The following is a 44794-nucleotide window of genomic DNA, read 5'->3' as shown; positions in this document are numbered from 1 at the left end:
TTTCTGACGCACCTTATTTCACTAAAAGAGCAACTTATGTTACATAAACACGTCAATAAAACCTATATTAGAGGAGAGAGGTTTTTTAGAAACTTTTTTGATTTCATAAATATTCTCAATTAAATTGAAATATGCCTGATCCAGAACCGTAGTAGGGACATTCTATGTAAAGTCTCTTTTTCGGAGATATCTTCTGTATGATCGGCTAATTTACTGCTTAATGGTAGATGTTTGATAATTAATTACTACTTTTAGGTTACTATAAATTTTTTCGAGAAATAAAAAAATATATTAAACATATCATGAAAAATTGAAGTGGATTGAAAAAAACAGAATTTTCCCCAGACAATTTTAAATTAATAAACTGTATTGTGTTACACTTAAAAGATAATTTTTATTTGAAATTTAAAAAGACTTGAGCAATTTTTAAAGACAAATTATATTAGCCCTGTTCTCTAGTATTTATTTTATACTTCAATCACCGTGACCCCAATTAATCTTCAAGTCCAAGAAAAAAGTACACGTCTTGATCTGTACTTGTCTCAAGAATTATCAGATTTATCCCGTTCCCGGATTCAGCAGTTGATTGAACAAGGTCATCTGCAACTAAATGACCAAGTTTGTACATCAAAAAAAATCAGTTTGAAGGTGGGCGATCGCATCACTCTCCAAATCCCCCAAGTCCAACCCTTGGAACTAGAAGCAGAAACCATCCCCCTGGATATTCTTTACGAAGATGACCAATTATTAATACTCAATAAACCAGCAGGTTTGGTAGTCCATCCCGCACCCGGTCATCCCAACGGGACTTTAGTTAACGCCTTATTAGCCCACTGTCCCAATCTCCCCGGTATTGGTGGTGTTCAGCGTCCGGGAATTGTCCACCGACTAGATAAAGATACAACGGGAGCGATCGCGATCGCTAAAACCGATGTAGCCTATCAACACCTCCAAGCCCAAATGCAAGCAAAAACCGCACGGCGTGAATATTTGGGTGTAGTTTACGGTGCGCCAAAAACTGAAACGGGGATCATCGACTTACCAATTGGTCGTCATCCCCAAGACCGCAAAAAAATGGCAATCATCTCCATAGAACAAGGTGGCCGTGCTGCCATTACCCACTGGCATATTCAAGAACGCCTGGGTAACTACACCTTAGTTCATTTTCAACTAGAAACCGGACGTACCCATCAAATTCGCGTTCACAGCGCCAAAATCGGTCATCCCATTGTTGGCGACCCAATTTATAGTTCTGGCCATTCAATCGGTGTAAATTTGCCCGGTCAAGCCCTACACGCTTGGCGACTCAAGTTACAGCATCCCCTCTCTGGAGAACCGATTCAGGTGACAGCCACCCCCCCTCAAAGTTTTACAACTCTCCTAGAAGTCCTTCGCCGCCGACTCGCTTTTTCCTCTTAAAACTTCTTGCAAAAGTCGTGATTTCCAAATTTTTCTTTGCACCTCTGCGCCTCTGCGCCTCTGCGTGAGCTTTTCAAGAATATTCTTGGCGACACCAAAGTATTTATGCAAGAGGTCTTTAGAGAACTCCACAAAAAAGATAGCTCCCTGCCGTCACAACGACGGGATATTTTTTTAGTGGGAAGTCTCTTAAACCTCGATTTATCCCCCCACCCCCCATTTTTATCTCGGTTTTTTTCTCAGATAGAAAAAAAAAATCAACTTAGAGCAACATTTAGAAATGAGAACTTTACATTTATTTAAAAAACCGTACAAAGCAAATTAGCCAAGTCAAAGGAAAATATCTTTAATTTTCGGCATTTCTCCAACAATCAAGAAAAAATGAAAGTAATCAAAATTAATAATGTCTGGTTCAAGCATTAAGAAATGTTACGAGAAAAGAAGCTTTTACTCAGGTGTAATCCTTGTATGTAAAGGTTTTGAGGTTTTTATTATTCCTGTAACGCATTTTTTCATAATTTGTAACAAATAAAGGATCTATAGCATTGTATAAACATAAGCTGAAGGGGTTAAAGGTCAGATAAAAGTTAAACGAGGCAATCAATTCACAAAGTTTGCCTGTTTCTCATAAAATCAACCTTGGTTCTCATAATTTCCTGTTCACTGACGTGAGCAAGAGAGTAAAGAGCCAAATTGAGAAAACGTTTAATTCAAATATCCTGCCATTCCCGATTAAAACTTTTGACGAAACAAAGACATCTTTCAACTAAGTATTAGGAGATTAGAGTCCATGACATTAGATGTATTCAGCAAAGTAGTATCTCAAGCCGATTCCAGAGGCGAATTTCTCAGCACCGAACAACTAGATGCTTTAACAGCAGTTGTTAGCAGCGGCAACAAGCGTTTAGACGTTGTTAACCGCATCACCAGCAACGCTTCTGCGATCGTTACCAACGCTGCTCGTGCTTTGTTTGAAGAACAGCCCCAATTGATCGCTCCTGGTGGTAACGCTTACACCAACCGTCGTATGGCTGCTTGTCTACGCGACATGGAAATCATCTTACGCTACGTTACCTACGCAGCATTGGCTGGCGACGCTAGTGTTTTAGATGACCGTTGCTTGAATGGCTTACGGGAAACCTACCAAGCATTGGGTACTCCTGGTGCTTCAGTAGCAGTTGGTGTTGGCAAAATGAAAGAAGCAGCGATCGCTATTGTTAACGATCCCAACGGTATCAGCAAAGGTGATTGCAGTTCCTTGGTATCTGAAGTAGCCAGCTATTTTGACCGTGCTGCTGCTGCTGTTGCTTAATCAATTCTCTTCCGCCAAAAAAACTCAGAAACAAATTAGGAGATACTGAACAATGAAAACACCAATTACCGAAGCGATCGCATCTGCTGATACCCAAGGACGTTTTTTGAGCAACACCGAACTGCAAGCAGTTAACGGTCGTTTTGTTCGCGCTATTGCCAGCATGGAAGCTGCTCGTGGTTTGACAGCTAACGCTCAAAAATTGATTGACGGTGCTACCAGTGCTGTATACAACAAATTCCCTTACACCACCTCCACCCCTGGTCCTCAATTCGCTTCTGACAGCCGTGGTAAAGCTAAATGCGCTCGTGACGTTGGTCACTACCTACGCATCATCACCTATAGCTTAGTTGCTGGTGGAACAGGTCCTTTGGATGAGTTCTTGATTGCTGGTTTGGCTGAAATCAACGGTGCATTTGACTTGTCTCCCAGTTGGTATGTAGAAGCTCTCAAATACATCAAAGCTAGTCATGGTCTAAGTGGTCAAGCTGCTAACGAAGCTAACACCTACATCGACTACGCAATCAACGCTCTCAGCTAGATAGCGTCATGCCCGGAGAGGGGTGCAATTGTTGGATGGAATCACCCCGACAGGGGTTCGCCAGTAAGATAAATCTGGCTCACCTAGCAGTTGAATCTTCCTCCGGGCATAGTTTTAGGTAGAAATAGTCAGCGCTCGGTAAAATTACCGCAGAGCCAAAAATAGGGGAAAAAAATGGCAATTACAACAGCAGCAGCTAGGCTGGGAACAGAGCCTTTTAGTGAGGCACGTCGAGTTGAAATGCGCCCCAACGCCAGCCGAGAAGAAGTCGAATCGGTAATTCGTGCCGTTTATCGGCAAGTATTAGGTAATGACTATATCTTGGCATCAGATCGGTTGATTAGCGCAGAATCACTATTGCGGGATGGCAATTTGACAGTGCGGGAATTTGTCCGCAGCGTTGCCAAATCTGAACTCTACAAAGAGAAATTCTTCTATAACAGCTTCCAAACCCGGTTGATTGAACTCAACTACAAACATTTGTTAGGTCGCGCCCCCTACGATGAGTCAGAAGTGACATACCACTTAGACTTATACATTAACGAAGGGTACGATGCAGAAATCGACTCATACATTGACTCGATGGAGTATCAAAACAGCTTCGGTGATAATGTCGCGCCTTACTATCGGGGTTTTGACACTCAGCCAGGACAGAATATTGCTGGATTTAACCGGATGTTCCGTTTATACCGGGGTTATGCCAACAGCGACACCTCCCAAGTAGAAGGAACAAAATCTCGTTTAGCCAGAGAATTAGCTGGTAACAAATCTTCTTCCATCGTTGGTCCATCTGGAAGCAACGATAATTGGGGATTCCGTGCCTCTGCGGATAATGCTCCCAAGCAAAACTTAGGTAATGCTGTAGGGCAATCGGATCGCGTTTACCGAGTTGAAGTCACGGGCATTCGCAATCCAGGATACCCCAGCGTGCGGCGGAGCAGCACAGCATTCATCGTACCTTACGAGCGACTATCTGACAAGATCCAGCAAATTCACAGACAAGGCGGTAAAATCGTCAGCATTACAGCAACGTAAGGTAGAGTGCTGTTGATCAGCAAAACTCAAGCATAGGAGATATAGAAGTAATGTTCGGTCAAACCACCCTTGGTGTTGGTAGCGTTTCTTCCTCAGCCAGCCGAGTATTTCGTTATGAAGTTGTAGGCTTGCGGCAAAATCAAGAAACAGACAAGAATAAATTCAACATCCGTCGTAGTGGTAGTGTATTTATCACCGTACCCTATAGCCGGATGAACGAAGAAATGCAACGGATTAGCCGTTTAGGTGGCAGAATCATCAAAATTGAGTCTTTGAGTGCCGCCGAGGAAAACTAAGTTCTGGTAATGATAGAACCCAGTGCAGAAGAACACTCTGCGGAAACCGGGCCACAACTGACACCAGAATTAGCGATCGCTAACCTACAATCACCAGATTTAAGTCTCCGCTATTATGCTGCTTGGTGGCTAGGTAAGTTTAGAGTCAGTCAGCCAGATGCTATAGATGGCCTAATTGCTGCCTTGGATGATGAAGCCGACAGAACCGAACTGGGAGGCTATCCCCTAAGACGGAATGCGGCCAGAGCCTTGGGTAAATTAGGTAATGCCAAAGCCGTACCTGGTTTGATTGATTGTTTGGAATGTACTGATTTTTATGTGCGGGAAGCAGCAGCCCAATCCTTGGCCATGCTTGGCGATAAAAGGGCGGTACTACCACTAATCCAACTCTTAGATGGGGGTGTAGATCAGGCTATACAAGTACCTGGTTGCCCCCACCTAGCCCAGCCTTATGAAGCAGTAATAGAAGCCTTGGGAGCAATGGGAGCAACTGAGGCTATTTCCCTAATTCAGCCTTTTTTAGAGCATCCCATCCCACGAGTCCAAAGTGCCGCAGCTAGAGCCATGTATCAACTAACTCAAGATCCTCAGTATGGGGAACGGTTGGTGAAAATGTTGGCTCAAGGCGATTTAAAACTGCGTCGCGTTGTGTTGGGGGATTTGGGCGCTATTGGCTATTTGGGTTCAGCAGAAGCGATCGCTCAGGCTAAAGCAGAAAACAGCTTTAAACTGATGGCTCTCAAAGGATTGCTAGAATATCAACTCCCCCATGAGTTTGATACTATTGGTGTTTCAGATCAGGCAGTTCGAGTGATGAATCTAATGGATTTGCTATTGTAGTCAATTGGTGATTGGTTGTTCTTTCCTATTCCCCATTTACCAATGACTGATGAATTAATTCGTGCCGTTACCCTAGCACAAACACCAGACCAAATGGTGACGGCAGTGCAGAACTTAGCAGCAGCTAAAGATCCAGCCGCAATTCCCACCTTAATTGCCGTGTTTGGTTATAACAACCCACCCGCAGCAGTGGTGGCAGTAGCTGGATTGATTGAGTTGGGAGAAATAGCAGTACCTCAATTGTTAGAGCAGATAGATGATTATAACTATGGCGCACGGGCTTATTCGATTCGCACTTTAGCAGCGATCGCTGATCCCCGTGCTTTAGATGTTTTAATCACCGTTGCTGCTACCGACTTTGCCCCCAGTGTACGCCGTGCGGCCGCCAAAGGACTAGGGAGCTTACACTGGCAGCAGTTGAAACTTCCCGACAGTCAAACAGCCATCAACCGCGCCCTGGATACACTCTTATTTATTTCCCAAGACACAGACTGGTCAATTCGTTATGCTGCCGTTGTTGGTTTACAAGCTTTGGCCAAAATAACCGACGTGCAGCAACCAATTTTAGCTAGACTCCAAACAATGCTGGCTACTGATAGCGAAAAGGCCGTTCGCGCTCGTATTCAATTAGCGCGTACCAATTTGGGATTTTAGATTTTGGATTAACCAAAACTATCAGCAGATTGCTTTTAATAGCATAAAACAAGGTAAAAGTCAAGATGTCAATACCTCTTTTAGAATATTCACCAACGACACAAAACCAGCGTGTAGACGGTTACGAAGTAGCCAACGAAGATACACCAACGGTTTATCGCCTTTCCTTTGCCACCTCAGATGCGGATATTGATGCGATTATCTGGGCAGCATATCGGCAAATTTTCAGCGAACACCTGATTTTAAAAAGCAATCGTCAACTGTTTTTAGAATCTCAACTACGCAATCGGGCAATTAACGTCCGCGATTTTATTCGGGGTTTGGGTAAATCTGAAGTTTTCCGTACCCAAGTAGCAGATACTAACACTAACTATCGCTTAGTTGACATTATTTTAAAGCGGTTTTTAGGAAGGGCAACTTACAACAAAGCAGAAGAAATTGCTTGGTCAATAGTCATTGGTCAGCAAGGTTTAAATGGCTTCATTGATGCTTTGTTAGATTCAGAAGATTATCTGCAAAACTTTGGTGATGACATCGTACCTTTTCAACGTCGTCGCTACCAAGATAGACCATTTAACCTAGTTAATCCTCGTTATGATGGTTACTGGCGCGATCGCCAAACCGCAATTTATCTAGAAGGTCGTTCCTTCTACACCGCCCGCACCACCGGATATTTGACCACAGCAGATGTTCGTCGGGCAATTCCAGCCAATTTCCTCACCATGGCCGCCGGAGTTATTACCAACGAACGTAACTACCAGCGCACCATTGCCTCCGTTACCTCCCAAATCAAAACTCTAGAAATTCCCGACACTTCTCGCACTGTCACAGAACAACCAACCATTAAACCGGTAGCAGTAGCCCTACCCTATCGTTACATCCCCGCTAACCAAACTAATTAGATATGTCCATACCTTTACTCGAATACAAACCCAGTTCCCAAAACCAGCGCGTTCCTGGTTACGAAGTCCCCAACGAAGACACCCCAAAAATTTACCGCATTGAAGATTATGCCTTTGGTGGTGAAGTAGAAGAATTAATTTGGGCTGCTTATCGGCAACTATTCAGCGAACACGTCCTGTTGAAGTATTACCGCCAAAGTAATTTAGAATCCCAAGTTAAAAACAAAGCCATTACTGTCCGCGACTTTATCCGGGGTTTAGCTAAGTCTGAAGCATTCAAGAGTTTAGTGATTAAAACTAACTCTAACTACCGTCTTGTAGAAATTGCTTTAAAGCGGTTGTTAGGTCGTGCGCCTTACAATAAAGACGAAGAAATTGCCTGGTCAATCAAAATCGCTACCTTGGGTTGGGATGGTTTTGTTGATGTTTTACTAGACTCGGAAGAATATCAAAGCAACTTTGGTGAAAATATAGTCCCCTACCAACGCCGACGCTATAAAGATCGACCCTTTAATTTAGTCACACCCCGTTACAGTGACTACTGGCGCGACAAACTAGAAGATGAACGCTACAAGTGGGGCGATATCAAGAACTTCCTGGAAATGGCCAGTTCTATCCAAATTAAAACCGTCACCTATACCCCTGTAAGTACAGCTAACATCCAGATTCCTAACACCACAAGGGACACAACATCAAAAGGTATTCCCGTTTCTGTGAGTCCCAGTGCTAATTTCCCTGTGCGGTAAATTTACCTAAAATCAAAATGATCTAACTTGTAGGCGTAAAAGCTTACAATTTTCACAAGTTAGTTCTTTGTCTAATTTATTTATAAGAGGAACAACGCAGCATGACACTGCCATTACTTCAATACAAACCAAGCAGTCAAAATCATCGGGTTAGCAGCTTTGGTGTTGCTGACCAAAATGAAGATACCCCATATATCTACAGAGTTGAAGATATTAGTTCTTATACTGATATCCAAAGCATCATTTGGGCTAGTTATCGCCAAGTTTTCAGCGAACACGAGATCCTCAAGTTTAACCGTCAAAAAACTCTAGAATCTCAACTGAAAAACGGTTCTTTGTCTGTACGCGACTTCATTCGTGGTCTAGCTAAATCTGAGGCTTTTTATCGTCTGGTTGTTTCTGTTAACAACAATTATCGTTTAGTTGATATCACTCTCAAACGGTTGTTAGGTCGTTCTTCTTACAATAAAGATGAACAAATCGCCTGGTCAATTATCATCGGTACTAAGGGTTTTAGCGGCTTTGTAGATGCTCTCATAGATTCTGAAGAGTACACCCAGTGCTTTGGTGAAAATATCGTACCCTACCAGCGCAAACGGATGGAAGGTCGTCCCTATAATTTGGTGACACCACGCTACGGTGAAGATTTCCAAGAAACAGCAGGTACAGTCAATACCGACTGGCGCTTTACTTTGGAAAAATACTACACCCGCAAGTTCCAAGAAAGACGTTTGGCAGAAGGCGATCCTCGCAAGTTTGCTGATTTGGCTGCATCAGTTTCTGCTAAGGGTAACTACGCTCAAAAGTTATCTGCTTTTGATGTTGATTACATGAATGCTGTTCCTTATCGTGGTAGACGCTAAGGTTAGTTAGGGATGGGTCTAGTTTTTGTGTTGATGTAATGGCAAGTTTGCAGTTTTTCTGTTGGCTGGGTGTTATGTTAATTGAAGACTAGACCCATTAGTTTTTGTGGTGTTGCTGATGAATGGGATGATTTTTGTTTCACGCAGAGGCGCAGAGGCGCAGAGAGTCTAGCCTTTTCTGTACAATTGAGCCTGAAATTTGGACAGGAGAAATATCAAGATGGTTCAGTCTATTGCGGCCAAGGATGTGACGCTACGGGAATTAAAGCAAAATTTTGGCATTCAAATCATTGAAGATGGTAGTTTTTTTCCTGAGTGGTTGGATGGGCTTGAGGCTTTGAATGAGGAAGAACAACATTTATTAGATCGGGTGAAGGCTAATTTTTTAGAATTGATGGATGATCCCCCAATGCTAGAAAATACGGTGAAGATGGTGGTACTTGCGCCTTTGTTAGATTTAGCTGGTTTTTATCATAAACCATTCAGGATTGAAACAGAAACGGGCGTGGCTTTAGAAATGGAGGATGAAGGAACGATTATTCGGGGACGGATTGATGTTTTGGTGTTAAAAAATCGGCTTTGGTTGTTGGTAATTGAATCAAAGCGGAGTGATTTTGCAGTGACACGGGCAATTCCTCAAGCTTTGGCTTATATGTTGGGTAATGAGGAAAGTGTGTTACCTACTTTTGGGATGATTACCAATGGTAATGAGTTTTTATTTTTAAAGGTATTGGAACATAAATATGGTAATTCGCGGCTGTTTTCTTTAGTAAATCCTGATAATGAGCTTTATAGTGTTTTACAGGTATTAAAGCGTTTGGGTATGGAGTCGATAGCATTCAGCGCTCCGTAGGAATCACTAAATGGTTATTTGGCCTTGCTGAATTAGGGTATGAAATTGAAAAATTAATGATTTCAAACTCTTACTCTCTGCGCCTCTGCGCCTCTGCGTGAAACAAAATTATACTCTTAATCAGCAACGCCGGTTATTTTTGGAGAAGTTGATCAATTTCTTGCTGAAGATTAAAACGGGCAGATTGTTCAGAGCGATCGCACATTAAAGGTGTATAGTAAATCTGTGGCCGCTGTAAAAATTTTTCTAATACTTGCTTGCGACCTTTGATATAATCAGCTTCTAATACCCAAGCGTACTCCTGACGAATGGCTTTGGCGTATTCTTGATATTCCGTTGGGTTCACGGCCAATATAGCTAAATCTGCATCAAGTAATACATAAGCGTTATAGTTATCCTCACTATTTTCGTGATTTTTAGTTTGTAAGATTAAGTTTTTGGCAATATTAATATTAATCTGTGGAATCTTTAATTTTGTTAGCAATTTCGCAGCATAGTCAGCACTTTTTTCTTCATTATCTAGAAGTTGCGTGTTATAAATTACATCATGAAACCAGGCGGCAAGTTGTACAGATGGTAAATCTTGAGTGTATATCTGTAACGTATCAATTGTTTTGAGGACGTGGTGAATATGTTTTAGTGTATGGTAATAACGGTTAGGGTGAGAATAGGCTGTAATTAAATCTGTAAAAACTTGGTTAGATGCTACTTCATCTACATTAAAGGGTAGAATTGTGCCTTGCCAATGAGAAAATAGGATATCTGTAAGATTAGCGATCGCCATAAATAAATATAATTAGTACAGTAGGGCGTAAATAAACTAAATATCTAAACTAGATAATGTGCGGGAGTGACTACCGTTTTCTCCCATTTCATAAAGGGTAATTTTTTCAAGTATACCTTGATAATTGGATATAAATGGATTGACAAGGTTAAACAAGTTTTCTGTAATGCCAATTTGATTTTTATTTAGATATCTTCCCAAGGTAATATGGGGTTGAAAGGCATCACCAATAAAACGATAACCATATTTTAAATAATTAGCTTTTTCTAAATCAGAATAATTGCTTATATCTTGATATAAATCTTCTTCAGTGAGATACATGGAAGTTTTGAGATTGTCAAATACAAATTTATGGGATTGGGAAAATATGATATTAGAACTTGGATTTAAAAAGTACCAACCAGACCGCTTAAATTCTAATTCCGTTAGTTTAAATTCCAACCTATAGTTTTGGGTTTTGATGTGATCACGTAAGTTAGAAATTATGTTTATCCAATTAACATCAGGTTTAAATCTACCTTGAATTAGGGTAATATGTGGAAGATTTAATTCTGTTCCTAATATGGGCTGAAGTGGAATTAAAGAAATTACCTTTTGTTGTAATTTGACAATGGCTTTAATGTTTTCAATATTGGGAATTAATGCTAAACCTAGTTTCATATTTTTTTAGCATCAAGGATCAAAGGCAAAATCCTCGACTTTTTTAAAATCGAGGATCTGAACAAATCAAATAGAATGGCTTTATTTAGCCGAGAGAAACAGTTAAACTGCCAGGTTTAGCCAAATCTCCAGTGAACACCACACCGCGATGATTAGCGTGGAGATGACGAAGAATTTTGTAAATTGCTTCTACATCATTAGCAGCGCCCGCTTTATCAGCAACTTCTGTAATAGAAAGTGCTTTCTTTTCAGTTTGCAACACTTCCAAAACCCGTTTTTGTAAATCGAGAATTACAGCAGCAGCTTTTTTACCAGCTTCCACACCTGGTTGATGATAAGCATTGACATTTACTAAGCTGGCATATAAACCTACAGCCCGTTCATACAATGCAATTAACGCGCCAACAGTGCGGGCATTAACTTGAGGAATGGTGACTGTAATCGAATCACGATTATTCTCATACAGTGCTTGACGAGTTCCTAACAGAAAACCAGAAAGATAATCACCAGAAGTCACACCAGGATCAACTTCTGTCGATTTACCTCCACGATCTTCTAAAACTTCAATTAGGGTAGCAAAGAAATTAGGCACACCTTCCCGCAACTGCTGTACATAGGCGTGTTGGTCGGTTGAACCTTTGTTACCGTAAACGGCAATACCTTGATATACAGTTTTACCGTCTAAATCTTTTTCCTTACCCAAAGATTCCATTACCAGTTGTTGCAAATAGCGGCTAAATAACAACAAGCTGTCTTTGTAAGGGAGGACAACCATATCTTTTTCACCTTTGCCATTACCGGAGTAATACCAGGCTAGGGCTAATAAAGCGGCTGGGTTGTTTTGCAAATTAGCGACGCGGGTAGCGTCATCCATTTCTTTTGCACCATCCAGCATGGCACGAACATCAATGCCTTGTAATGCGGCTGGTACTAGCCCTACAGAGGACATTTCTGAGGTACGTCCACCCACCCAGTCATACATTGAAAACCGGGCTAACCAATTTTCTGATTTTGCTACTTTATCTAGGTTGCTATCTATGCCAGTAATAGCAACTGCATATTTGGCAAAGTCTAAATTTTGGGCAGCGTAGGCTTTTTTTACTTCAATCATGCCGTTGCGGGGTTCAGGAGTTCCCCCAGATTTGGAAATTACCAATACCAAAGTGCTGGAAAGGTTGTTTCCTAGTTGGTTGAGAACTCGATCAATTCCTGCGGGATCGGAATTGTCGATAAAGTGAATATTCAGAGGTGGAAAATCAGGGGATAGGGCTTCAGCGACAAACTGGGGTCCTAAAGCAGAACCACCAATGCCAATGGAAATAATATCCGTGAAGCGGCTTTCTTTGGGAGGATGAATAGCACCAGTGTGTACCTGGTCTGCAAAAGCTTCTATTTGTTCTAAGGTTTGAACAATTTCTTGGGTTAGTTCTGGTGTGGGTGCTAAGTCGGGATTCCGCAACCAGTAGTGTCCTACCATGCGGTTTTCATCTGGATTAGCGATCGCTCCTTTCTCCAAAGCTGCCATATCCGCAAACGCTTTGTCAAACTTCGGCCGCAACGATTCCACAAAGTTTTGATCAAACCGCATCCGACTAATATCTAGATACAGTCCTAGTCCCTCGTGGAAATATAACCAATCTTGGTATCGTTGCCAAAGTACCCTAGCATCCATAAGAGGGAAATCTCAAGTAAAGTGTTGGTCACACACCAGTTTAATGTAAGGTTCTGGCGATCCCTGCTTTGTCTTATACAGTTTGTAATAGGGAACGGGGAATTGGTCATTGGTCTAAGTTTTACCTTTTGTCCGATTCTTGCCCCATTTTAGACATCTGGCATAGGGATGACACGCAAAAACTTGACGATTTCACCCCTAATTTCTATGCCTATCAGATAATTATCTATGGTAAAGCGATAAAAAATACCTTCATTGTCCAATTTTCTTAAATTTGGGAGGTAATGCGGTTGCCATTTTTCCCCTAATTCCATGAATACAAAACCATACACCCGCTCGTAGGCAGCAGGTTCTAAACTTTTGAGGTCTAATAGAAAAGACCTGGCATACCGCACTTCTAGACTCACTAACTATTACCTTAACTACAAATTTAGCGATTCGCGCACCCGTATCTATAGGAACATTAACAGTTTTATGGCCTCGTCATGGGTTAGTATATCCCACGGTTGTTGCGATCGCTTACCTTCTTCCATAGCTTTAAGCATATAAAAGTCGAAATGTAAAGCCTCGGCTACATCCCAAACGCTATACAATTCTTCATCGCTTAATTGCTCAATCAGATGGTGCATTCTAATCCGCAGCAGGTTCATACTCATAATGTATTAGGGGAGGGAAAAGGGAACAGGGAACAGGAAATTAATTATTTTTCAGGTGTTGCTGAATTAAACAGGTATGGAATCCTGTAAATCCTTTAATCCTGGATATCCTGTATCCCTTACGGGAGGCGTTAGCCATTTCAGACATTTTACCTAATTAGCTACTTACACAATTAATAATTTCTATTTATGATTGATTATCTAGTTTTTCTCGCCATTTCTACCGCAATATTTAGCCTTTTCGCACTGGGACTCAACTTACAGTGGGGTTTCACTGGTTTAATTAACTTTGGTAACATTGCTTTTATGACTTTAGGCGGTTACACAACAGTTTTGTTAAGTTTAAAAGGTGTACCCCTGATTTTATCAGCAATTATTGGCGCAGTTGTCGCTGCTGGTTTGGGTTTAATCATCGGTCTTGCTACCCTCCGCTTACGAGAAGATTACCTGGGAATTGTGACAATTGGTGTCGGTGAACTAATTCGCCTGGTAGTAAATAACCAGGATTTACCAGTGGGTGATACTTGGGTATCTGGGGCTTTTGGTATTCAAAGTTATACTCTGCCCCTAACCACAACCCCTAATTTATTTTTGCGGTTAGTGATGATAGGACTGTTGACAATCCTAGCAATTATCACTTTGTTTTCCCTAAATCGCTGGGTAATGGCTTCCAAGAAATCACTGAATAATAATGCCATTAAAAGAACAAGCAACCAACAAGAATTTATTTCCCGTTTAATAGTCGGTATTTTATTGGGACTATTGACAACAGCGATTTATATTTCTGGGGTGATTTCGTTGTATAATTATAATCCTAAAGCGGGTTTGATGTTGTTGGTACTGATGGTATTGGCATTTGTGTTTTGGCGGTTAGAAATTTTAGTGCGATCGCCCTGGGGTAGAATACTCAAAAGTATCCGCGAAGATGAAGAAATCCCCAAAGCTTTAGGGAAAAATGTCTTTTGGTATAAGCTACAATCATTAATGTTAGGAGGAGCGATCGCTGGCATTGCTGGAGCCTTCTTTGCTTGGCAACTCAGCGCCATTTACCCTGATAACTTCCAACCCCAACTCACCTTTGATGCTTGGATCATGGTGATTTTAGGCGGTTCTGGCAACAACATCGGCACAATTTTAGGCGCAGTCATCTATTTCGCCTATGATGCCATTACAAGAGAATTTTTACCGAAAATCGTCCCCTTGGATGTAGAACGTCTAGGTGCATTTCGGATCATGGTCATTGGTTTAATTTTAATGGTACTAATGATTTGGCGACCTCAAGGTATTCTCGGTAAAAAAGAAGAACTCACCCTGGGAAAATAAGAATACAGGAATAGGGGGTGTCTGGGAGGACAATATTCATGGCTTATAGTGATTTCAAATTATCTGAAATGGTTAAAAAATTTAGCTTAACCATCAACGAAAAAGCCGATTTATTTGCTCATACACCAGAAAGAGAATCTAGTGATCTTCTATCGGCAATTTTAAAAAATAATGTGCCTTTAGCCTTAGCAATCAATACAGAAAAAGCCCGTTCCGAAATGATCATTGCCCCTGTATTGATTGAAATCAGAAACATTTTTATCGAAAAAATCAGTTTATTTTCAGGCGTTGATTTTAACGTAGAACCAGAACAGGGATTGAATGGAGTTTGTGATTTTATTATTAGTCAATCCCCAGAACAGCTATTTATTACTGCTCCTGTTGTCACGATTGTTGAGGCTAAAAATGAAAATATTAAACTCGGATTAGCTCAGTGTATCGCTGAAATGATTGCAGCGCAAATATTTAATCAAAAAGAAGGTAATTCTATAGATACGATTTACGGTATTGTAACTACAGGCAATATATGGAAATTCCTCAAACTCCAAAACCAATTAATTTACATTGACTTTAGTGAATACTATATTAAGGATATCAACAAAATCTTAGGGATTTTATATAGTTTTATGTAAGAATATAGGCTAATTTTTACAAGTTGCTATAGGGTTACTATTTGAGTTCTGAGTATAACATAATATGCGGGTTTTGTAAGGCATTGCCCACCCTACTAAATTAATATTATTCCTCCCCTGACTCCTGAATCCTGTTGAATTATGCTAAATAATCAATCACCCCAACCCCCCTTACTGGTAGCTACTGGACTTTGTAAAAGTTTTGGTGGCATCCAAGCAGTAAAAGACGCTAAAATAGAAGTCCTTAAAGGCAGCATCACCGGACTAATTGGACCCAACGGTGCTGGTAAAACCACACTATTTAACTTGCTTTCCAACTTTATCCGCCCAGATAAAGGTAGAGTAATTTTTGATGGTGAACCCATTCACCAATTACAACCCCATCAAATCGCCCAACAAGGGTTAATCCGTACCTTTCAAGTAGCGCGAACTCTCTCAAGGTTGTCAGTGTTAGAAAATATGCTGTTAGCTGCCCAAAAACAGACAGGTGAGAATTTTTGGCAAGTGCAACTACAGCCCCAGGTTGTCGCCAAAGAAGAAAAACAACTCCAAGAACGGGCAATGTTTTTGTTAGAATCGGTAGGGTTGGCGAAAAAAGCCCATGATTATGCCGGTGGTTTATCTGGTGGACAACGCAAACTACTAGAAATGGGTAGGGCGTTAATGACTGATCCCAAGCTGATTTTGTTAGATGAACCAGCAGCCGGAGTGAATCCCAAATTAATTGATGATATTTGCGATCGCATTATCACCTGGAATCGGCAAGACGGGCTAACCTTCCTGATTATAGAACACAATATGGATGTGATTATGTCCTTGTGCGATCGCGTCTGGGTACTAGCCGAAGGACAAAACCTCGCTACCGGCACCCCCGCAGAAATTCAAACCAATCCCCAAGTTTTAACAGCCTATTTAGGGCAATAAGTGATAGAAGGCAGGAGATAGGAGGCAGGAGGCAGGAGGAAGTCACGTTTAAAAACATGGGATTGAAGCAAGGGTGCTTTGTATTTCGTGCTACGCATCTTGATACAATTCTTGTTTTAAACTGGGCAATAACCCAGAACTAAAGTTTTTATTCATATTTCTTTCCTCCTGCCCTCTACCTCCTGCCCCCTTTCCTCGTTCTCAATAGACATCTGGTAAAAAAGTAGAGACGTTCCATGGAACGTCTCTACAAGGGTTCTAGGAAAAGTATATTTAATTTCTGGAGATGTTTAATGCCTCAAGATGTGAAAAATAGTGCAAAGTCGCGTTAAAATTAGTTCATGCTGCAAATTCGGCTGTCCATCGCTGATAACAGAGAAATAAATAAGTTTTGTCTGCTTGACTAGCTGCAAATTTGAGTTAGGCTGAAGGCTGATTGTTTTTCAGAAGGCGCTGCTATGACAGAAAAGATTAAAAGGCAATACTAATCTTACCCATTCTGCCTGATATTACTAGCGCCCAAACTGAATAGTCTGATACGACATCAAGAACAGTTATCTACTACCCTAGAAAAGGTAACTAATTAACCACCCAACAAATTGCTGGTAAATGTAGTTAATAGTTTACAATACCAGTTGGTGGTAAAATCTAAAGAAAATATAAAAGAGACTCAACTTATTGTGGTGTCTGGAGGAAAAAAGTGTTTTTGAGACTGGCACATCAACATCGACAATTTGTACAAGACTTGGTTATGAACCTGCAAGCCTTGGCAACTGTCCTGGAACGTCGGGGTTATCCTGCTTCTTGCTACACCTGTGGCGACCAAATGAACAGTGCTTCATTTATGGTTAGCTTAGGAGACAACCATCTAATTCGCTTCCTCGTATCCGACTATGGGATCACTTGGACGGAAATGCGAGATGATCGGGAATTGATGAAATTAGAAGGTGCTGAAGCAATTCATCAGTTACAGGAACTAGCTAATCTAATCAAACAATCTATGCAAACCACTACAGGTAATAAAACTCTTGCCAAAAAGTGATTAGCAATTCAAAAGAACCAAGGCTAGGAGTCAGGAGTCAGGAGTCAGGAGGAAGAATTAGAAGATAAGAACAGTATTAAATCTGGTCACACGCTGCACCACACTTGGCTACGTTCCTGGGGGAATTTTTGAATTTTGAAACAGCCCCTAAAGTCCATTGCCAATGAGAATAAAAGGAGACCAATAGTAGGGATGACTCAAATTATTACCGACAACTGTGGGTAGATTATTATTTTCTCTCTGCCATTTTCCTTTAATTAAGGCAATTTGCGCTTGTTGTAAAGCTGCGGTTTTTGTTGTCTGGTTTGATAAGAGATTTCGATAAAAAGCACTCATTAATATCTGTGTACCACCATCATCCACAGACCAAAGGGAAGCAATAACAGCCTTGGCACCAGTTTTTTGGATTTGATAGCCAAAGCCTAAAATTTCTTCACCGTTGCCTAATATACCTCCTACGGCAGTCTCACAGGCACTCAACACCACCAAATCTACACGGGGGAGTGACCATTTTCTGACATCTCGGAGGTTTACGCGATCGCCATTGCCAAATAAAATAAAAGAATCCTCTGGTTTACCCTTAGCAAAAGCTGCATGAGTCGCTAAATGGATAATTGTATAATTTTCCATCTGGGGTACGGTCGCTTTTAAACTAAAAGCATCATTTAAAAGTTTCTTAGTTTGAGGAATTTTAGCGGATAAGTTTTCCACTTCCTTCTCTGCAAAGGGCAACCCAGCAAAAGCCACACGACGATTACCAAGGGGAACTACAAAACTACCTTCACTAAAAGCACCCGCTAAAACCTGTAAACTTGATTCTCGTGGGGTATTCAAGTTAATTAAACTAGCCGCAGTGATATTATTTACACTAAACCGTTCTATTAGCCATTGTTTACCATCAAACAAAGCTGCAAGGGGAATATACCGCAATTGATCATCGGGTGCATACATTAGGGTTTGGGTACCCAAAACTTTGAGATCATTTTCTATCGGTTTGATTAGCCAGTTATATAACTGATTTGCGGGTATTTTGGCGTTTTTAATAGGAGATCCTAATGATTGACGAAAAAGAGCGATCGTTTGGTTCAGTTTTTCTTGTGTGACAGCAACACGACGATGAATTGGTGGGGAATTGGGAGATACTACAACAAGTTCCAACCTATCCGGCAAAACCAGGGGATAGATAATTACAGATTTTTGTGGTAATTTCGCCAAACTAGCCTGAATTTCCTGCAAACTATTCAATTTTAAATTTTCTCCCTTGCTGGTGCGGCTAATTTGCTCCAATTGCGCCGTCACTGCGGGACTGGTGATAAACTGATTAAACTGGTCTAATAATTTTTGCTGTTCTGCTACCAGTTGGTCAAGACGTTGTTTTTGTGATGATGATAGTTGTGCAGCAGGAATTTCACGTAGTTTTGTCAATTCTTGACTTATAACTACACCACCATCTATAGTTTGATCTAACTTTTGTTTAATTATTTTTTCTTCTGCTACTATCGCAATACCCTTGGCAGTTCCTTCATTTCCAGAGACATTTTGCAGGTATCCCTCTAATTCTTCAATTTTGAGTAAATCCATAGTCCGTTGCGCTTCTGCAACACGTCCTTGTTGGAGTAATTTATCACCCAAAAACCGATATGTCTCAGCAACAGTGATTGTATAGGCATCTGGTTGAGGCAAGGAAAGGACGGACGGATTTAAGCGAGCCTTTTCGCGGTTAAGTAGACAATGCTTGTAAAAAAAGACTGCTAACTCAGGTTTGTTTTGAATATCAAATAAATAGCCAATATTACTATAAGTTTTACCTAATTGAACTATATCTCCTGATGCTTTGTTAAGGATGACAGCTTGCTGATAAAATTGGAGTGCTGGCAAATACTGACCTTGATTTTGGTATACTCTACCGATATTATTAAGAGTCATAGCTTCCTCGGTCTTTAATTCCGATTCTTGACTCAAGGTTAAAGCTATTTGTAACTGCTGTAATGCTTTCTTAAACTGACGTTGTTGAGATGCAATAATCGCTGTCTGATTTATTTTTGCGATTTGAAGGGCTAGGTTTAGCTGAGGTACAACCTCAACTTTTTCTCCATAATCAGATTGTTTTCTACCATCTGGGACTACTTGATGATTTTCAGAAAATGCTATTCCTACATCTAGAAAACTAAATACAGTAGCAGTTAAGATAGTAAAGAACCAAAAACGAGGTTGCATAATCACATATTTCCCTTAAATAAAGTATTCAAAATGTCTGAAGAAAAAGCAAGTCAACCACAATTACCACCAATGGGTGCTATTGACAGTTCCTTGAATAGTACCTTTGAAAATTGGTTTGAATATCCGGTAAGAGTGCAACCCCATCATACTGATTATGGGGGTATTGCGTGGCATGGTACATACTTGACTTGGATGGAGGAAGCACGGATAGAATGTTTACGGTCTATTGGGGTAGAATTTGCTGATTTAGTAGCGTTAGGTTGTGATTTACCAGTGGTAGAGTTATCTGTGCGCTATCACCGTTCGGTTCAACTGGGAATGATGGTGATAGTAAAGACCCGCATGGCTGAAATAACTGGTGTTCGCATTGATTGGGAATATAGTATTGTTTCGAGCGATCGCCAACAATTATATGTTACTGCTAAAGTGTCATTAGTTGCAGTTGATCGAGAAAGAGGCAAGATTATGCGTCAGTTACCTCCTGATTTTAAAGATGCCTTGGCTAAGATTTCTTCTTCACTCAAGTAAAAACTGTTTTTTTTACTTGTTAAAATTTGTTTGGGATAGTGTTTGAGCAAATTGGGTAATTTGCTGCCAAATATCTTGGGGGGTAATCCCAAAACCAATGTTTAATAAGATTAAAATTGCGGCAACAGTTAAAGCATTGGTGACGGTGGTTTTTAGTACCTTCCACAGAATTGTGAAGACGATCCAAGCGACAATTAAAGTGATAATCATAAGCAATTCAGATTTCAAAAATTAACATCAGGAAGAACTTGAGGGGTTTTGTTTGTAGACAATGGATTGATGTAAAACCAAGATTTGAGCTATACTTTTTCAGTATCTAGTTATTAAATAGTCATGGGAAGAAGTGAAAAGGACTATTTCCTAGTTTGGAGATGGGGAAAGTTGAAAAGCATTTTTTTACTTTGGCTGGCTTCTAGATACTGAGGACGTTCTTCGTAGAAATAGCCAACAACATTATACTATATTTTTGCAAAAGTAAGGTGATTAATAGATTATTTTGACAAAAATTTACAGCGAATTGTCATCAAACCTGGAACAAAAACCCCACCCCCAACCCCCTCCTCGCTTGCGAGGAGGGGGCTAAGATGTACCTTTAGGAATTGGAAATTGCTGTAATTTACTGCTTTCCCACTAAAAGAATTATAAAAGTCAAAAATTCCATCTCCCAAACTCTTACTCTCTGCGTCTCTGCGCCTCTGCGTGAAATAAAATCATACTTTCACTCAGCAAAACCTAATTTACTGTTCCCTCTACTTACCAAATCATAAAAAATTGCGGGTAGGTAAAATACCCACCCCATAAAAATTGCAGGTTTAACGCAGAGACATGATTTGGGAAGTTGCTAATTTTTCTGCTGCTGTTATAACTTCTTGTCTTGCCCAGCGATCGCTCTCTAGAATATCCTCTAAAGTGGGGTTTTGTTTGTTATCATCTTGATGGCGATCGCACACCGACTCGATACACCGAGGAATATCTAAAAAGTGGATTTTTTCGGCTAAAAACAACGCCACGGCTTGCTCATTGGCTGCATTCAAAACAGCAGGCATTGAACCCCCGTCCCTACCCGCAGCGTAAGCTAACCGCATACAAGGATACTTTTGATGGTCTGGTTCACGGAAGGTTAAATCACCAGCTTTGACTAAATTCAAGCGTTCCCAATTAGTATAAATGCGTTCCGGCCAAGATAAAGCATAAAGTAAAGGTAAACGCATATCCGGCCAACCCAATTGGGCTAAAACTGAGCTATCTTGTAACTCAATCAAAGAGTGAATAATGCTTTGAGGATGGATGACAATCTCAATATCATCATAATCTAAACCAAACAGATAATGAGCTTCAATTACTTCCAATCCCTTATTCATCAAAGTTGCTGAGTCAACGGTAATTTTTCGCCCCATTGACCAATTAGGATGTTTGGTAGCATCTGCAACTGTCACCTCCGCTAACTTTTCCACAGCCCAATCTCGGAAAGCCCCACCGGAAGCAGTGAGTAATATTCGCCGTAATCCGCCTTTAGGAACGCCTTGGAGACACTGGAAAATGGCAGAATGCTCGGAATCGGCTGGTAAGATTTTTACGCCGTGTTTTGCCACTAGAGGTAAGACTACTGGACCCCCAGCAATCAGGGTTTCTTTATTGGCTAAGGCAATATCTTTACCGGCTTCAATGGCGGCAATGGTTGGTAGTAAACCAGCGCAACCCACAATCCCCGTGACAACGCTTTCTGCATCACCATAACGGGCAACTTCAATCACTCCGGCTTGTCCAGCGAGTAAAATTGGTTGGGGATCAATATCTTGAATGGCGGCTTTGAGTTCTGGCAACTTGTCAACGGCGGAAATTGCGGCGATTTGGGGGCGAAACTGGCGAATTTGGGCGGCGAATAATGCCACATTACTCCCAGCAGCCAAGCCGACAATGCGGAACTTATCAGGGTGTTCTGAGACGATATCTAAGGTTTGAGTCCCAATTGAACCAGTAGAACCAAGAAGAGTAATAGCTTTCACAATTTTTTAACAATTTCAAGATAATGTCTAATATAAATTGCTAAGGACTCATTGATTTTAGATTAAATTAGATTTAAGTAATCCTACTTACAAGTTCAGACAGTGATCACGAAATTTTTATGCAAGGATGATTTTTACTTTCCGGCTGGTACATGGTTGGTGAGTCGGATATTTATTTGGACTGGGATGTTGGTGATTGCCCCACATTTGCCAGTGCCAAGGGATGGAATTGTACCGGATTTTGGCTGGGGTGTGTTTGATGCTTGGGATAGTGTACATTATAGAGCGATCGCTACTTCTGGTTACGAATTTATTAATGATGGCAAACAGCATAATATCGCCTTTTTTCCCCTATTTCCCTTAACTATCCGGTTGTTGATGAATTTAGGTTTGCCTTTTGAAATAGCAGGTACATTAATTAATAACTTGGCTTTTTTGGTGACACTTTACTATTTTTACTCTTGGCTAAAAAAACATTGTGGAATTAATACAGCACAATGGGCGAGTATAGTAATATCTTGGTGTCCCATGTCGATGTTTACCGGAATAATTTACACGGAAGGATTGTATTTATTTTTGAGTACCGCAACTTTGCGTGCCTTTGACGAAAAAAAATATAGTTGGACGGCTTTTTGGGGTGCAATGGCTACAGCCACACGTCCCACTGGTATGGCGCTTATTCCGGCATTAATTCTCGCTTCTGCAAAAGAACGTAAACCACCTATTGCCTATATTGCTAGTTTAGCAACGGCGACTGGAGTATTATTATTTAGTTTATATTGTCAAATTCAATTTAATGATCCTTTGGCTTTTATTGCTGCACAAAAAGGATGGCGGCCTTCTTTCGGTTTTGAATGGCAAGGCTGGTTAAATATGTTAATGCAGATTCCTTTTGGAGATAATTGGTATTTTGGTTGGGTGACTAATGCAGATGGCGGAATCAAAGATATTTGGCATCCATTATTGTTTATGATTGTTGTGGTTTATGGCGTGATTTTATGGTACAGACGTAAAATTATCAATAGTGCGATATTCTATACGGCTTATATTTCCTTGATCTTGTTATTAATTTTAGCAGAAGAACAGTTAATTAATAATTTACTGAACGTTTTTATGGTCTTGGGTGCTGGTTATTTGTTATGGTATTTACGCCAGAAACTAACCCCAGTTATGGTTACTTATGGCTTTTGTGGTGTTGGGTTATTATTATTTTCTGGGGGAATAATTTCTTTGAGTCGTTTAGCTTATGGTATTGTACCATTAAATATCGCTATTGGTGTGTGGTTTTCTCATCATCCCCGACAAGGATATTCTCTAATTATCTTATTTTTGATCTTATTAACCAAATTTGCCATAGGATTTGCCCAAAATCGTTGGATAGGATAAACTGTGGGCAATGCCCACCCTACGTGTATGCTCAAAACTCAAATAGGAGTCCTATAGATGGATTTTTAGGGATAAACAATTAGATTCAATTAAAGAATCTGGGAAGAATAAAATATTGATATTTATCTAGATTTTAATAATCTGATTTTTGTTAGATAGATTCTAAGACTTTCATTAAATATTTGTTTATCTAGGGGTTGCTAAATAAACCTAAAACTTAGATATATTAAGAGTTTGAAGGTTAAAAAAGTGAATCAGGTGAAAAACCTATCACTTGACCAAATTCAACTATATTCTTCTCTTCTTCTCATTCTTCCTCCGGTCACTGAGCGTCTTGTACTGAGCGAAGTCGTAAAGCCTAACGGCATAGCTGACGCTTACCGCGGAGCGTGGCGTTAGCCATAGTAAGCCGAAGTGCTGACTCCTGACTCCTGACTCCTGACTCCTAGCCCTAACCAAAAGACTTTTTCCGCAAACCCTATCTAAATGATTTACAGAGTTAACACACTACCCCTGGCCTCATCAATACGGGATATTTTTATTTGGAAGTTACCTCTTCCTTTACACGCCCCTGGGTGAGAAAGAAAAATATTGCCCTAATTACCATTATGTGATATGTAGACAAAAAATTCAAAAAAAATAAAGTTTATAGGAAATTTTCTTGATTAGTGACACAAGTTAATGGTATTACTTGATGCTATTGAAGTTATTGCTAAAACTTCCTGTTAAAACAAATTGGAGACTAAAACCTTGAAAAATTCAGGATTAATCAAAGCTGCGGCGGTCGGTTTAGCTGTTATATTGAATTGGGGCATGGGGCTGAGTGCCAATGCACAAGGAAAAACACTGGTAATTTATTCAGGTAGAGAACAGAAACTGATTGGACCATTAATTGAGAAAGCCAAGCAAGACTTGAAAATGGACATTCAAGTGCGTTATGGTGATACAGCCGAGTTAGCGATCGCACTATTGGAAGAAGGTAAGAACAGCAAAGCGGATTTATTCTTTGCTCAAGACGCAGGTGCATTGGGTGCGTTAGAAAAAAAACAGCAAACACTACCGATTTCTTCAAGACTACTAATCAAAGTCAATTCTCGCTTTCGTTCACCTAAAGGACATTGGTTAGGCATATCAGGCCGCGCCCGTGTAATTGACTACAATACCAATTTAGTTAAGAAGAACGAATTGCCCAGATCAGTTTCCCAGTTAACATTACCAAAATGGCGTGGTAAAGTAGGCTGGGCTCCAACTAACGGCTCATTTCAATCCTTTGTCACAGCCATGCGTTTACTACAAGGAGACGCGAAAACCCTCCAATGGCTCAAAGACATGAAAGCTAATGGAGTCAAAGATTACGGTAAAAACTCAGCCATAGTTGAAGCCTTGGGCAGGGGAGAAATACATCTCGGTTTGGTGAATAACTACTATTTGTATCGGTTTACAAAAGACAATCCTAACTTCCCTGTTGCTCACCACTACACAAACAGAGACGCAGGAGCGATGATTAACGTTGCCGGTGTGGCCATTAGCAAATCTACAGATCAAAAAACCGACGCAGAAACCTTTATTAACTACCTACTCAATCAAAGTTCACAAACCTACTTTGCCAAAGAAACCAACGAATATCCTTTAGTACAAGGCATTCCTGCACCATCTAAACAAATACCGCTCAATCAATTAAATGTTCCCAGAGTCAACCTGACGAACCTAGATGATTTACCAGGAACTCTGAATTTATTACAACAGGCAGGAGTTTTGTAGAAATTGAAATCGGTTCGTCCTCCATTATTTTTGATTTTAGCAGCCGGGGTAGTAGCGATCGCCATTGCTCTACCTTTGGTATACTTGGTCGTACGGACAACAGGCATCGGTGGTAAAGAACTATGGGAACTCATCACCCGTCCCCGGAATATCACCGTTTTCTTCAACAGTGCAGCAATGGCAGCAACAGTCACATTATTTGCCACCATCATCGCCGTACCGTTAGCATTTTTAACAGTCCGCACAGACCTACCAGGGCGTAAATTTTGGTTAATAGCCACCACATTACCCCTGGCTATTCCTAGCTATGTAGGCAGTTTTGCCCTAATTGCCGCCTTAGCACCAAGGGGCAGCTTCTTACAACTCTTACTGCAACCATTGGGAGTAGAAGAATTACCTTCAATTTACGGATTTCCAGGGACGGTCTTAGCCATTACCTTATTTACCTATCCATATATGCTGTTAAGTGTGCGTTCGGGGTTACAGGGGATAGATCCATCCCTAGAAGAAGCCTCACGCAGCTTAGGCTATAGCAGCCGAGAAACCTTCTTCCGCGTAGTTTTACCCCAATTGAAACCATCAATGATTGCGGGGGGATTACTCGTAGCCCTGTATGCCTTACGAGACTTTGGCACACCCTCCTTAATGCGGTTCGATGCCTTTACGCGAGCCATATTTATCCAATACAAAGCCAGCTTTAACCGTAACTCAGCCGCAGCCTTAGCATTAATGTTAGTGACATTGGTATTAATGATCTTATGGTTAGAATATCGAGTGCGATCGCGTGCAGTGTATTATAGTCGTGGTTCAGCCTCCCTTCGTCCCCCCAAAATTGCCAAACTGGGAATTTGGAAATGGCCAGCCTTTGCCTTTTGTCTATTAATTACCAGCTTAGGCGTAGTTTTGCCAGTCGGTATCACCTTATTTTGGCTAATCCGTGGACTCAACGGCGGTTACAACTTTCCCAACCTACTTCCCAGCATCATCAATTCCATCTCAGCCGCAGCCCTAGCAGCCCTAGCCACCACCATCTTTGCCCTACCCGTAGCCATCCTTTCAGTCCGCTTTCCCAGCAAAATCACCGCCATCATCGAACGCTGTTCATACTTAGGATTTGGACTACCAGGCATTGTTATTGCCCTATCTCTAGTATTTTTTGGTGCTAACTACGTGCCATTTCTCCATCAAACTCTACCAATGCTAGTATTTGCCTATTTAGTTTTATTCTTACCTCAATCAGTAGGAACAGTCCGCACATCGCTATTACAAGTCAGTCCCCAACTAGAAGAATCAGCCCGTAGCTTAGGTAGAAACCCCTGGCAAACCTTAAAAGAAATCACCCTACCCCTAGTACAACCAGGAGTATTAAGCGGAGCAGTCTTAGTATTTTTAACAGCCATAAAAGAACTACCCGCAACCATGTTACTAGCACCTATAGGATTCAGCACGCTAGCAGTGCAAATTTGGCAAGCCACAGAAAACGTTGATTTTGCCGACGCAGCAGCAGCATCCTTGTCCATGCTTCTAGTTTCTATCGGTTCAACCCTATTAGTCCTCTCTCAAGAAAACATCAAAGGAGAATTAAAAACTAAAAATTAGTAGTAACTCAAGTTGCTATACTAGACACAGATGGGAGATCAACTTTTACAAGATCGCAAAAGTCCATTTTCCCACCATGTTTAGTATATCTAAAATGAGGCTGAGTAGTCACGCTCATCAATGCCGTTGAGGATAAAGCCGTTGCTGCCATGATTTTGTTTTTTTGTGTTGTTTTTAAGCATTGAATTAAGTTTTATCTAACGTCATGACAATAGTTTCAACTACCAATGGTAATTACTCTCCTAATTTCATCAGTCCGAAACCCGATCGCCATTGGTCGGCGAATTTTTGGTAATATTGCTATGTCATATAATTCGGTGACTACTCCTTCAATGTTGAGAGAATGAACTATATCCCCTGTTTTTAGGTCGATAACTAATAACCCACATCTAGCTGTGGTGTCTTTGGCTGCTAGTTTGTCGTCTAAGGGTAAACGACTGAGGGTTTTAGTATGTCGTGACTCAGAAATGCCCACTATGGCAAAATTATGATGAAATGCTAGTCCTCTTTGATAGCCAGGACAAAAAGCTATGGCTTCAAATGTTCCTGTTTCTAGGTTTGCATAGCCAAATTCCCCTGTACCGGAGTTGAGTAACCACAATTTCCCCTGATACCACCGTGGTGAATGGGGCATAGATAGCCCTGCTAAAACTATTTCGTTACTCTCAATATCAATGAGACAACCGCCTTTTACGCGCTTTTGTCGCCATCCTTCCGCTACGTCTGATTGACTAATGACGCTGACGTATTTGGGTTTACCATCTTTTAATGCCAAGCCGTTGAGGTGACATCTATCTTCGGCTGCTAGTTTGGTAATGAAGGGAGGTTGCCAAATTGGGATAAAACTATGGGTCTGGCTGACGGTGGCTAGGCAGCTAAATAGGGTATTGGCAAAAACTATTTGTTGGTTGTTGTCTATTACGATGTCGTGAATATCTAAGTCGCCGGTAATGTAACCTATTTGGGGTAAATAGATGGCATCGTGGTCGTTGTGGGTTTCTCCAGGTGCGAGGGTGTTTTCAAATCGCCACAGTTGGTATAGGGTGCTGATATAGAGGCTGTTACCGTTGCTATATAAGCCCATACACCTGTCTAGGGTGCGCTCAAATACTGCTAGTTTCCCGGTTGTTTCTAAACCAATAAAAAACACTTTACCTGCTTGGTAGGTGGTAAATACGAGGCCGAGGTGCTGTTCGTATAACCAGGGAACGAATTGCCGAGAAGCTGTGATTTCTAGCTTAGGGGCTGTTGTTTGCATTTTATATTTGTGTATTTAAGTATTTGTTTTATCTTTAAATCGCATTACTACTACAGCTAAGATTATAGGACTTACGCACTGTACAAAATGCAAATGAAATGATATGTATAAACGAAATTGTCTAGTTTATGGCTTTTGGAATCACCTATTAGTGCGGTGCGTCAGATAGAGGAAATCTGTTAGATGCTCAATTATCGGGTCTGACGTGGTTGGTGAGCTTGCCGAACCACACCCTACAAGAGATAAAATCCATAACCCTTATGTCATAGATTCTGTGAATGCGTAACTCCTAGATTATTACACTAAACTGTCTAGCCAATTTTCATCAAACCATAACAGTGCCATTATAGCAACGCTAAAATGTACATTAACGGTACATTATTAATTATATCAACTGAAATCATCGTTTCTACCTATTCATCGGCCACAGACACAACATCATGAGTGCAACTGCTACAATTTATCAAAATCCCCTTCTTCAAGGCAGAGGTTTACCACCATTTGCAGACATTAAACCTGACAAAGTAGAATCAGCCTTTAGCCAACTATTGGCAGAATTAGAAACACAGCTAATCACCTTGGAAGCTAATGTACAGCCTACATGGAAGGATTTAGTAGAACCTCTCGACAAAATTACAGAACGACTATCCTGGAGTTGGGGTATCCTCAACCACCTAATGGGTGTAAAGAATAGTCCAGAACTACGCACAGCCTACGAAAAGGTTCAGCCTCAAGTCGTGCAGTTCATAAACACCCTGGGACAAAGCAAACCTCTCTACAATGCTTTTAAATCCCTCCATACCAGTGATACCTGGAAAACCTTAGAATCAGCCCAGCAGAGAATTGTCGAAGCAGCAATTCGAGATGCACAATTGTCTGGTGTGGGTTTAGAAGGGGAAGCAAGGGAGCGCTTCAATAGTATTAAGATGGAGTTGGCTGAACTAGCTACCAAGTTTTCTAATCATGTTCTCGACGCGACCAAAGCCTTTAGCCTTACCCTCACCAGTAAAACAGAAATTGAAGGCTTACCGATTAGTTTACTCAGTTTAGCCGCCCAAGCTGCCCGTGCTGAGGGAGAAGAACACGCTACCCCAGAAAATGGACCTTGGCGCATTACTTTAGATTTTCCTAGTTACGGGCCTTTCATGCAGCACAGCGCTCGCAGGGATTTACGGGAAAAACTTTACAAAGCCTATGTTACCCGTGCTTCTGAGGGAGAATTTGATAATAAACCTTTAATTGAACGGATTTTAGAGTTGCGTCAAGAACTTGCTAAATTAATTGGTTTTGAGAATTTTGCTCAACTGAGTTTAGCTAGTAAAATGGCCGAGAGCGTACAAGCAGTAGAAAAGCTGTTAGAAGAATTACGCCAAGCTAGTTATGATGCTGCTGTGAAAGATCTAGCCGCACTTAAAGCCTTTGCTAAAGCTAAGGGTGCAGGAGAAGCTGATAACTTACAACATTGGGATATCAGCTTTTGGGCAGAACGTCAACGAGAAGAAAAATTTGCCTTTACTGAGGAAGAATTACGTCCTTACTTTCCCCTTCCTCAAGTTTTAGATGGGTTATTTTGTTTGGTGAAGCGGCTGTTTGGTGTGACAGTTACTCCTGCTGATGGTCAAGCCCCAATTTGGCATGAGGATGTACGCTATTTCCAAATTGCTGATGAAAATGGTAGCGCGATCGCTTATTTTTATCTAGACCCCTACAGCCGTCCTGCGGAAAAACGCGGTGGTGCTTGGATGGATGCTTGCATTCATCGGGGTAAAGTCACAGAAAATGGTATAACTATTGTTCGTTTACCTGTTGCTTACTTGATGTGTAATCAAACTCCACCAGTAGATGGTCAACCCAGTTTGATGACTTTTGATGAAGTGGAAACATTATTTCACGAGTTTGGCCACGGTTTACATCATATGTTAACCAAGGTCGATTACACTGGTGCAGCAGGTATTAATAATGTAGAATGGGATGCGGTGGAATTGCCAAGTCAGTTTATGGAAAACTGGTGCTATGATCGCACAACGTTGTTTGGTATGGCTAAACACTACGAAACAGGTGAATCACTCCCAGAACATTATTACCAAAAGCTATTAGCAGCCCGTAATTACATGAGTGGTTCTGCTATGTTACGGCAAATTCACATGAGTTGTGTGGATTTAGAATTACACTACCGCTACAATCCTCGTGGTGAAGAAAGTCCTACGGATGTGCGTCGTCGTCTAGCTAAAACTACAAGTGTTTTACCACCATTACCAGAAGATGCCTTTTTATGTGCCTTTGGACACGTTTTTGAAGGTGGTTATGCTGCTGGTTATTACAGTTATAAATGGGCGGAAGTCCTTAGTGCTGACGCTTTTGCAGCTTTTGAGGAAGCAGGTTTAGAAAATGTAACAGCCATCCAAGCTATAGGTAAGCGCTACAGAGATACGGTTTTGGCTTTAGGTGGAAGTAACCATCCAATGGAAGTGTTTAAATCCTTCCGCGGTCGAGAACCGAGTACAACTGCTTTACTCAAGCATAATGGTTTGTTTTAGGGGGGAATAGGGGGCAGGGGGCAGGGGGCAGGGGCATCACAAAAATAATCTGTGATTCATCCATTCATCCGCGTTAATTTGCGTTAATCTGCGTTTAATTCCTCTTCCATCTGTAATATTATTTCTCCCCTTTCCCCCCTTTCCTCCTGACTCAAGGTTGATAACGCAAACTAAAGGAAAAACCTTGATCTTGAATATTATTCGTTCTATCTTGAAGATCAACAAATGGAATACCATAATCTAACCGTAAGATCAGATGATCGATTCCTAAAGCTTGATTCCATAATAGACCTAAACCGGCACTACCCAGAAATGTTTGCTCTCGTGGTTGATTGGGATTATCTGACTTACTCCAAACATTCCCCACATTGACGAAGGGTATTAGCTGAATTAAGGATAATCCAGAAGCATCACGCTGAACTGTGATCCGATCTTCTATCGCTATGCGAAAACCATTGTCTCCAGAACGAGCATTTTGTCGATAACCGCGAATAGATTGACCTCCCCCGATTAGGAATTGTTGAGATGGTAACAGACTATCTGGGGTAAGTTGCAAGTCTGCTTGAATCAAGAGAAACTGATTATCACTAAGTTTTTGTAACCTTTCTATTTGCATTAACCAAGTAAAAAAACGACCATCGGGAATTGGTTCATTATTTGTGGTAGAATTAAATAGGTCAACGCCAAAATTGAAGCGCGATCGCCCTGACCAAGCTCCTTGAACATCACGTTTAATATACTCTTGACCAAAGGTAATTACACTGGTACGACTCACCCCATCTTGATCAGGTCCTATACCAAATGGGGTTGGTAGTTGATCAAATATAAAAGTTTGGCCATCTTGATAGGTAAATCCTAAAGATAAAGCCAACTCTTCTTTAGTGGATCTTACCAATGGTTGACGATAATTAATAGCATACAAGCTCTGACTAGCTCGAATCCCCAAATCTTTAAATTCTGACTCAGTAATTTTGCTATTATTGGGTGCGACTCTAAACTGTAGCGTCCCATTCATCGGGTTAAGGGGAACTTGATATCGCAGATCGAAGGATTCAGAACCACCTGTCGTTGAGCGATAATAGGAGGCTTCTAGTTGATCTGCAAATTGACTCAAGTTAAGATGCCGTAATTCTACCCCTAATCTTTCACCACCAATACTAGGAGGAGAATAGTTATCTACATTCAAGTTTACACTAAAAGGATCGGTTTCTTGAACTCTGACCACTAGGAGACTTTGACCAACTACCCCCGTTGGACGTAAACTAGCTTCCACATTATTAAATAGTGGATCAAGTCTCAGCAATCTCAGTTGTTCTTCTAACTTTTTACTGTTGAGGGGAACACCAGTACCAGATTGAATCCGATCAATAATATAGGATGGGTTTATGCGCGGTTTTCCTTCTACTTTAATAGTTGTTAATTTACCTTCAATTACTCGAATAACTGCAATACCATCAGGATTAGGTTCTTGAGCAACGATCGCTCTAGAATTGAGATAATCATTATTCAAATAAAGTTGGGTAACTGCATCAGCAGCCAGTTTGATCTCCTCTAATATTAATTCTCTCCCCGTAAATGATTTTACAGCCTCCTGTAGTTCTTGGGAACTAAAAACTGTACTATCTAAAATCTGAATTTGCCGGACATAAACCCCTTTAGGTGTTACCGTTGATGGAGTATTGATTTGATCTTGATTGTTATCTGGTGTCTGAACGGTAAGTGGTACTGGTAAGTTAGGATTCAAAACCTCACTTTCACCACCTATAACTTTTACTCCTGGCATCAAGATCATAAAGAGTGTATGTAGAAGCAAAAAGGTATATTTCCAATTAAAAAGCTGATTTATCTGTACTGACTGCACAGCAGTTTCCAACCCCGTACTATTTTTTGTGCTTTTTTTCATATCACTTGGTAAAATTATGGTTTTAACGTATACTCAACACGGATTAATCATTTGATTCTGTGGGTAAGATTTTAGCATTGCTAAACCCCTACAAATCTGGGTTTTTCGTCATTTTGTAAAAATCCATGTCCCCACCGTTTTTAGTATAAATGCCAGGGAAAAGAAGTTGATTTTATCCTGATTAACTGACTTAAAATACAGGGATGAAAAAAATAACTTGTAACATTAAGGCAGTAAATACCTGGAGATTGCTGATAGCGTACTGTAAACCATATAAAGATAAAACGGAGATATATCAAGAGTTTGAAGGTAAAAAGGTGCAAGGATAAAGGTTTGAACCACCAAAAACCTATCATTTAACCAGATTCAAGACTATTGTTCTATTCTTCTAATTCTTCCTCCTGACTCCTGACTCCTGACTCCTGACTCCTAGCCCTACCTGTACTTATTGACGACAAGATTAGTTTGACATTTAAATGTTAAAAAAAACATAACTAATTATATAATTAATAACGACTGTTCATCAGTGAAGTTTCTAGCATTATATTCTAAGTAGCAGACTGAAAACTAGGAAGTGTTTCCATGTTACGACTGATTTCCATTGTCACCATTAATTACAACCGGGAGCATTACCTGGGAAAGGCGATCGCTAAAATTCTACATCAACTTATTCCCTATATTTTCCCCCTAGTGGGAGTGATGAGTGCAGGAATAGCCCAAGCACAACAAATTACTCCCGCAGTCGATGGTACAGGCACAGTAGTCAGTCCCAATGGTAATACTATTGATATTCATGGTGGAACAACTAATGGTGCTAACCTCTTCCACAGCTTTCAACAATTCGGCCTCCAACCAGACCAAATTGCCAACTTTCTAGCCAATCCTACTCTACAAAATATCCTTGGTCGAATCACCGGTGGCAATGCCTCTGTGATCAATGGCTTAATTCAAGTAACAGGTGGTAATCCCAACCTATACTTGATGAACCCCGCAGGTTTTGTTTTTGGCAACAATGCTAGTTTAAATGTCCCCGCATCCTTTACAGCCACCACAGCCAACGGGATTAGTTTTGGTGGAAGTTGGTTCAATGCCAGTGGCGTTAACAATTATACTAATTTATTCGGCAATCCCGACGGTTTTGCCTTTACCAGTCAATCAGGAACAATTATCAACGCTGGTAATCTCGATGTTAGGAATGGACAAAGTTTAAATCTATTAGCCGGCTCAGTGGTGAATACTGGGCAACTATCAGCACCAGCAGGGCAGATATTAGTTACATCTGTACCCGGTGGAAATTGGCTGCGTTTGAGTCAACCAGGAAACTTGCTTAGTTTAGAAATTCAACCCTTTACAGATGGTGATAGTCAACCCCATAATTGGACTTTACCAATAGCCTCTTTACCCCAACTCCTCACAGTCGGTAACACAGGCTTAACGGCCAAGACTGATGGCACAGTGGAACTAACAAACTCCAAAATCCAAATTCCCACTGAACCCGGTACAACTATTGTAGCTGGAAAAGTTGATGTATCTGGAGAAACAGGCGGGACAGTCAATATTTTAGGCGAAAAAGTCGGATTAATTGGGGCAAATATTAACGCCTCTGGGGTTAATAATGGCGGAAATGTCCTAATTGGTGGTGATTACCAAGGTAAAGGAACAGTCCCCAATGCTGCTCAAACTTATATTGATGGTAATTCGGTAATTACTGCCGATAGCCAGTTAAATGGTAACGGGGGAAAAGTGATCGTTTGGGCTGATGATACTACCCAATTTTGGGGAAATATAAATGCTCGCGGAGGGGCGAATTTCGGTAATGGTGGCTTTGTAGAGGTATCGGGTAAAGAAAACCTGATTTTTAGGGGGAACACCGATTTAAGCGCGACCCAAGGGACAATAGGAACACTTTTATTAGATCCCACAGACATCAATATTATTGCCGGAACAGGTGCTGCCCAGGATGAATTTTTACCGAATATCCTGCAAAACGATCTACCTGCGACCTTTACAATATCTGAGCAAGCCTTGGAAAATCAGAACGCAGCGATTACACTCCAAGCTAGTAATAACATTACCATTGGCGATGGTATATCTTTAAACTTTATCAATAACGATAGTACAGGAGGAGCGATCGCCTTCATAGCCGATGCAGATGGTAACGGTGTTGGTGCATTTTCCATGGATCAAACCCAATCTATCAATAGTAACGGCCGAGCGATCGCTATTTCTGGAGCTAGTTTATCCCTGGGAACTATTAATACAACTTCCCGTGTTTCCGATAGTGGTAACGTCACCCTAGCCGCCAGGGGTAATATTTCTGCCGGTGATATTATTACCACAGGTGCAGGTGGCGAAAATCAAGGAGGAAACATCACAGTCAATAGCAGTGGTGGGGATATTACCTTAGCAAATCTCTTCACCAACACCGTTGATCCTAATAGTGATGCCACAGCCGGAGATGTAGAAATTACAGCAGATGCAGGCAGTATTACCACAGGAGAAATCAACACATCCATATCTCAAGCTGCAAATAATTTTACAGCCAGTAGCTTTATATTAGAAAGTGGCGCGGTCAACTTAAATGCCAGAAATAATATCACCGTTAATAATGCTATCAATACCTCAGCAACAAACTTGGCCTTTGGTGGTAGTACAACATCTGTGATTGCAGGGGATGTCTCTTTGCAAACTACAAACACAGCAGGTAGCACAATTCGTTTTAGTAGTATCAATACTCAAGTTCGGGCTGATGAGATTAGCAATACTCAAGCTGGTAACGTAGAAGTATTGACCAATGGACAAGTGCAAGGATTAGGAACAGTCCCAGACACAACAAGTGCGATCGCTACTGGTAAAATAATTAATACTGATAACCTAATTTCTACCTTTGGCGGGACAATCACCATTCAACATGACGGAGGACCAAATAACGTCCCCTTTATCGTCGGTGATGCCAGCATCAACGGTACAGCAGCAGCAATTAACGCCGGGGGTAGTTCCATCATCTCTACAGGTAGCTTTCCAGTATTACCAAATGGCGGAAATGCTCCTGGTACACCCCAAGGCATCACCATTACCTCTGTCAACACCCCTCCCACAATTGCTTCCACCAATTTAACCACATCATTAATTAACGCCCTATCTAGTGATGTCAATCTTGATAACACATCAATATTGATAGACCAAATGCTGCAAGGGACCCTCATTCAAAGCAACACAGTTTTAGGCGCTGGAGATATTGTAGACCCTAGTCAACCACTAACATATACACCACCAGTCAATGTCACCGGATCAATTAATGCCTTCACAATTCAAGCTAGTGACGGCGTTTCCCTCTCCACACCACTACAAATAACAGTTAACATTCCCACACCACCAGTCACACCGCCACCAGTCACACCAACCCCAGTCACACCAACCCCAGTCACACCAACCCCAGTCACACCGCCAGGTATTGAACCCTGTAGCCTCTTTTGTAACACATCAGCACCGCCAAATTTTACTCCCCCTCCCCCCATTACTAATAATATTCCTATTCCCAGAGTAGATTTTAGTCCCACACCCGATGACAAATTTACAGCACAGTTTGTTAGCAAATTAGGACTATCAAATCCTCCCACCCAAACACAAGATCAAGCTCGTGATGTTGCCCGTAAAATTGAAGCTGCCACAGGCATTAAACCAGCATTTATTTATATTAGTTTTGCTCCCATAGAAACCATACCTCCAACGGCCTCTATCCAAACAAAATCTAATAAACAGTTACAACCCTTAATAGAAAAAAACACTGACGAACTAGAAATCATAGTCGTCACAGCCACAGGAAACCCCATACGCAAGCGCATTTCAGGAGTCACAAAAGCCCAAGTCATGAAAGTGACTAAAGAATTTCGTGACCAAATCATAATTCCTTACAATCGCCCCCGCAATGGATACTTGGCACCAGCAAAACAACTACATGATTGGATCATTGCACCGATAGAAGCAGATTTACAAACACAGGGAATCAAAAATCTCGTATTCTTAGCCGATATTGGCTTACGTTCAACTCCAATGGCCGCACTTCATGATGGTCAAGGGTTTTTAGTCGAAAAATACAGCATTGGTCTAATGCCAAGTTTAGCCTTAACCAACACCCTGTATACAGATATTAAAAATTCCCAAATTCTGGCCATGGGAATTTCTCAAAGCACTCAAGGTCAAGAACCATTACCAGCAGTACCAATAGAATTGTCAACCTTAGTCTCTAAACTCTGGTCAGGAAAAATATTTTTGAACGACCAAGCTACCTTAAAAAACTTACAAAGTATCCGCCGTCAACAGCCATTTGGGATTATTCACATGGCGACTCATGCCGATTTTAGCCGTGGTTCTTTAGATAATTCCTATATTCAACTCTGGGAAGACAAGTTACGCTTAAACCAAATCCGGCAATTAGGTTTAAATAACCCCCAAGTCGAAATGATCGTATTAAGTGCTTGTAGAAGTGCTTTAGGAGACGAAGAAGCAGAAATCGGATTTGCAGGTTTAGCAGTTCTAGCAGGTGTAAAAACCAGTGTTGCCAGTCTTTGGGCAGTGAATGATGCTGGTACAGCCGCCTTAATGACCAAATTTTATGAGGAATTGAAAACAGCCCCTATTCGTGCAGAAGCCCTCAGACAAGCTCAGGTGGCTATGGCTAAGGGGCAAATTTATTTACAAAATGGTCAAGTACGGGGATTGGAAGAAAGAACTGGGATTGTGCCTTTACCCGTTGATGCCTTAGAACAACCTAATGAATCTCTATCCCATCCCTATTATTGGGCAGCATTCACAATGGTTGGTAATCCTTGGTAAAAATAGGGAACAGGGAACAGGGAATCGGGAACAGTAAATTAATATTAGACATCTGGAGAAAATAAGATGTGCGTTTCTTCTAGTCCTTGTAGAGACGTTCCATGGAACATCTCTACAACCTTGTTAGGAAATGTCTATTATTAACTCCCTTTCCTCCTGACTCCTGACTCCTGACTCCTGACTCCTTAAAATTATTTGGTTTCAGTGAAATCAGCATCAATTACATCATCACCAGAAGGGGGAGCAGAAGCACCATCTTCTGGTTCAGCACCACCACCGGCACCAGCACCAGCTTGTTGATAAATATTGCTACCAACAGCAAACAATGCTTGTTGTAACTCTGGTGTCAACTTCTTGATTTGCTCATCATCTTCTTTAGCGACAGCATCCCGTACTTCTTTGACCAAACCTTCAATTTTGGTTTTGTCAGCTTCAGGAACCTTATCACCTAATTCTTGTAATTGCTTTTCAGCTTGGTATGCTAAAGAATCAGCTTGATTTTTGCGTTCAATCTTCTCACGGCGCTCTTTATCACTATTGGCGTTTTGTTCAGCCTCTCTCACCATCCTGTCAACATCATTTTTATCCAGGGTGGAAGCGCCAGTAATGCTAATAGACTGTTCTTTACCAGTACCTTTGTCTTTAGCAGTGACGTTGAGAATACCGTTAGCGTCAATATCAAAAGTTACTTCGATTTGAGGAACGCCGCGAGGTGCTGGAGGAATACCATCCAAACGGAATGTTCCTAAACTCTTGTTATCGTTAGCAAATTCCCGTTCACCTTGGAGGACGTGAATTTCTACATTGCTTTGACCATCCACAGCAGTCGAGAAGACTTCTGATTTCTTGGTAGGGATGGTGGTGTTGCGGGGGATAATCTTAGTCATCACACCACCCAAGGTTTCTACACCCAAGGATAGCGGTGATACATCTAACAACAAGATGCCTGTGACATCACCAGCTAAAACACCCGCTTGAATAGCAGCACCAACAGCTACCACTTCATCAGGGTTAACGCTTTGGTTGGGGTCTTTACCTAATACCCGTTTCACCACATCTTGCACGGCGGGAATCCGGGTAGAACCACCAACTAGGACGACTTCATCAATATCGCCTTTGTTTAATTTGGCATCTCTAAGAGCATTTTCTACAGGGATGCGGCAACGATCAATCAAGTCCGAGCAAAGTTCTTCAAATTTGCCGCGAGTCAGGGTTGTATCTAGGTGCTTGGGACCATCCTGAGTTGCCGTGATAAATGGCAGGTTGATTTCCGCTTGGGTGACGCTAGAAAGTTCAATTTTGGCTTTTTCTGCGGCTTCAGTTAGACGTTGTAAAGCTTGTTTGTCTTTACGCAGGTCAATACCTTCGTCTTTTTTGAATTTTTCAGCCAGGAAGTCAACTATTTTTTTATCGAAGTCGTCACCACCCAAATGGGTATCGCCAGATGTAGCGAGAACTTCAAATACTCCATCACCAACTTCTAAAACTGATACGTCAAAAGTACCGCCACCAAGGTCAAATACTAGGATGGTTTCGTTGCTCTTTTTATCAAAGCCATAGGCTAGGGAAGCGGCTGTAGGCTCGTTGATAATCCGTAGAACTTCAATACCAGCTATTTTACCAGCGTCTTTTGTGGCTTGCCGTTGGGAGTCGTTGAAATAAGCGGGGACTGTGATTACTGCTTGAGTAACGGTTTCACCCAAATATTTACTTGCGTCTTCTACTAATTTGCGAAGGACTTGAGCGGAAATTTCTTCGGGAGAAAATTGTTTACCAGCGCCGGGGGAGTCGAGTTTGACGTTACCGCCACTGCTGAGTACCTTGTAGGATACTTCGGTTGTTTCTTTGGTTACTTCATCATAACGACGACCAATGAACCGTTTGACCGAATAGAAGGTGTTTTCGGGGTTCATTACCGCTTGGCGTTTAGCGATTTGACCAACCAAGCGATCGCCATTTTTGGCAAATGCTACTACTGATGGTGTGGTGCGAAATCCTTCGGCGTTAGCGATAACTGTGGGTTTACCACCTTCCATCACTGCTACGCAGGAATTTGTCGTACCTAAGTCAATTCCAACTACTTTTGCCATTTTAAATGCTGGCTCCGTATAATTACAAATGTGGGATTATTAAGACAGTAAATTTTGAACTAACTGATCAACAACACCAGCCAGTTCGGGATGGTTTAGCTTTACTGGGGTGTAAACCACAGATTAAGCTGAATATATATACTGAAACTCAGTTATAGTCAGTCCATGAAGGGTGGTTTCCCGTACCTTGGTCAGGACGGTTAATTTTAAAGGTTGTTTTTAGTTGATTCATGGATTCATCTGCTGTCACTCTGACTAATGTATGAGAATTAATACTTTCACGAATTGGGGTGAACCGTAATATTCTAGTCGTGTTTGCCGTCTATATCACTAATTACTACGGATTTAATGATTTTACGGATGTGTTTTTTAATAACTCACGGATTTTTTCACGCACACTCATTAAGATTCTACCGAGATGATTTTCACCGGTTTTATCTGCACCACAACCCCAAAAATAATCTGTGGGTGAATCTTCTATCAAAAATTCATCACCTGTTAATAATAGTATTTCTCTAATTTCAGCATGGGTAAGAAATTTTTTAAGTACAGCTTCTGCCATGATTTGGGTTTTGACTAATTCCCAATCAGTACGGAGTTGGTAACAGCTACAGCGTCCTAATCTAGCTGCTTCTTCTGGAGTAACTGCTGTATGAATTAAAGGTATAATTACTGCGTCTGGACTGCCGACAAATTTTTGAGCTTGATAATAATGTTCAACTGTTGGCCAGTGAGTACCCTCTATTTCGATGGAATGAGGAGAAAAGTTAGAAAAACAGCCATAGGGCTGCCAAGCTTTGTAAAAGTAAATCGTCATTGGAAAATTGCTCTTTTATATATCAAATTTTATACTTGCTGACCGACAAAGTGCATCAAAACTGCCTACTACGTTCTTGCTTTACTCACGATAGAAGATATGGGATATAGAATTTTTGGCCTTGGGTGCGATATTTGTAATCATTAGTTAGATAATGATACAAAGGCATGATGTTGATAATTGATCTTTATCATCCTCGCATTAATCCTCTAATTCTAAAAATCCTAATCTCATGTCTACAGATGCTTTTGAAAAAACAAGTTGGAGTTGGCAGTTTTATTTGTTTCAACAACAAGTGGGACAATGGTTAGAATACCAGTTTTCGCGTTTTGAACGGGTATTGCCAGAATTGCCCTCTGGCTGGTCTATTAGTCCTTGGGTAGCTGATTTATTAAAACTTTTGTTTTGGCTGGTTTTAGGCTTGTTTTTAGTGGTGATAAGTTGGCGATTATGGCAGGAGTTTAGTCCTTATTTATATTCTTGGTTAGCTGGGTTGGAAAATTCCCATGTTTCTCAGAGAAAGGTGGACTCTGGGGAATCGTCTATAAGTTTTTTGTTAACTAGGGGACATGAATTTTATTTGCAAGGTGACTATCGTGAGGCTTGCAGGTATGTATATTTAGCTATGTTACAACAGTTGCACGAAAGAGCGATCGCTCTCCAACAACCCAGTCGCACAGATGGAGAATATCTGCAATTACTCAATTCTATCGTCTCCCCCATCCAGGGTTATGAAACCTTAATTACTATTCATGAGCAGTTGTGTTTTAATAATACTGACATTTTGCCAGAAAATTATCAGCAGTGTCAGCAAGCTTATCGAGAACTTTTTAATTAAATACTACAATCATTCTTAAAACTATGAAACGCAACTACCGCGTTCGTTGGCTGGGAGGAATCGCTTTAGCAGCAATCATTATACTAAGTTTAATTGCAGCGCCACAAAGCAAAATTCTTAGTGGTTCTACTTACAATGTTGCCCCCGATGGGTATGGTGCTTGGTATGCTTTTATGCAAAAACAAGGAACTTCTATTCAACGCTGGCAAAAACCTGTGAGTGATTTTCCACCAGCAGAAACGGGTGTCACTCTACTACAAGTGTACAGTAATTTACAAGAACCAATTATTTACGGAAAACCAGAAGAATGGGTTAAAAAAGGCAATACCTTAGTAATTTTGGGAGTAAAACGGCCAGTTACAGCAGCCAGATTTACGACTTTTCAACCATCAACCGTTGGTGATATTAAAATTGATACCCGCCGAAGACATAGAAAATCTAGTGAAGAAGAAATTGTTTTGAGCGATCGCTATGGTGCTATTGTTTGGGAAAAAGATTACGGTAAAGGTAAAATCATCTTTGCAATTACCCCCCATTTAGCCGCCAACGCCTATCAAGATAACACAGGCAACTTCCCCTATTTAGCCGATTTAGTCACCAAAAACAGCAAAAAAATCTTTGTTGATGAATATATACATGGTTACAAAGATCAAGATGTCAAACAAAAAGAAAGAGAAGGCGATTTATTAAATTATTTTGCCAAAACTCCCGTATTATTAGTATTGTTCCAAGCAGGTGTATTATTATTAGTCTTGATTTGGGCTAAAAATCAACGCTTTGGTAAACCAATCACCTTAGAAACGCCCATAATAGATAACAGTCAAGCCTACATCCAAGCCTTAGCCGCAGTATTACAAAAAGCCGAATCTACCGACTTTGTACTAGAAATACTAGGGAAAGAAGAACAACATCAACTGCAAAAAGTTTTGGGACTAGGCCAAATACCCGTAGAAAAACAAGTTTTACTCCAAGTTTGGGAAGAAAAAACAGGTATTAACCCAACAGAACTAGATACAGCCTTAAAATTACAAAACACAAAACTCCGTATAAGTGAACAACAACTGTTAAGCTGGTTAAGGAAATGGCGCACCATTAGAGAAACTATAGCAGGAGTCAGGAGTCAGGAGTCAGGAGTCAGAATTAAAACCCTGTTGTGAAACGAGTTTTATCAATGGCTTACGTCAAGCTGCGCTAACAATTGATGTCCTAACCACCTTGGCGGTTGCTATAAGAATTAAGGACTTACTGAATTGGGTTATCAAACTCTTACTCTCCGCGCCTCTGCGCCTCTGCGTGAACTAAATCCATACTTTTATTCTCAATCAATATGAACGAAACCCATCCCATATTAATCAACCTTGGTAAAGAACTTAACCAAATCGTTGTCGGACAATCCCATCTAATTAAACAGTTGCTAATCGCCATGTTAGCCGGTGGACACGTCATTTTAGAAGGAGTACCGGGAACAGGTAAAACACTTTTAGTCAAAGTATTAGCGCAGTTAATTCAAGCAGATTATCGACGAGTTCAACTGACCCCAGATGTGCTACCATCAGATATAACTGGGACAAATATTTTTGATTTAAATAGCCGCAATTTCACCCTCAAAAAAGGTCCCGTTTTCACAGAAATGCTACTAGCGGATGAAATTAACCGCACTCCCCCCAAAACCCAAGCGGCTTTATTAGAAGCAATGGAAGAAATGCAAGTTACCTTAGACGGTGAAAGTTTACCTTTACCGGATTTATTTTGGGTAATTGCCACACAAAATCCCTTAGAATTTGAAGGTACTTATCCTTTACCAGAAGCGCAGTTAGATCGGTTTTTATTTAAGTTAGTCGTAGATTATCCAGATCAAGCAGCAGAAAAGCAAATGTTGCTAAATCGTCAAGCGGGTTTTGCAGCCAGACGTTTAGATATTGCCAAGTTAAAACCCATTGCCACTGTAGCAGAAATATTGCAAGCCAGACAAGCAGTTAAACAAGTTAAAGTATCGGAAGCAATAGTTGATTATTTATTAGAAATAGTCATAAAATCCCGTCAATATCCTGATTTAGCGTTAGGTGCATCACCTCGTGCTGCGGGTGCTTGGTTACAAACTTCGCAAGCAGCAGCTTGGATAAATGGTAGAGATTTTGTCACCCCAGACGATGTGAAATCAGTTGCTTCACCATTATTGCGTCATCGTTTACTTTTGAAACCAGAAGCAATGCTAGATGGTTTACAAATTGATGCCATAATTTCATCAGTAATTAATCAAGTTCCCGTTCCCAGATAAAGACTTTCGGTTAACAGTTGATTGGAAAGATGATATAGCGATTCTCATTCAAGTGAGGTACAAGCAGTAATAATTAAACGCAGATAAACGCAGTTAATTTTGTACTTCATTAGACTAGGAAATGCTATGATGGCTGCATCTGAAGGTTATTAACAAGGTGACAATGCCAGCAAAAGATACTTACCATGATGCAGTCAAAAAAGCTTTAATTAAGGATGGGTGGACGATTACTTTTGATCCTTATCCAATTAAATATGAAGAAGTTAAATTACTTGCTGATTTAGCTGGTGAAAAAACAATTTCTGCAACAAGAGAAGGACAAAAAATAGTTATTGAAATTAAAAGTTTTCTGAGTCGTTCTCCCATGCGTGAATTTGAAACAGCGTTAGGACAATATCTCATTTATCAAACCTTTCTTTCTCTTACGCATCCTGAGTATAAAGTTTACTTAGCAATTGGTGAAAAGATTTATGAAAAGTTTTTTGAACAAGTTGCGATTGAATTAATTTTACAAAAATATCAAGTTTCACTGTTGGTTGTTGATATTAATAAAGAGGATATTATCAAATGGACAAGCTAACTCATTATCAAAATCTAATCAAACAAATCCTCACTGAATATGAAAGAATATCAGCACAAGTACCTGATCCTGATATAGATGAGGTGTTAATGTTTGATGATCAAAGAAGTCAATATCTTTGGTTTAATATTGGTTGGAAAAACAATAAACGAGTGAAAGCAATTTCGGTTTATGTTCGCATTAAAAATGAGAAAATTTACATTGAGGAAGATTGGACTGAGGAAGGTATTGCAACTGAGTTATTAAGGGAAGGTGTACCAAAAGAAGATATTGTTTTAGCTTTTCATGACCCTGAAACTCGTAAATTGACGGAGTTTGCTGTAGCTTAGTAAGAACAGGATTTTTTGATATCATATAGCTTAGAGTGAATCTTGATGGCTCACCTAAATGTTATAATAGTTTATTACCAGGGTAAACAACGCCAGCAAAAGATATTTACCATAATGCGGTTAAAAATGCTTTAATTAAAGATGGTTGGAGGATTTTAGCTGATTCTTACTTTTTACAATATGAAGATGCCCAACTTTACGCTGATTTACTTGCTGAAAAAACCCTATTAGCTGAACAAAATAATCGTACTATTGTTGTTGAAATCAAAAGTTTTATTAGTCCTTCTCCGATGAGGGATTTTGAATTGGCATTAGGACAATATATTTTATATCGTGATATTTTAGATTTGTCTGAAAAACATTATGCCATTTATTTAGCTGTCAAAAATACGGTATTTGAGAGCTTTTTTCAAAGAAAATCAATTCAAGCCATTATTAAACGCCATCAAATAGAGTTTATTGTTTTTAATCACGAAAAAGAGGAAATCGTATCATGGATAAGCTTACAAGATATGGAGAAATAATAAAAAAAATCTTGACAGAATATTATCAAATTGTTGAAAAATCTCCTGATTTTCACCCGGAAAATTGTCTAATTTTTGATGACAACAATCATCATTATTTTTGGCGTAGTATTGATTGGGTTAACCAAAAAAGAGTTAATAATACTCATG

The 44794-nt window shown here is 40.6% G+C and carries 40 protein-coding genes; 28 read left to right on the top strand and 12 right to left on the bottom strand.

Annotated elements, in window-relative coordinates:
- Window positions 1-483: 483 nt before the first annotated feature.
- The 11 genes from VB711_RS18065 to VB711_RS18015 all read left to right on the top strand — a co-directional run bounded on the left by VB711_RS18065 (window position 484) and on the right by VB711_RS18015 (window position 9461).
- Complete coding sequence (locus VB711_RS18065) at window positions 484-1419, top strand: RluA family pseudouridine synthase (RefSeq protein ID WP_323287594.1); 936 nt, start codon at window positions 484-486, stop codon at window positions 1417-1419.
- Between the two features lie 790 nt (window positions 1420-2209).
- Window positions 2210-2731: a phycocyanin subunit beta gene (locus VB711_RS18060; RefSeq protein ID WP_323287592.1), complete on the top strand. Its 522-nt coding sequence runs from the start codon at window positions 2210-2212 to the stop codon at window positions 2729-2731.
- A gap of 52 nt (window positions 2732-2783) precedes the next feature.
- Window positions 2784-3272 carry a phycocyanin subunit alpha gene (gene cpcA, locus VB711_RS18055; RefSeq protein WP_323287591.1) on the top strand — a complete coding sequence of 163 codons (489 nt, stop codon included), beginning with the start codon at window positions 2784-2786 and terminating at the stop codon, window positions 3270-3272.
- Window positions 3273-3446: 174 nt separating this feature from the next.
- Window positions 3447-4307 (top strand): phycobilisome linker polypeptide, encoded by an 861-nt coding sequence (locus VB711_RS18050; protein ID WP_323287590.1) that lies wholly within the window; start codon window positions 3447-3449, stop codon window positions 4305-4307.
- Between the two features lie 50 nt (window positions 4308-4357).
- On the top strand, window positions 4358-4603 hold the full coding sequence (locus tag VB711_RS18045; RefSeq protein WP_323287589.1) for a phycobilisome linker polypeptide: 246 nt from the start codon (window positions 4358-4360) through the stop codon (window positions 4601-4603).
- Window positions 4604-4612: 9 nt separating this feature from the next.
- Window positions 4613-5443 carry a HEAT repeat domain-containing protein gene (locus VB711_RS18040; protein WP_323287587.1) on the top strand — a complete coding sequence of 277 codons (831 nt, stop codon included), beginning with the start codon at window positions 4613-4615 and terminating at the stop codon, window positions 5441-5443.
- Window positions 5444-5485: 42 nt separating this feature from the next.
- Window positions 5486-6097 carry a HEAT repeat domain-containing protein gene (locus tag VB711_RS18035; RefSeq protein ID WP_323287585.1) on the top strand — a complete coding sequence of 204 codons (612 nt, stop codon included), beginning with the start codon at window positions 5486-5488 and terminating at the stop codon, window positions 6095-6097.
- Between the two features lie 65 nt (window positions 6098-6162).
- Window positions 6163-6999 carry a phycobilisome rod-core linker polypeptide gene (locus tag VB711_RS18030; protein WP_323287584.1) on the top strand — a complete coding sequence of 279 codons (837 nt, stop codon included), beginning with the start codon at window positions 6163-6165 and terminating at the stop codon, window positions 6997-6999.
- Window positions 7000-7001: 2 nt separating this feature from the next.
- Complete coding sequence (locus VB711_RS18025; RefSeq protein WP_323287583.1) at window positions 7002-7745, top strand: phycobilisome rod-core linker polypeptide; 744 nt, start codon at window positions 7002-7004, stop codon at window positions 7743-7745.
- A 101-nt stretch (window positions 7746-7846) separates the two neighbouring features.
- Window positions 7847-8608: a phycobilisome rod-core linker polypeptide gene (locus tag VB711_RS18020; RefSeq protein WP_323287582.1), complete on the top strand. Its 762-nt coding sequence runs from the start codon at window positions 7847-7849 to the stop codon at window positions 8606-8608.
- Window positions 8609-8828: 220 nt separating this feature from the next.
- Window positions 8829-9461, top strand: coding sequence for a type I restriction enzyme HsdR N-terminal domain-containing protein (locus tag VB711_RS18015; protein ID WP_323287581.1), 633 nt, complete (start codon window positions 8829-8831; stop codon window positions 9459-9461).
- A gap of 133 nt (window positions 9462-9594) precedes the next feature.
- Here VB711_RS18015 and VB711_RS18010 read toward each other — a convergent pair whose 3' ends face one another.
- The 5 genes from VB711_RS18010 to VB711_RS17990 all read right to left on the bottom strand — a co-directional run bounded on the left by VB711_RS18010 (window position 9595) and on the right by VB711_RS17990 (window position 13227).
- The gene (locus VB711_RS18010) at window positions 9595-10245 is read right to left on the bottom strand and encodes a hypothetical protein (protein ID WP_323287580.1); all 651 of its coding nucleotides are present in this window, start codon (window positions 10243-10245) and stop codon (window positions 9595-9597) included.
- A 36-nt stretch (window positions 10246-10281) separates the two neighbouring features.
- Window positions 10282-10905, bottom strand: a complete 624-nt coding sequence (locus VB711_RS18005) for a hypothetical protein (RefSeq protein WP_323287578.1) — start codon at window positions 10903-10905, stop codon at window positions 10282-10284.
- Window positions 10906-10990: 85 nt separating this feature from the next.
- Complete coding sequence (locus VB711_RS18000; RefSeq protein WP_323287577.1) at window positions 10991-12577, bottom strand: glucose-6-phosphate isomerase; 1587 nt, start codon at window positions 12575-12577, stop codon at window positions 10991-10993.
- A 149-nt stretch (window positions 12578-12726) separates the two neighbouring features.
- A complete protein-coding gene (locus tag VB711_RS17995) occupies window positions 12727-12984 on the bottom strand; it encodes a cytotoxic translational repressor of toxin-antitoxin stability system (protein WP_323287576.1) in 258 nt (85 codons plus the stop codon).
- 45 nt (window positions 12985-13029) lie between these two features.
- A complete protein-coding gene (locus VB711_RS17990; RefSeq protein ID WP_323287612.1) occupies window positions 13030-13227 on the bottom strand; it encodes a hypothetical protein in 198 nt (65 codons plus the stop codon).
- Window positions 13228-13422: 195 nt separating this feature from the next.
- On the opposite strand from VB711_RS17990, the gene VB711_RS17985 reads away from it, so the two are divergent.
- The 4 genes from VB711_RS17985 to VB711_RS17970 all read left to right on the top strand — a co-directional run bounded on the left by VB711_RS17985 (window position 13423) and on the right by VB711_RS17970 (window position 17154).
- Complete coding sequence (locus tag VB711_RS17985) at window positions 13423-14556, top strand: branched-chain amino acid ABC transporter permease (RefSeq protein ID WP_323287575.1); 1134 nt, start codon at window positions 13423-13425, stop codon at window positions 14554-14556.
- 38 nt (window positions 14557-14594) lie between these two features.
- On the top strand, window positions 14595-15188 hold the full coding sequence (locus VB711_RS17980) for a hypothetical protein (RefSeq protein ID WP_323287574.1): 594 nt from the start codon (window positions 14595-14597) through the stop codon (window positions 15186-15188).
- 141 nt (window positions 15189-15329) lie between these two features.
- Window positions 15330-16112, top strand: a complete 783-nt coding sequence (locus tag VB711_RS17975) for an ABC transporter ATP-binding protein (RefSeq protein ID WP_323287573.1) — start codon at window positions 15330-15332, stop codon at window positions 16110-16112.
- Between the two features lie 700 nt (window positions 16113-16812).
- Window positions 16813-17154 (top strand): DUF1815 family protein, encoded by a 342-nt coding sequence (locus VB711_RS17970; protein WP_323287572.1) that lies wholly within the window; start codon window positions 16813-16815, stop codon window positions 17152-17154.
- A 147-nt stretch (window positions 17155-17301) separates the two neighbouring features.
- Here VB711_RS17970 and VB711_RS17965 read toward each other — a convergent pair whose 3' ends face one another.
- Window positions 17302-19371 (bottom strand): CHAT domain-containing protein, encoded by a 2070-nt coding sequence (locus VB711_RS17965; protein WP_323287571.1) that lies wholly within the window; start codon window positions 19369-19371, stop codon window positions 17302-17304.
- A gap of 33 nt (window positions 19372-19404) precedes the next feature.
- Here VB711_RS17965 and VB711_RS17960 point away from each other — a divergent pair, with 33 nt between their 5' ends.
- The gene (locus VB711_RS17960; protein WP_323287570.1) at window positions 19405-19902 is read left to right on the top strand and encodes a thioesterase family protein; all 498 of its coding nucleotides are present in this window, start codon (window positions 19405-19407) and stop codon (window positions 19900-19902) included.
- 12 nt (window positions 19903-19914) lie between these two features.
- On the opposite strand, the gene VB711_RS17955 is transcribed toward VB711_RS17960, so the two are convergent.
- On the bottom strand, window positions 19915-20112 hold the full coding sequence (locus tag VB711_RS17955) for a hypothetical protein (protein WP_323287568.1): 198 nt from the start codon (window positions 20110-20112) through the stop codon (window positions 19915-19917).
- A 602-nt stretch (window positions 20113-20714) separates the two neighbouring features.
- Complete coding sequence (dxr, locus tag VB711_RS17950) at window positions 20715-21908, bottom strand: 1-deoxy-D-xylulose-5-phosphate reductoisomerase (RefSeq protein ID WP_323287567.1); 1194 nt, start codon at window positions 21906-21908, stop codon at window positions 20715-20717.
- A 102-nt stretch (window positions 21909-22010) separates the two neighbouring features.
- Here dxr and VB711_RS17945 point away from each other — a divergent pair, with 102 nt between their 5' ends.
- The 3 genes from VB711_RS17945 (at window position 22011) to VB711_RS17935 (ending at window position 26654) form a co-directional block, all read left to right on the top strand.
- Complete coding sequence (locus tag VB711_RS17945; RefSeq protein WP_323287566.1) at window positions 22011-23294, top strand: mannosyltransferase family protein; 1284 nt, start codon at window positions 22011-22013, stop codon at window positions 23292-23294.
- Between the two features lie 813 nt (window positions 23295-24107).
- Window positions 24108-25055 (top strand): iron ABC transporter substrate-binding protein, encoded by a 948-nt coding sequence (locus VB711_RS17940; RefSeq protein ID WP_416233594.1) that lies wholly within the window; start codon window positions 24108-24110, stop codon window positions 25053-25055.
- A 3-nt stretch (window positions 25056-25058) separates the two neighbouring features.
- Entirely contained in the window at window positions 25059-26654 is a 1596-nt protein-coding gene (locus VB711_RS17935; protein WP_323287564.1) for an iron ABC transporter permease, read from the top strand.
- Between the two features lie 217 nt (window positions 26655-26871).
- On the opposite strand, the gene VB711_RS17930 is transcribed toward VB711_RS17935, so the two are convergent.
- A complete protein-coding gene (locus VB711_RS17930; RefSeq protein WP_323287563.1) occupies window positions 26872-27912 on the bottom strand; it encodes a TIGR03032 family protein in 1041 nt (346 codons plus the stop codon).
- Window positions 27913-28352: 440 nt separating this feature from the next.
- Here VB711_RS17930 and VB711_RS17925 point away from each other — a divergent pair, with 440 nt between their 5' ends.
- Window positions 28353-30449, top strand: a complete 2097-nt coding sequence (locus tag VB711_RS17925; protein WP_323287562.1) for a M3 family metallopeptidase — start codon at window positions 28353-28355, stop codon at window positions 30447-30449.
- Between the two features lie 151 nt (window positions 30450-30600).
- On the opposite strand, the gene VB711_RS17920 is transcribed toward VB711_RS17925, so the two are convergent.
- Window positions 30601-32352 carry a ShlB/FhaC/HecB family hemolysin secretion/activation protein gene (locus tag VB711_RS17920; protein WP_323287561.1) on the bottom strand — a complete coding sequence of 584 codons (1752 nt, stop codon included), beginning with the start codon at window positions 32350-32352 and terminating at the stop codon, window positions 30601-30603.
- Window positions 32353-32934: 582 nt separating this feature from the next.
- On the opposite strand from VB711_RS17920, the gene VB711_RS17915 reads away from it, so the two are divergent.
- On the top strand, window positions 32935-37188 hold the full coding sequence (locus VB711_RS17915) for a CHAT domain-containing protein (protein ID WP_323287560.1): 4254 nt from the start codon (window positions 32935-32937) through the stop codon (window positions 37186-37188).
- 191 nt (window positions 37189-37379) lie between these two features.
- Here VB711_RS17915 and dnaK read toward each other — a convergent pair whose 3' ends face one another.
- Complete coding sequence (gene dnaK, locus VB711_RS17910; RefSeq protein WP_323287559.1) at window positions 37380-39278, bottom strand: molecular chaperone DnaK; 1899 nt, start codon at window positions 39276-39278, stop codon at window positions 37380-37382.
- Window positions 39279-39615: 337 nt separating this feature from the next.
- On the bottom strand, window positions 39616-40095 hold the full coding sequence (locus tag VB711_RS17905) for an NADAR family protein (RefSeq protein WP_323287558.1): 480 nt from the start codon (window positions 40093-40095) through the stop codon (window positions 39616-39618).
- A 232-nt stretch (window positions 40096-40327) separates the two neighbouring features.
- Here VB711_RS17905 and VB711_RS17900 point away from each other — a divergent pair, with 232 nt between their 5' ends.
- From VB711_RS17900 to VB711_RS17870, 7 genes are all read left to right on the top strand, one after another.
- Window positions 40328-40933, top strand: coding sequence for a DUF4129 domain-containing protein (locus VB711_RS17900; RefSeq protein WP_323287557.1), 606 nt, complete (start codon window positions 40328-40330; stop codon window positions 40931-40933).
- 23 nt (window positions 40934-40956) lie between these two features.
- Entirely contained in the window at window positions 40957-42090 is a 1134-nt protein-coding gene (locus tag VB711_RS17895; RefSeq protein ID WP_323287556.1) for a DUF4350 domain-containing protein, read from the top strand.
- 170 nt (window positions 42091-42260) lie between these two features.
- Window positions 42261-43211 (top strand): MoxR family ATPase, encoded by a 951-nt coding sequence (locus VB711_RS17890; protein ID WP_323287554.1) that lies wholly within the window; start codon window positions 42261-42263, stop codon window positions 43209-43211.
- A gap of 163 nt (window positions 43212-43374) precedes the next feature.
- The gene (locus tag VB711_RS17885) at window positions 43375-43791 is read left to right on the top strand and encodes a XisH family protein (RefSeq protein ID WP_323287553.1); all 417 of its coding nucleotides are present in this window, start codon (window positions 43375-43377) and stop codon (window positions 43789-43791) included.
- Window positions 43779-44120 (top strand): XisI protein, encoded by a 342-nt coding sequence (locus tag VB711_RS17880; protein ID WP_323287552.1) that lies wholly within the window; start codon window positions 43779-43781, stop codon window positions 44118-44120. The genes VB711_RS17885 and VB711_RS17880 overlap by 13 nt, the downstream gene beginning before the upstream one ends.
- A gap of 104 nt (window positions 44121-44224) precedes the next feature.
- Window positions 44225-44644 carry a XisH family protein gene (locus VB711_RS17875; protein WP_323287611.1) on the top strand — a complete coding sequence of 140 codons (420 nt, stop codon included), beginning with the start codon at window positions 44225-44227 and terminating at the stop codon, window positions 44642-44644.
- Window positions 44614-44794: element excision factor XisI family protein (locus VB711_RS17870; protein ID WP_323287551.1), on the top strand; the 181-nt coding region annotated here is incomplete at its 3' end. The genes VB711_RS17875 and VB711_RS17870, both read left to right, overlap by 31 nt.

The sequence above is a fragment of the Cronbergia sp. UHCC 0137 genome, assembly GCF_034932285.1.
Taxonomy (GTDB): Bacteria; Cyanobacteriota; Cyanobacteriia; order Cyanobacteriales; family Nostocaceae; genus Cronbergia.
The sequence above is the reverse complement of the archived record's forward strand: the minus strand, read 5'-3'. Positions and strand labels throughout refer to the sequence as shown.

Coding starts and splice junctions, on each gene's coding strand:
- VB711_RS18060 (WP_323287592.1), top strand. CDS start 2,210: ATGACATTAGATGTATTCAGCAAAGTAGTATCTCAAGCCGATTCCAGA.
- cpcA (WP_323287591.1), top strand. CDS start 2,784: ATGAAAACACCAATTACCGAAGCGATCGCATCTGCTGATACCCAAGGA.
- VB711_RS18050 (WP_323287590.1), top strand. CDS start 3,447: ATGGCAATTACAACAGCAGCAGCTAGGCTGGGAACAGAGCCTTTTAGT.
- VB711_RS18045 (WP_323287589.1), top strand. CDS start 4,358: ATGTTCGGTCAAACCACCCTTGGTGTTGGTAGCGTTTCTTCCTCAGCC.
- VB711_RS18040 (WP_323287587.1), top strand. CDS start 4,613: ATGATAGAACCCAGTGCAGAAGAACACTCTGCGGAAACCGGGCCACAA.
- VB711_RS18035 (WP_323287585.1), top strand. CDS start 5,486: ATGACTGATGAATTAATTCGTGCCGTTACCCTAGCACAAACACCAGAC.
- VB711_RS18030 (WP_323287584.1), top strand. CDS start 6,163: ATGTCAATACCTCTTTTAGAATATTCACCAACGACACAAAACCAGCGT.
- VB711_RS18025 (WP_323287583.1), top strand. CDS start 7,002: ATGTCCATACCTTTACTCGAATACAAACCCAGTTCCCAAAACCAGCGC.
- VB711_RS18020 (WP_323287582.1), top strand. CDS start 7,847: ATGACACTGCCATTACTTCAATACAAACCAAGCAGTCAAAATCATCGG.
- VB711_RS18015 (WP_323287581.1), top strand. CDS start 8,829: ATGGTTCAGTCTATTGCGGCCAAGGATGTGACGCTACGGGAATTAAAG.
- VB711_RS18010 (WP_323287580.1), bottom strand. CDS start 10,245: ATGGCGATCGCTAATCTTACAGATATCCTATTTTCTCATTGGCAAGGC.
- VB711_RS18005 (WP_323287578.1), bottom strand. CDS start 10,905: ATGAAACTAGGTTTAGCATTAATTCCCAATATTGAAAACATTAAAGCC.
- VB711_RS18000 (WP_323287577.1), bottom strand. CDS start 12,577: ATGGATGCTAGGGTACTTTGGCAACGATACCAAGATTGGTTATATTTC.
- VB711_RS17990 (WP_323287612.1), bottom strand. CDS start 13,227: ATGAACCTGCTGCGGATTAGAATGCACCATCTGATTGAGCAATTAAGC.
- VB711_RS17985 (WP_323287575.1), top strand. CDS start 13,423: ATGATTGATTATCTAGTTTTTCTCGCCATTTCTACCGCAATATTTAGC.
- VB711_RS17980 (WP_323287574.1), top strand. CDS start 14,595: ATGGCTTATAGTGATTTCAAATTATCTGAAATGGTTAAAAAATTTAGC.
- VB711_RS17975 (WP_323287573.1), top strand. CDS start 15,330: ATGCTAAATAATCAATCACCCCAACCCCCCTTACTGGTAGCTACTGGA.
- VB711_RS17965 (WP_323287571.1), bottom strand. CDS start 19,371: ATGCAACCTCGTTTTTGGTTCTTTACTATCTTAACTGCTACTGTATTT.
- VB711_RS17960 (WP_323287570.1), top strand. CDS start 19,405: ATGTCTGAAGAAAAAGCAAGTCAACCACAATTACCACCAATGGGTGCT.
- VB711_RS17955 (WP_323287568.1), bottom strand. CDS start 20,112: ATGATTATCACTTTAATTGTCGCTTGGATCGTCTTCACAATTCTGTGG.
- VB711_RS17940 (WP_416233594.1), top strand. CDS start 24,108: ATGGGGCTGAGTGCCAATGCACAAGGAAAAACACTGGTAATTTATTCA.
- VB711_RS17930 (WP_323287563.1), bottom strand. CDS start 27,912: ATGCAAACAACAGCCCCTAAGCTAGAAATCACAGCTTCTCGGCAATTC.
- VB711_RS17925 (WP_323287562.1), top strand. CDS start 28,353: ATGAGTGCAACTGCTACAATTTATCAAAATCCCCTTCTTCAAGGCAGA.
- VB711_RS17920 (WP_323287561.1), bottom strand. CDS start 32,352: ATGAAAAAAAGCACAAAAAATAGTACGGGGTTGGAAACTGCTGTGCAG.
- VB711_RS17915 (WP_323287560.1), top strand. CDS start 32,935: ATGTTACGACTGATTTCCATTGTCACCATTAATTACAACCGGGAGCAT.
- dnaK (WP_323287559.1), bottom strand. CDS start 39,278: ATGGCAAAAGTAGTTGGAATTGACTTAGGTACGACAAATTCCTGCGTA.
- VB711_RS17905 (WP_323287558.1), bottom strand. CDS start 40,095: ATGACGATTTACTTTTACAAAGCTTGGCAGCCCTATGGCTGTTTTTCT.
- VB711_RS17900 (WP_323287557.1), top strand. CDS start 40,328: ATGTCTACAGATGCTTTTGAAAAAACAAGTTGGAGTTGGCAGTTTTAT.
- VB711_RS17895 (WP_323287556.1), top strand. CDS start 40,957: ATGAAACGCAACTACCGCGTTCGTTGGCTGGGAGGAATCGCTTTAGCA.
- VB711_RS17890 (WP_323287554.1), top strand. CDS start 42,261: ATGAACGAAACCCATCCCATATTAATCAACCTTGGTAAAGAACTTAAC.
- VB711_RS17885 (WP_323287553.1), top strand. CDS start 43,375: ATGCCAGCAAAAGATACTTACCATGATGCAGTCAAAAAAGCTTTAATT.
- VB711_RS17880 (WP_323287552.1), top strand. CDS start 43,779: ATGGACAAGCTAACTCATTATCAAAATCTAATCAAACAAATCCTCACT.